At 39.2% G+C, this 57671-nt stretch carries 51 protein-coding genes, 3 tRNA genes and 1 riboswitch (1 of these 55 running past the window's edge); of the genes, 11 read left to right on the plus strand and 43 right to left on the minus strand.

What is annotated here, in order from left to right; genetic code table 11:
* Position 1: 1 nt before the first annotated feature.
* From ACXVWP_RS08530 to gloB, 6 genes are all read right to left on the minus strand, one after another.
* Positions 2–73, minus strand: a tRNA-Gln gene (locus ACXVWP_RS08530).
* A 27-nt stretch (positions 74–100) separates the two neighbouring features.
* Positions 101–185, minus strand: a tRNA-Leu gene (locus ACXVWP_RS08535).
* A 5-nt stretch (positions 186–190) separates the two neighbouring features.
* Positions 191–267 (minus strand) — tRNA-Met (locus ACXVWP_RS08540).
* 123 nt (positions 268–390) lie between these two features.
* On the minus strand, positions 391–1113 hold the full coding sequence (locus ACXVWP_RS08545; protein WP_297567731.1) for a phosphodiester glycosidase family protein: 723 nt from the start codon (positions 1111–1113) through the stop codon (positions 391–393).
* Positions 1114–1117: 4 nt separating this feature from the next.
* Positions 1118–2440 (minus strand): glutamyl-tRNA reductase, encoded by a 1323-nt coding sequence (gene hemA, locus ACXVWP_RS08550; protein ID WP_369866781.1) that lies wholly within the window; start codon positions 2438–2440, stop codon positions 1118–1120.
* Positions 2441–2575: 135 nt separating this feature from the next.
* Positions 2576–3277: a hydroxyacylglutathione hydrolase gene (gloB, locus tag ACXVWP_RS08555; protein WP_128787107.1), complete on the minus strand. Its 702-nt coding sequence runs from the start codon at positions 3275–3277 to the stop codon at positions 2576–2578.
* 10 nt (positions 3278–3287) lie between these two features.
* Here gloB and ACXVWP_RS08560 point away from each other — a divergent pair, with 10 nt between their 5' ends.
* Positions 3288–4004, plus strand: coding sequence for a class I SAM-dependent methyltransferase (locus tag ACXVWP_RS08560; protein WP_289902440.1), 717 nt, complete (start codon positions 3288–3290; stop codon positions 4002–4004).
* Here the strand turns inward: ACXVWP_RS08560 and ACXVWP_RS08565 are convergent, their stop codons facing one another.
* A complete protein-coding gene (locus tag ACXVWP_RS08565) occupies positions 4005–4343 on the minus strand; it encodes a YegP family protein (protein WP_049381360.1) in 339 nt (112 codons plus the stop codon). It abuts the gene before it with no gap.
* Positions 4344–4522: 179 nt separating this feature from the next.
* Between ACXVWP_RS08565 and ycaO the strand changes: the two genes are divergently transcribed.
* Positions 4523–6286, plus strand: coding sequence for a 30S ribosomal protein S12 methylthiotransferase accessory factor YcaO (ycaO, locus tag ACXVWP_RS08570; RefSeq protein WP_289902441.1), 1764 nt, complete (start codon positions 4523–4525; stop codon positions 6284–6286).
* 153 nt (positions 6287–6439) lie between these two features.
* Positions 6440–9085, plus strand: a complete 2646-nt coding sequence (gene gyrA / locus ACXVWP_RS08575) for a DNA topoisomerase (ATP-hydrolyzing) subunit A (RefSeq protein WP_289902442.1) — start codon at positions 6440–6442, stop codon at positions 9083–9085.
* An 80-nt stretch (positions 9086–9165) separates the two neighbouring features.
* Here gyrA and ACXVWP_RS08580 read toward each other — a convergent pair whose 3' ends face one another.
* From ACXVWP_RS08580 to sstT, 6 genes are read right to left on the minus strand one after another with little or no spacing between them, the layout of a single operon-like run.
* A complete protein-coding gene (locus tag ACXVWP_RS08580) occupies positions 9166–9741 on the minus strand; it encodes a TorD/DmsD family molecular chaperone (RefSeq protein ID WP_128787103.1) in 576 nt (191 codons plus the stop codon).
* A gap of 23 nt (positions 9742–9764) precedes the next feature.
* Positions 9765–10370: an NAD(P)H-dependent oxidoreductase gene (locus ACXVWP_RS08585; protein ID WP_128787102.1), complete on the minus strand. Its 606-nt coding sequence runs from the start codon at positions 10368–10370 to the stop codon at positions 9765–9767.
* Positions 10367–10822, minus strand: a complete 456-nt coding sequence (locus tag ACXVWP_RS08590; RefSeq protein ID WP_014065643.1) for an NfeD family protein — start codon at positions 10820–10822, stop codon at positions 10367–10369. Before ACXVWP_RS08590 ends, ACXVWP_RS08585 begins: the two co-directional genes overlap by 4 nt.
* 52 nt (positions 10823–10874) lie before the next feature.
* Entirely contained in the window at positions 10875–11789 is a 915-nt protein-coding gene (locus ACXVWP_RS08595) for an SPFH domain-containing protein (RefSeq protein ID WP_049355362.1), read from the minus strand.
* A 45-nt stretch (positions 11790–11834) separates the two neighbouring features.
* Positions 11835–13283 carry a molybdate ABC transporter ATP-binding protein ModF gene (modF, locus tag ACXVWP_RS08600; protein ID WP_049355363.1) on the minus strand — a complete coding sequence of 483 codons (1449 nt, stop codon included), beginning with the start codon at positions 13281–13283 and terminating at the stop codon, positions 11835–11837.
* Positions 13284–13340: 57 nt separating this feature from the next.
* The gene (sstT, locus tag ACXVWP_RS08605) at positions 13341–14582 is read right to left on the minus strand and encodes a serine/threonine transporter SstT (protein ID WP_049355364.1); all 1242 of its coding nucleotides are present in this window, start codon (positions 14580–14582) and stop codon (positions 13341–13343) included.
* 273 nt (positions 14583–14855) lie between these two features.
* Between sstT and ACXVWP_RS08610 the strand changes: the two genes are divergently transcribed.
* The gene (locus tag ACXVWP_RS08610; RefSeq protein WP_075875252.1) at positions 14856–15305 is read left to right on the plus strand and encodes a LexA family protein; all 450 of its coding nucleotides are present in this window, start codon (positions 14856–14858) and stop codon (positions 15303–15305) included.
* Positions 15306–15379: 74 nt separating this feature from the next.
* Here ACXVWP_RS08610 and ACXVWP_RS08615 read toward each other — a convergent pair whose 3' ends face one another.
* The 4 genes from ACXVWP_RS08615 to aceE all read right to left on the minus strand — a co-directional run bounded on the left by ACXVWP_RS08615 (position 15380) and on the right by aceE (position 22262).
* A complete protein-coding gene (locus ACXVWP_RS08615; protein ID WP_049355365.1) occupies positions 15380–15931 on the minus strand; it encodes an NlpC/P60 family protein in 552 nt (183 codons plus the stop codon).
* Between the two features lie 160 nt (positions 15932–16091).
* Positions 16092–17516 carry a dihydrolipoyl dehydrogenase gene (gene lpdA / locus ACXVWP_RS08620; protein WP_049355366.1) on the minus strand — a complete coding sequence of 475 codons (1425 nt, stop codon included), beginning with the start codon at positions 17514–17516 and terminating at the stop codon, positions 16092–16094.
* Between the two features lie 91 nt (positions 17517–17607).
* Positions 17608–19506: a pyruvate dehydrogenase complex dihydrolipoyllysine-residue acetyltransferase gene (gene aceF, locus ACXVWP_RS08625; protein ID WP_049355367.1), complete on the minus strand. Its 1899-nt coding sequence runs from the start codon at positions 19504–19506 to the stop codon at positions 17608–17610.
* 89 nt (positions 19507–19595) lie between these two features.
* The gene (gene aceE, locus ACXVWP_RS08630) at positions 19596–22262 is read right to left on the minus strand and encodes a pyruvate dehydrogenase (acetyl-transferring), homodimeric type (protein WP_049355368.1); all 2667 of its coding nucleotides are present in this window, start codon (positions 22260–22262) and stop codon (positions 19596–19598) included.
* A gap of 307 nt (positions 22263–22569) precedes the next feature.
* Between aceE and mgsA the strand changes: the two genes are divergently transcribed.
* On the plus strand, positions 22570–23028 hold the full coding sequence (mgsA, locus tag ACXVWP_RS08635) for a methylglyoxal synthase (protein ID WP_128787098.1): 459 nt from the start codon (positions 22570–22572) through the stop codon (positions 23026–23028).
* A gap of 71 nt (positions 23029–23099) precedes the next feature.
* Here mgsA and ACXVWP_RS08640 read toward each other — a convergent pair whose 3' ends face one another.
* Complete coding sequence (locus ACXVWP_RS08640) at positions 23100–24596, minus strand: YdgA family protein (RefSeq protein ID WP_289902446.1); 1497 nt, start codon at positions 24594–24596, stop codon at positions 23100–23102.
* Positions 24597–24864: 268 nt separating this feature from the next.
* Here ACXVWP_RS08640 and dnaK point away from each other — a divergent pair, with 268 nt between their 5' ends.
* From dnaK to dnaJ, 3 genes are all read left to right on the plus strand, one after another.
* Positions 24865–26763: a molecular chaperone DnaK gene (dnaK, locus tag ACXVWP_RS08645; protein ID WP_297569993.1), complete on the plus strand. Its 1899-nt coding sequence runs from the start codon at positions 24865–24867 to the stop codon at positions 26761–26763.
* A gap of 233 nt (positions 26764–26996) precedes the next feature.
* On the plus strand, positions 26997–27401 hold the full coding sequence (locus ACXVWP_RS08650) for a GyrI-like domain-containing protein (protein WP_289902448.1): 405 nt from the start codon (positions 26997–26999) through the stop codon (positions 27399–27401).
* A 62-nt stretch (positions 27402–27463) separates the two neighbouring features.
* Positions 27464–28600 carry a molecular chaperone DnaJ gene (gene dnaJ, locus ACXVWP_RS08655; RefSeq protein WP_289902449.1) on the plus strand — a complete coding sequence of 379 codons (1137 nt, stop codon included), beginning with the start codon at positions 27464–27466 and terminating at the stop codon, positions 28598–28600.
* Positions 28601–28703: 103 nt separating this feature from the next.
* On the opposite strand, the gene ACXVWP_RS08660 is transcribed toward dnaJ, so the two are convergent.
* The 4 genes from ACXVWP_RS08660 to modA form a co-directional block, all read right to left on the minus strand.
* A complete protein-coding gene (locus ACXVWP_RS08660; protein ID WP_458473359.1) occupies positions 28704–30032 on the minus strand; it encodes an L-cystine transporter in 1329 nt (442 codons plus the stop codon).
* A 148-nt stretch (positions 30033–30180) separates the two neighbouring features.
* Positions 30181–31236, minus strand: a complete 1056-nt coding sequence (gene modC / locus ACXVWP_RS08665; RefSeq protein ID WP_369866782.1) for a molybdenum ABC transporter ATP-binding protein ModC — start codon at positions 31234–31236, stop codon at positions 30181–30183.
* On the minus strand, positions 31223–31939 hold the full coding sequence (gene modB, locus ACXVWP_RS08670; RefSeq protein WP_263970176.1) for a molybdate ABC transporter permease subunit: 717 nt from the start codon (positions 31937–31939) through the stop codon (positions 31223–31225). Before modB ends, modC begins: the two co-directional genes overlap by 14 nt.
* Positions 31940–32032: 93 nt before the next feature.
* Positions 32033–32797, minus strand: coding sequence for a molybdate ABC transporter substrate-binding protein (gene modA / locus ACXVWP_RS08675; RefSeq protein ID WP_128787091.1), 765 nt, complete (start codon positions 32795–32797; stop codon positions 32033–32035).
* 134 nt (positions 32798–32931) lie between these two features.
* On the opposite strand from modA, the gene ACXVWP_RS08680 reads away from it, so the two are divergent.
* Entirely contained in the window at positions 32932–33699 is a 768-nt protein-coding gene (locus tag ACXVWP_RS08680; protein ID WP_149785903.1) for a TOBE domain-containing protein, read from the plus strand.
* 50 nt (positions 33700–33749) lie between these two features.
* On the opposite strand, the gene yfbR is transcribed toward ACXVWP_RS08680, so the two are convergent.
* From yfbR to ACXVWP_RS08725, 9 genes are all read right to left on the minus strand, one after another.
* Positions 33750–34346 (minus strand): 5'-deoxynucleotidase, encoded by a 597-nt coding sequence (gene yfbR / locus ACXVWP_RS08685; protein WP_128787090.1) that lies wholly within the window; start codon positions 34344–34346, stop codon positions 33750–33752.
* Between the two features lie 6 nt (positions 34347–34352).
* Positions 34353–35375 (minus strand): outer membrane-stress sensor serine endopeptidase DegS, encoded by a 1023-nt coding sequence (gene degS / locus ACXVWP_RS08690; protein ID WP_128787089.1) that lies wholly within the window; start codon positions 35373–35375, stop codon positions 34353–34355.
* Positions 35376–35377: 2 nt separating this feature from the next.
* Positions 35378–36508: a bifunctional diaminohydroxyphosphoribosylaminopyrimidine deaminase/5-amino-6-(5-phosphoribosylamino)uracil reductase RibD gene (ribD, locus tag ACXVWP_RS08695; protein ID WP_289902451.1), complete on the minus strand. Its 1131-nt coding sequence runs from the start codon at positions 36506–36508 to the stop codon at positions 35378–35380.
* Position 36509: 1 nt separating this feature from the next.
* On the minus strand, positions 36510–36959 hold the full coding sequence (nrdR, locus tag ACXVWP_RS08700) for a transcriptional regulator NrdR (protein WP_005695670.1): 450 nt from the start codon (positions 36957–36959) through the stop codon (positions 36510–36512).
* Positions 36960–37036: 77 nt separating this feature from the next.
* On the minus strand, positions 37037–40396 hold the full coding sequence (recC, locus tag ACXVWP_RS08705) for an exodeoxyribonuclease V subunit gamma (protein ID WP_297569274.1): 3360 nt from the start codon (positions 40394–40396) through the stop codon (positions 37037–37039).
* A gap of 37 nt (positions 40397–40433) precedes the next feature.
* The gene (locus ACXVWP_RS08710) at positions 40434–40700 is read right to left on the minus strand and encodes a DUF5374 domain-containing protein (protein ID WP_049364346.1); all 267 of its coding nucleotides are present in this window, start codon (positions 40698–40700) and stop codon (positions 40434–40436) included.
* Positions 40701–40713: 13 nt separating this feature from the next.
* Positions 40714–41394 (minus strand): DUF2572 family protein, encoded by a 681-nt coding sequence (locus tag ACXVWP_RS08715; protein WP_289902453.1) that lies wholly within the window; start codon positions 41392–41394, stop codon positions 40714–40716.
* Positions 41394–42110, minus strand: coding sequence for a hypothetical protein (locus tag ACXVWP_RS08720; protein WP_369866785.1), 717 nt, complete (start codon positions 42108–42110; stop codon positions 41394–41396). The genes ACXVWP_RS08715 and ACXVWP_RS08720 overlap by 1 nt, the downstream gene beginning before the upstream one ends.
* On the minus strand, positions 42107–42625 hold the full coding sequence (locus tag ACXVWP_RS08725; protein WP_297569283.1) for a prepilin-type cleavage/methylation domain-containing protein: 519 nt from the start codon (positions 42623–42625) through the stop codon (positions 42107–42109). The genes ACXVWP_RS08720 and ACXVWP_RS08725 overlap by 4 nt, the downstream gene beginning before the upstream one ends.
* 200 nt (positions 42626–42825) lie before the next feature.
* Here ACXVWP_RS08725 and suhB point away from each other — a divergent pair, with 200 nt between their 5' ends.
* A complete protein-coding gene (gene suhB / locus ACXVWP_RS08730; protein WP_297569285.1) occupies positions 42826–43626 on the plus strand; it encodes an inositol-1-monophosphatase in 801 nt (266 codons plus the stop codon).
* 44 nt (positions 43627–43670) lie between these two features.
* Here the strand turns inward: suhB and bioB are convergent, their stop codons facing one another.
* From bioB to ompA, 9 genes are all read right to left on the minus strand, one after another.
* Positions 43671–44687 (minus strand): biotin synthase BioB, encoded by a 1017-nt coding sequence (bioB, locus tag ACXVWP_RS08735; protein ID WP_049355387.1) that lies wholly within the window; start codon positions 44685–44687, stop codon positions 43671–43673.
* Between the two features lie 74 nt (positions 44688–44761).
* Positions 44762–45391: a thiamine ABC transporter ATP-binding protein gene (thiQ, locus tag ACXVWP_RS08740; RefSeq protein WP_297569290.1), complete on the minus strand. Its 630-nt coding sequence runs from the start codon at positions 45389–45391 to the stop codon at positions 44762–44764.
* The gene (thiP, locus tag ACXVWP_RS08745) at positions 45384–46988 is read right to left on the minus strand and encodes a thiamine/thiamine pyrophosphate ABC transporter permease ThiP (RefSeq protein WP_297569293.1); all 1605 of its coding nucleotides are present in this window, start codon (positions 46986–46988) and stop codon (positions 45384–45386) included. Before thiP ends, thiQ begins: the two co-directional genes overlap by 8 nt.
* Before the next feature lie 5 nt (positions 46989–46993).
* Complete coding sequence (gene thiB, locus ACXVWP_RS08750) at positions 46994–47995, minus strand: thiamine ABC transporter substrate binding subunit (protein ID WP_289902459.1); 1002 nt, start codon at positions 47993–47995, stop codon at positions 46994–46996.
* Between the two features lie 35 nt (positions 47996–48030).
* A riboswitch (TPP riboswitch) is annotated at positions 48031–48123 on the minus strand.
* 145 nt (positions 48124–48268) lie between these two features.
* The gene (grxD, locus tag ACXVWP_RS08755) at positions 48269–48595 is read right to left on the minus strand and encodes a Grx4 family monothiol glutaredoxin (RefSeq protein ID WP_049355391.1); all 327 of its coding nucleotides are present in this window, start codon (positions 48593–48595) and stop codon (positions 48269–48271) included.
* 75 nt (positions 48596–48670) lie between these two features.
* Complete coding sequence (locus ACXVWP_RS08760; RefSeq protein WP_049355392.1) at positions 48671–49471, minus strand: TPM domain-containing protein; 801 nt, start codon at positions 49469–49471, stop codon at positions 48671–48673.
* Positions 49464–49913: a TPM domain-containing protein gene (locus ACXVWP_RS08765; RefSeq protein ID WP_049355393.1), complete on the minus strand. Its 450-nt coding sequence runs from the start codon at positions 49911–49913 to the stop codon at positions 49464–49466. The genes ACXVWP_RS08760 and ACXVWP_RS08765 overlap by 8 nt, the downstream gene beginning before the upstream one ends.
* Before the next feature lie 9 nt (positions 49914–49922).
* A complete protein-coding gene (locus ACXVWP_RS08770; RefSeq protein WP_049355394.1) occupies positions 49923–50504 on the minus strand; it encodes a LemA family protein in 582 nt (193 codons plus the stop codon).
* Positions 50505–50606: 102 nt separating this feature from the next.
* The gene (gene ompA, locus ACXVWP_RS08775) at positions 50607–51695 is read right to left on the minus strand and encodes a porin OmpA (RefSeq protein ID WP_289902460.1); all 1089 of its coding nucleotides are present in this window, start codon (positions 51693–51695) and stop codon (positions 50607–50609) included.
* Positions 51696–52094: 399 nt separating this feature from the next.
* Here ompA and ydiJ point away from each other — a divergent pair, with 399 nt between their 5' ends.
* Complete coding sequence (gene ydiJ / locus ACXVWP_RS08780) at positions 52095–55172, plus strand: D-2-hydroxyglutarate dehydrogenase YdiJ (RefSeq protein WP_369866783.1); 3078 nt, start codon at positions 52095–52097, stop codon at positions 55170–55172.
* 157 nt (positions 55173–55329) lie between these two features.
* On the opposite strand, the gene ACXVWP_RS08785 is transcribed toward ydiJ, so the two are convergent.
* The 3 genes in view from ACXVWP_RS08785 to vsr are tightly spaced (at most 11 nt apart) and all read right to left on the minus strand, a layout consistent with a single transcriptional unit that may run on beyond the window.
* On the minus strand, positions 55330–56481 hold the full coding sequence (locus tag ACXVWP_RS08785; RefSeq protein ID WP_297569306.1) for an HpaII family restriction endonuclease: 1152 nt from the start codon (positions 56479–56481) through the stop codon (positions 55330–55332).
* An 11-nt stretch (positions 56482–56492) separates the two neighbouring features.
* The gene (locus ACXVWP_RS08790) at positions 56493–57560 is read right to left on the minus strand and encodes a DNA cytosine methyltransferase (RefSeq protein ID WP_049355398.1); all 1068 of its coding nucleotides are present in this window, start codon (positions 57558–57560) and stop codon (positions 56493–56495) included.
* A protein-coding gene (gene vsr / locus ACXVWP_RS08795) for a DNA mismatch endonuclease Vsr (RefSeq protein ID WP_289902463.1) crosses the window boundary here: on the minus strand, positions 57541–57671 show its end. Its footprint extends 259 nt past the window's final position; the window shows 131 of its 390 coding nt (coding positions 260–390); its start codon lies off the right edge, out of view; the stop codon is at positions 57541–57543. The genes ACXVWP_RS08790 and vsr overlap by 20 nt, the downstream gene beginning before the upstream one ends.

Consider the following 57671-nt stretch of genomic DNA (forward strand, 5'->3'; position numbering starts at 1 on the left):
GCTGGGGTACTAGGATTCGAACCTAGGGATGCCGAGATCAAAACCCGGTGCCTTACCGCTTGGCGATACCCCAACTACTATTTGACTGCAAGCTGATAAATGGTGCGGGACGAGGGACTTGAACCCACACACCTCTCGGCGCCAGAACCTAAATCTGGTGCGTCTACCAATTTCGCCAGTCCCGCAAACTTGGTGGCTACAGCGAGATTCGAACTTGCGACCCCAACATTATGAGTGTTGTGCTCTAACCAACTGAGCTATGTAGCCATCATTTGCTTTACCTTATCGGCTTTGCGGGGCGTATTATCCTGATTTAGTCCATTCTCGTCAATCATTTTTTTGCAAAAAACGTTTTTTTTGATTTAATTGATTATAAATAAAACGCTTTTGCTATTTTTTGTTCATATCAAGAACGGAGATCATTCCAACAAAACGCTTCCAATGCAAGGTGTTAAATTGCCCTGGAATGTACCAATTAGATATTGTTCCATCAAGATATAAGGCGTCATAACAACCTACTTTCAGCAACCCTTGGCTCAATGTATAAAGGTTAGGTTCACCTTTTATCGTCATCAAAAAAAGTAATTCATTCTGCTTCGTCAAACACACTGCATTACGCTTATGATAGCTTTCTAGGCTTACTCGAAATTGTGGATTCATTTTTCCATGAATAATTAACATCGGGCCTGATTGCAGAGCAAAATCTGGCTTAAGTTTACTTTTCTGATATGCGGCGGTTGTTAAAATATAGGGCTTATTTCCAGCAACAGCGAACACTCCATTAGGCTGCACATGGAAATTACCTTTACCTGATTTAGTATTTAAAGCACTAAGCTCTTTTCCTCGTTCAATCCATAATCCTGCTGGTGTATTATTGATACTATAAATACCTGCATTCATGATCATTTTCACGTTATAGCTAGGCTCTAAAGCATTTTTAAGACGAGTTAAACTTTGATAATCTTTACCTTCAGCATCTTTCCAATGTAGCTGCACTTCTTCAGGCTTTGCCTGAAAAATCCCGAAAGTAATATTGCCATCATCAAAAGTTCGATATTCAGCTAGGGTTTGCACACTCATCAGTAACGCAGCACTACTGAAAAGTGCGCTCAAAAATTTAATTGCTTTTTTCATTTAAAGGATGGGTTAAATGCAAAGCATTTGAAAAGGTATGCAACCCTTCTGCATTACCGGATTTCATCATCGATTGCATGGACTGGGTTGGTGCATGAATGAGTTTATTCATTAATTTATAACTCAATTCTTGCAGAATTTTTTCAGCATTTTCACCTTGTTGAATTTGGTGTAAGGCTTTTTCGAGTAATTCTTGGCGAGTATTCTCCGCTTCATCACGATAATGACGAATCAAATTAGAGAACTGATGAACCTTCAACCACTCAAAGAAATCCGTACATTCTTGTGTAATGATGTCTTGTGCGTGCTCTGATGCTTGCTGACGTTGAGCAAGGTTGCGTTGAATGATATCTTGCAAATCATCTACGGTGTAATGATACACACTTTCTAATTCCGAGACGTTTTCATCAATATCACGCGGCACCGCAATATCCACCATTAAAGTCGGTTTAAATTGGCGTGCTTTTTCCGCAATTTCAGCCATTGCTTTGGTGATTAAAACATTCGTACTGCTTGTTGAGCTGATGACAATATCCGCTTGATTTAGTGGAGTTTGTAACTCTTCAAGAGAATACACCTCAATCGGTGTATTGGAGGCTAAAGTCTCTACCAACTGTTCAGCGCGAGATAAAGTGCGGTTAGCAATCATCAATTTTTTTACACCATGGCGTAATAAATGACGGCTTACCAATTCAATGGTTTCCCCTGCCCCGACGAGCAAAATTTGTAATTCACGTAAAGATTCAAAAATTTGACGCGCCAAGCTACAAGCCGCATAAGCGACTGATACAGCACTTTCACCAATATTAGTTTCAGTGCGTACACGTTTTGCCGTAGCAAAAGTTTTTTGGAACAAACGAGAAAGCGTGCTCGAAAGTGGAATATTTGCCGCTTGATAATAATCTTCACTGATTTGGAAGGCTTGTTTTACCTGTCCTAAAATTTGTGGCTCGCCCAAAATTAATGAATCCAAACCACACGCCACGCGCATCAAATGATTCGCAGCTTGTTGATTTTGATGGGTGTAAATACTTTTATTTAATTCATCGACAGAAAGCTGATGAATATTAGCAAACCAATTTGTACAGTTCGTTTGCCATTGCTTACACTCTTGGGGGGAAATTTGACGATGGTGAAGATAAATCTCTGTACGGTTACAGGTAGAAAGAATAACCGCACTTTCAGCCAAATCTTGTTGGTGAATTTGTTGTAAGGCAAGCTGCCGCTTTTCTTCAGAAAAAGCGACTTTCTCACGAACAGCGACAGAAGCTGTTTTATGATTAATGCCTAGAACAAGAAGGGTCATAAAAATCTAATAAAAACAACCGCACTTTTATCAATATGCGACTTAAGTAGAAAGTAAAAGTTTCGCTATTTTAATGAATTGTTGAGAATTGAGCAAATTTCAAGAGAAAAAACTCAAACAAATAACTAAAACGAGTTAAAACTTATCTTTCGCTAAACGCCATTGCGTAAATTCGTCTAAATTTTTTGCTTGTAAAAACGGGTTAATTTGTTTCTCTAATCCCATTGTTGTTGGCAAACTCGGTTTACCCTCAGCTCGATAACGTTCCACCAAAACACGTTGATTTTCAACCGCACTTTTATCCGCCAATACGGTTTCCGCAAAAGCTAAATTACCCAGCGTATATTCATGAGCCGGGCAAACCACGGTTTCATCTGGTAATTGGTTAAAACGTTGCATAGATTCAAACATTTGAGCAAAATTTCCTGTAAATACGCGACCACAGCCTGCAGAAAATAACGCATCACCGCAAAATAGATGCCCATCCACCAAATAGCTGACATGCCCTGCCGTATGACCACCACTTGGCAAAACTTCAATATGATAATGTGCCGTATTAATCACACCACTCTCAACGATATTGGTTGCCCCTTTATTGGCACATTCTGTCGGACCGAAAACAGGCACATTAGGATAATATTGCTTAAACGCTGCGACACCTTGCACATGATCATCGTGATTATGGGTTAATAACACCGCTTCTACATCTAGCTTATTGGATTCTAAATACGGAATTAAACGGGTTATTTCTGGGATATCGATCACAATTACGGGGAAATTTTCTCGTCTATAAAGCCAAATATAGTTATCATTGAGTGCAGGAATAGGAACTAGCATAAATTACCTGATGAAAATAGGATTAACATTGAATTGGAAAGCCAAATGGCACAAACCACTTCGTTCACCTGAAAGCTGGAAAGAATTACCACAAGGCAATGTCTATTGTAACGTATTGACTCATTATTTTACAGAATGGACACCAAAAATTTTAGGCTATCAAATTCTGAAAGTCGGTGCCTTAAGTGGCGAAATTGCCTTTGACTTGCCTTTACGTCATCAAATTGTGTTAGCTGAAAAAACAGCGCATTTTCCTACCGCACTTTTAAATGAAAGTGATAGCTTGCTCCAAGCATCGCCATTAGCCTTGCCTTTTATTGAAAAAGAAATGGATGCCTGCTTGTTGGCAAACACCTTAAATTTTGCGCAAGATCCTCATCAAATATTGCGTGAAGCACATCGTGTTTTAAAGGATGACGGCTGGATTTTCATCACGTTATTTAATCCGATGAGTCCATTACTTTTCAAACCGAAATTAGGTGAGTTTAAATTCCGACAATATGCTACTTGGCGAGTCATTGACTGGCTATCGTTATTAAATTTTGATGTGATTGCAGAAGAAAGACTAGCCATAAAACAAGAAAAGAGTACGCTCTGCTCTCCGCTTACTGTAATCGTTGCCCAAAAACGAACTTATCCCTTAACACTGAATCCAGAGAAAGCGCGATCAAAAATGCCGGCGTTTTTAGAGCCGGCAGGTGCATTTAAAGAAATCAGAACAGAATGATTATTCTGTCACTTCTTTGATTACTGCAGAAGATGCATTATTCATTACAGACTCAACGCCTTTTTCTGCTGCAGCTTGAGAAGAATAATATTGGCTACGACCAATTTCTTGGTGGTTAGCCGCTTTTAAAATGAAGTAAGGTTTGTCATTTTTCGCTACGCGATATTCAAAGTTTTTCGCATCCACACCATTTTTTTGCACTGATGCAATGCCGTTTTCAGCTGATGCTTTTGTTTTGTAAAGTTCGCTAGTTAAAATAACTTGTCCGTTTGCTGCTTTTAAGTTGAACATAAATTGTCCGTCTTTAGCCACTTTTAATTCATAAAATCCTTGAGCCATGATGTCTCCCAATTGATTGATTTGTTTATAATTTTACCTACACAGAAAACGCCTTTCTGCGCCAAGCTAATTTACCCTTAAAAATCAAGGAAAACAAGCGCTAAAGCGTATAAATTTTATGCTTGATTAGCATCTCAAACTCCCCTATGATCCGAAAGTTTTTTATAACAGGAACAATTATGAACGGACAAACATTTATTCCTGGCAAAGATGCCGCACTTGAAGACAGTATTTCAAAATTTCAACAAAAATTGACCGCACTTGGTTTCAATATCGAAGAAGCCTCTTGGCTTAATCCTGTGCCAAATGTCTGGTCTGTACACATTCGTGATAAAGATTGCCCACAATGTTTTTCTAACGGTAAAGGCGCGAGTAAAAAAGCCGCATTAGCGTCTGCATTAGGTGAATATTTCGAACGTCTTTCCACCAACTATTTCTTTGCTGATTTCTATTTAGGGCAAGAGATTGCTAACGGTGATTTCGTCCACTATCCCACTGAAAAATGGTTTCCTATTGAAGATGACGCCCTTTTACCATTAGGGATTTTAGATGATTACTTATGGGATTATTTCGATCCAAATCAAGAACTAACCCCAGAATTGCTTGTGGATCTGCAATCCGGTAATTACGATCGTGGTATTGTTGCGATGCCTTATGTGCGTCAATCCGATCAAGAAACCGTCTATATTCCACAAAGTATCATTGCGAATTTATACGTCTCTAACGGGATGTCTGCCGGTAACACAAAAAATGAAGCTCGAGTGCAAGGGCTTTCAGAAGTTTTTGAACGTTACGTAAAAAATCGCATTATTGCAGAAGCAATCAGTCTTCCTGAAATTCCAAAATCCGTGATGGATCGCTATCCATCTATTCAAGCCTCTATTACAAAATTAGAGGAAGAAGGCTTCCCTATTTATGCCTTTGATGCGTCACTAGGTGGCAAATATCCTGTCATTTGCGTGGTATTGCTCAATCCAAATAATGGCACGTGCTTTGCTTCTTTTGGTGCACATCCGAATTTCCAAGTGGCATTAGAGCGTACCGTAACGGAGCTTTTACAAGGTCGCAGCTTAAAAGATCTGGATGTATTCTCGCCTCCATCATTCAATAATGATGATGTGGCAGAGCATGCTAACCTTGAAACACACTTTATTGATTCTAGCGGTTTAATTTCTTGGGATTTATTTAAAAATACGCCAGATTATGAATTTGTAGATTGGGATTTCTCAGGTTCAACGCAAGAAGAATATGAAAACTTGATGGCAATCTTTAATGCAGAGGAAAAAGAAGTCTATATCATGGATTACAACCATTTAGACGTTTACGCTTGCCGCATTATCGTACCAGGCATGTCTGATATCTATCCTGCTGATGACCTCATTTATGCCAATAATAATATGGGTATGGACTGGCGTGAGATCTTATTGGATCTACCGCACCATCATCATGATGCTGAAACTTATGAAGAATTATTAGCAGAATTAGATGAGCAAGATATTGACGATGCCACTCGTATTCGCGAATTTATCGGTATCGTTGCACCAAAAGCAAGCGGTTGGACAACATTACGTGTTGGTGAACTGAAATCCATGCTTTACTTAGCATTAGGTGAATTAGAATTAGCCTTAGATTGGGCAAACTGGACGATGAATATGAATAGCTCTGTATTTACACCAGAGCGTGCAAATTACTATCGTGCTTTAATCAGCATCATTGAATTGCATTTAGACAATACTCGCGATCCACTACAATATCGCAGTGCATTTGAAAGAATGTATGGTAAAGAAGCCGTTCAACAAGCTTGGGCTGCGGTGGCAGAAAAAGGTAACCCGTTCTATAACTTGCCAGCCAGTGATGAAACGCTTGAAAACTTTAAAGAACACCAAGCTTTACTTGGTGCCTATGCTAAACTACAAAAAGCCAAACGAGAAAATTGGAAATAGACGATTTTCTCTCAATCGTAAGGCGGACTTAATGTCTGCCTTATTTATTTCCGCATTAAAAAACTGCTTTAAAATCAACCGCACTTTTCACACAAAAACGCTTAAATTTATGCTATAATCCGTCACAATTTTTTGATCAAAAAAGGAATAAAAATGACGGATTCAATCCATTCCTCTATTACTCCAGTCAATATTGAAGAAGAACTCAAATCTTCTTACCTTGACTACGCCATGTCGGTGATTGTTGGGCGTGCTTTGCCCGACGTACGTGACGGTTTAAAACCGGTGCATCGACGTGTGCTTTTCTCCATGGATCAATCTGGCATCACTGCCGGCAAAAAATACGTAAAATCTGCCCGTGTGGTAGGTGATGTAATCGGTAAATATCACCCACACGGTGATTTTGCGGTGTATTACACCATTGTGCGCATGGCACAGCCGTTCTCATTGCGCTACATGTTGGTAGATGGGCAAGGTAACTTCGGTTCAATCGATGGTGACGCACCAGCGGCAATGCGTTATACCGAAGTCCGTATGCAAAAAATCACCCAAGCGTTATTAACTGACTTGGATAAAGAAACCGTGAATTTCTCGCCTAACTACGATGGCGAATTAATGATTCCGGATGTATTGCCAACCCGTATTCCTGCACTTTTAGCAAACGGTTCTTCCGGTATTGCGGTGGGGATGGCAACCAACATTCCACCGCATAACTTAAATGAAGTTTTAGATGGCTGCTTGGCTTATATTGATAACGAAAACATCACCATTGATGAATTAATGCAATATATCCCGGGCCCAGACTTTCCGACAGCGGCATTAATTAATGGCCGTAAAGGAATTGAAGAAGCTTATCGCACGGGGCGCGGCAAAGTGTATGTTCGTGCTCGTGCTAGCGTAGAAACAACGGATAAAGGCAAAGAGCAAATCATCGTGACCGAATTGCCTTATCAAGTGAACAAAGCGAAATTAGTGGAAAAAATTGCTGAGCTTATCAAAGATAAAAAAATCGAAGGTATCAGCAATATTATCGACCTTTCGAACAAAGAAGGGATCCGCATTGAAATCGACATCAAACGTGATGCGGTGGGTGAAGTAGTTTTAAATCACCTTTATGCCCTCACCCAAATGCAGGTGACCTTCGGGATCAACATGGTGGCCTTGGATCACGGTCAACCACGTTTATTCAACTTAAAACAAATCATTGAAGCCTTTGTGATGCACCGTCGCGAAGTGGTGATTCGCCGTTCTTTATTTGAATTACGCAAAGCCCGTGAGCGTACCCATATTTTAGAAGGTTTAGCGGTTGCAACATCAAATATCGATGAAATCATCGACATCATCCGTCAATCGAAAGAGCGTAAAGAAGCGGCAGAAAAATTAATCTCTCGCCCTTGGAAACTGAATAACGACATTTTAGGCTTGCTTGATGCGGCGGCACGTCCGGCTGAATTAGCGGCTGAATTTGGTATTCAAGGTTCTGATTACTATCTTTCTCCAGAACAAGTTGATGCAATCTTAGAACTTCGCTTACACCGTTTAACCGGTCTTGCTACCGAAGAAGTGATCAATGAATACAAAGAGTTATTGGTTAAAATTGCAGAACTTCTCCACATCATCAACAGCCCTGAGCGCTTGATGGAAGTGATTCGTGAAGAGCTTGAACAAGTACGTGCTCAATTCGCTGACGAACGTCGTACCGAAATTACTGCCGCTTCCGGTGATATTGATTTAGAAGATTTAATTGCTCAAGAAGATGTGGTAGTGACCCTTTCTCACGAAGGTTATGTGAAATATCAACCGCTTACCGACTACGAAGCACAACGTCGTGGTGGTAAAGGTAAATCCGCAACGAAGATGAAAGATGAAGACTTCATCGAAAAACTCTTAGTGGCGAATACTCACGATACAATTCTCTGTTTCTCGAGCCGTGGCCGCTTATATTGGTTGAAAGTCTATCAATTACCACAAGCGAGCCGTGGTGCGCGTGGTCGTCCGATTGTAAATATTCTACCGTTACAAGAAAACGAGCGTATCACCGCAATCCTACCAATCTCTGCTTATGAAGAAGATAAATTCGTTATCATGGCAACCGCTGGCGGTATTGTGAAGAAAATTGCGCTAACTGAATTCAGCCGTCCACGTTCAAGCGGAATCATCGCCTTGAACTTACGTGATGAAGATGAATTAATCGGTGTGGATATCACTGACGGTTCTAACGAAATCATGTTGTTCTCTTCTCAAGGTCGCGTGGTACGTTTCGCTGAAAGCGCAGTACGTGCAATGGGGCGTTTAGCAACAGGTGTACGCGGTATTAAACTCGCTCTCACCAACGACATCGCTGACGATGAAAGTGCGGTCGAAATTGAAGAGGTTTCTGACGATAATGCAGAAGAAACCCTCGATCTCAACATCGATAAAGTGGTTTCCTTAGTTGTACCGAAAAATGATGGTGCAATTCTTACCGCGACACAAAATGGTTACGGTAAACGCACGCAATTAAGCGAATACCCAACCAAATCCCGTAATACCAAAGGGGTGATTTCGATTAAAGTGAGCGAACGTAACGGTAAAGTCGTTGCCGCGACACAAGTAGAAGAAACCGACCAAATTATGCTTATTACCGATGCGGGTACCTTAGTGCGTACTCGTGTAAGTGAAGTCAGTATCGTTGGCCGTAACACCCAAGGGGTTCGTTTAATTCGTACCGCAGAAGATGAGCACGTAGTCAGTCTTGAACGTGTTTGTGATGTGGATGATGAAGACGAAGGCACTGAAGATGTAACTTCTGAAGAATAATTGATCTTCTATTAAATAAAAGCCCTGCGTTTTGATTCGCGGGGCTTTTTTATTGGCATCTAAAAATCTCTTTTAGAGATCTATTCTATTGATGAAAACGACTCACCTTCCTCTAACTCATCAGCCATTGCCGCAAGAATTTCACGGGTTAAATATGCCAATGAGCGATAGAAAGGAAGCGTTGCATAAGTTTCTACTTGGGTTAAGAATTTCGCTGCACAAGGTAATAAGAAATCACCGAATAAATCTTGTTGAGCAGATAGCGATTCCGTGTTGTCTTCTAACCAAGAAGCCGTAAGCAATAACAAGGCGAAATGATCAACATTCTCTGCTTCAGGCACATTACGCGCATGACGAAAATCCACAAAACGTTGCACATCCATATCATAACTTGAAATAGCCGTTGGTACGTTACCGTTTGGACCAAACAATTTTTGATATTCTTGATCAAGCAACGTTAAATCAATTTTCATTTGTAAATTATCAATGGCCGCTTTGCTTTCTTTATCCGTAGAAAGTGCCCACACTTGACTTAAACCTTGTTGCTGCAGCCAATCAAATACCCCACTCAAAATTGGATCTGTAGGGCTGCGATAAAATAAATTGCCAAATAGACGGCTTATTAAAGAAAAATTATTCACTTGAGTTTCTGACATCTGTTGCTTTCCTATGATTGTGCTCACGATTGAGCTAAAAGTGCGGTCAATTTTGCCGTTGTTTTTTCGGCGGCTTCGTCAAGCATCGCTTGGCGAGCAACATCATCGATAATATGAATATCACCGAATAAAGTGTAATCCACATTCTCGATACCGCAATAATTAAATAAACCATTGATCAAACAATGATTAAGAGATTTATCCACGCCGTATTCTTGATATTTTGCTACGCTACTCCCTATAGTGATAAATTGTTGCATCACTTTACCTTGAAGCAGACCTTTGGATTCACCATTTTCTGTTTTATAAGCAAAACCATGGCTTAATACACGATCCAAATAGCCTTTTAGCATTGCAGGAAAACCCATCCACCATAAAGGATAAACCATCGTAATCAAATCTGCTTGGCGAATAAACTCATGCTCTTGCTGAATTTCTACCGGAATAATCCCTTTATTGGCCGATTGTAATTCTTCAAAGGAAATAATCGGATTAAATTCCATGGTGTAAAGATCGCGCAAATGGGTTTCAACACCAAGCTGTTGGCTTGCTTTTACAATGCGATCCACGATGGCGCGACCAAAACTTTTTTGGCTATTGGGATGTGCAAAAATAATTAAATGATTCATTCTGTGACCTTTTTCACTAACAATGTGATGCCATCAACGCGTTCTACTACCACAAGATCGTTCACTGTTAAATGCTCGCCTTGAATACGCCATGTGGTATCGCCAAAGGCACCACGACCAATCCCGTTAGAACCGATTTCTAATACCGTGCCTTTTTTACCTAACAAAGTATGATCTCGTTGATTTAAGGTTGTACGTGATTGATCCTGATTATCTTTGCTATGTTGGTATTTCCACCAAAGCAGCGAGAGAATAATCGCTAAAATCGCATAAAAAACGGCTAAAGCGGTTAAGGATAAACTTGGCACCAACGCCATCACGCCAGCAGCCACAATCGCGGCCAAGCCCCACCACAATAAAAATACGCCAGGTACGAGGGTTTCAGCGATTAATAATACAAAACCTAATACTAACCAATGCCACACCGACCAAGTTGTCAACCAATCTGCCATATCAACTCCTTGAGAGAAAAAGTGCGGTCATTTTTAACCGCACTTTAGGAAATTATGCTTTTTTGTCGCCTTTTAACAGTTCGGCAATGCCCGCTACCGAGCCGATTAAATTGCCGGCTTCAAGCGGCATCATAACCACTTTGCTATTCGGTGAACCACCGATTTGTTTTAAGGCTTCTGTATATTTTTGTGCGATGAAGTAATTGATTGCTTTGGTATCACCGCTAGCAATCGCTTCTGACACCATTTGAGTTGCTTTCGCTTCCGCTTCTGCCGCACGTTCACGCGCTTCTGCTTGTAAGAAAGCTTCTTGACGCTCCCCTTCCGCTTTCAGAATTCGGGCTTGTTTTTCCCCTTCGGCACGTAAAATTTCCGCCTGACGAATACCTTCCGCTTCCAACACTTCCGCACGTTTATTACGTTCCGCTTTCATTTGTGCATTCATGGAATCAATCAATTCACGTGGTGGACGCACATCACGAATTTCAATACGGGTGACTTTAATCCCCCAAGGATTGGTCGCTTCATCCACAATTGCCAATAAACGGCCATTAATGGAATCACGTTGAGAAAGCATTTCATCCAACTCCATCGAACCTAATACAGTACGAATGTTGGTCATGGTTAAATTGATAATTGCTTGTTCCAAATGATTTACTTCATAAGCTGCACTGCGAGCATCAATCACCTGTACAAAACAAACCGCATCAATGGATACGTTCGCGTTATCCTTAGAAATAACTTCTTGTGAGGGAATATCTAATACCTGTTCCATCATATTGATCTTACGACCAACACGATCCACAAACGGCACCACAAAGTTCAAGCCCGGCATTAAGGTGTGGGTATAACGCCCAAAACGCTCAATCGTCCAGTTGTAACCTTGCGGTACGGTTTTAAGTGCCGAAAATAGCACAACAACGGCTAATACAATAAAGACGATTGCGGCAATAGATAAGCCTTCCATAGATTGCTCCTTAATGATGAGGAAATATAAGAAAAGTCTATCAAATTAGACCGCACTTTGTATATAAATATATTTATCGTTTTCTCTTATAAATTCAAAAAGATGCGTAATGCAATTCGGGGCATCTAAATCTTGATGAGAGACAAATAAAAGTTGGGTTTTACTATTATTGACCAGTTGCTCAATAAAATTTTTTACGAGCTTGCGATTTAATCCATCAAGCCCTTGAAAAGGTTCATCTAAAATCAAAACAGGTGGATATTTCACCATCGCACGAGTAATGAGCAATAAACGTTGCTGTCCCCAAGAAAGTGAACGAAATGGCTTTTTGGCTAAATGAGTCAGATTTAAACGAGCTAACCACTGCATGGCTTTTAAACGAATTGCCTCTGGCACTTGTTGATAAATCCCAATACTATCAAAAAAGCCTGAAATAATGACATCTAGCACGGAACAATTCACACGATAATCTAAATGCAGTTGGCTGCTTACGTAGCCAATTTTTTGTTTAATATCCCAAATGGTTTCACCTGATCCACGTTGTTTACCAAAGATCACTACATGATTCGCAAATGCTTGAGGATGATCACCTGTAATTAACGAAAGTAACGTAGACTTTCCTGCGCCATTAGGTCCTTTAATCCACCAATTTTGATTTGGCTGAACAACCCAGTTTAACTGCTCCAAAATGACTTTATCGCCATACTGGACCGTGACATTTTTAAGCTCAAAGTGCGGTTGGTTTTCAGGCAATTTTAGTAATGGTGAGGCTGGCTCAGGCAAAGCTACATCAACAGACTGTTCCGCATAAACTAATTGTTGATAAATACTTTGTTGCTCAATGAATTGGCGTTCACCTTCTAATACTAACTCTAAATTTTCCAACATGGCTAAATGAGTCGCTTCAGCAGGAATATCGGCCAAACGATTAACAATTAGAACAATTGCACATTCTTTTTTCAGTTCGTTTAACATCGTCATCCAATCTTGCACAGATTGTTGATCTAGCCCTTCAAAAGGCTCATCTAAAATCAACAAATCAGGCTTTTGTAATAACGCTTGTGCCAATAACACTTTACGCGTTTCCCCAGTAGAAAGTTTGATAAAGAAACGATCTAAGAGATAAGTAATTCCTAATTTTTCTGCAATTTGTTCACAAAAAGTAAGCGCCGTACTACCATTTAAAATGGTTTCTCTTGCTGTTTGACCAAAAAAATCGGGATCGGTATCATCGTTATTTAAGTTCTTTAATGTCGCTTCAAGAATTTCTCGTTGTTTTTCAAAAGAAAAGAAGTGAACACGTTTAAAGGAATTATGGTACTCCCCTTCCTGTAAAGGCAACTCATTTTGCAAGGCTAAAGCAAACGCCGATTTCCCACTCCCATTGCTCCCCACCACAACCCAATATTGCTGTGGCTCAATCGCAAAGTGCGGTAAGTTTAAGGCCTGTTTTTGATGAAGTTCAAATTTTGCTTGCTGAATTAAAAGTGTCATTCTCTTTCCCTTAAAAACAAAAGGCGAGCAATTGCCCGCCTTGTTAGATGAATTTAATTAACCGTTTTTACGCTCTTCTTCGATACATACTGCCGCAGTAAATAGTACATCAGTTGAAGAGTTAAGTGCAGTTTCTGTTGAGTCTTGTAAGATACCGATAACAAAACCGACACCGATCATTTGAGCTGCAATGTCATCATTAATACCGAATAAGCTACAAGCTAATGGGATTAACAATAATGAACCACCTGCCACACCAGACGCTCCACACGCACAAAGCGCAGCAACAATACTTAATAACAGCGCACTAATGAAAGAGACTTCGATACCTAATGTATGAACAGCTGCTAGCGTTAATACAGTAATGGTAATTGCCGCCCCCGCCATATTGATATTTGCACCCAATGGAATCGCCACAGAATAGGTTTCTTCATCAAGATTTAAGCGTTTTGCTAATTCAATGTTTACAGGAATGTTTGCTGCAGAACTACGCGTAAAGAATGCAGTTACACCACTTTCGCGTACACAAGTCCACACTAATGGATATGGATTACGACGAATTTTCCAATAAACGAGAATGGGGTTAAGTACAAAGGCTGTAAATAACATTGTACCAATTAACACGAATAATAAATGAACATATCCACCTAACGCAGATAAGCCTTTGTCAGATAATGTTTCAGCTACTAAACCGAATACACCGAAAGGTGCAAATGAAATAATCACGTGAACAATTTTAGAAATGCCTTCTGCAAAATCAGCCACCACTTGTTTTGTTGCATCTGATGCATGACGAAGGGCTAAACCTAAACCGATAGACCACGCTAAAACACCGATAAAGTTTGCTTTGAAAATTGCATTTAATGGGTTATCAACCACGTTCAATACTAAAGCAAGCATCACTTGGCCAATAGATTGAGGCGCAGAGCTCGCATCTTCTTTTACCGCAAGCGCTACATCTGATGGGAATGCCATACTTGCCACTACCGCAGCAACAGCGGCTAAGAAAGTTCCCACAAGATAAAGCACGACAATTTCTTTCATATTGCTTTTAGAACCCACTTTCTTATTAGCCAGTGCAGCCATAACAAGGAAGAAAATCAAAATTGGTGCAACTGCACGCAATGCTTTCACAAAAATTTGACCTAACACACCAAAGCTAGATGCAAGATCTATACCTGCTGAATTTTTTACATTCTCATTCACCAACGCAACAAGGATCCCGAGTACCAAACCAATAGCAATTCGTTTTACCAAATTACCTTGAAACAAAAAATGAAATAAACGTGATGTATTCATAATAGTTTTAAATGAAGATTAAGTTGAACCTCAGATCGTTACGATCCACCGAAACAGAGTAAAGATAGCTTAAATTTTGTTTAAAAGAAAATTTTTTCTTTATTATTTTGTTAAAAAATTGAACTTTTTAAGATTGGAATGAATTTTTTCTAAAATTTCCGCCTATAAAAAAATTTTTTCTATGCCCTATTGACATACTGTATTTAACTACAGTATATTGCACCTGTATAAACAACCAATGATTAAAAATACACTAACTAAAAGGAACACAAGATGATGAACTACGCAAATACAGTTGCACAAAATGATATGACGTTTTCTTATCATCCTATGCCATTTTTCAATGATGTTGAAAGTAAATCGACATTTAATAAAAAATTAGATCTCAACCTTTATTGCATAAAACGTCCACAACAAACTTGCTTCATTCGTGTTACCAATCCGAATATGCTTGCTTGGGGAATTGAAATGGGCGATATGTTAGTGGTTGAAAAAAATGACAGCCTTTTCATTGGTGATCTTGTAGTATTAGAAAAACAAGATGAATTCCATATTTATGAATTTGCCGGCGTAAGCGGTAATGAATTTGTATTCATGGCATTAGATTCTAAAGTGGAAAATATTAAAACAACACAATGGACAAACCTTCCATTAGTTGGCACGGTAACGAATACCATCCATCAAATGAAACCAAGAAGAGACTTAATGAAATTTGCGGCTTAAGCCAATAAATGATCTACGTAAAGAAAAAATGCGGTTAAAATTAACCGCACTTTTTTGTTGAAACAAAATTGTCATTACATCACACGACGAGATTGTGTGTAGGTTCTTGCCCAGTAATCTTCATCTAATGAACTAATTGTTACACCTTGGCTTGAACTTGCATGCATAAATTGGTTGTTACCAATATAAACACCTACATGGTTATTTCGACGGAAGAATACTAAATCGCCTTTACGCAATTCATTTTTTTGGATTTGACGACCTAAATAACGCTGTTCTGAAGTTGAACGTGGCAGTTCCATACCGTAAGCATCAAGGAAAGCTGTTTGCATAAATGCAGAGCAATCAATACCACGTTTTGTAGTTCCTCCCATTCTATAACGTGTTCCCACCCATTCGTCATAAACTTGATCAAGTGCTTTATCACCAATTAAACCAGATTTAGGACGGTTTGTTCTTAATTTAGGGTGAAGTCCACCTTTTTTTCCATCTAAACCAGCAATTAACCCTGTTAGCTCCACATCATCAGTCTCTGTAATTACACCATTATGGGCATGCCTAGGACCGTTAGAACAGGCTGTTGTTAATACAGCCAACCCTACAATAATCAAAATCTTCTTTAACATCGCTTTCAAATAATAAAAAAATATAAAAAAAACTGGGTGGATTCTACCAAAAAGTCATTATGCTCGCCAGTCTTTATTGAATTTTTATGCAATTTTGTGAGTGAGATCTCAAAAAAATAAGGGCGGCTCAATGAGCCGCCCTTAAAAAGATTAGAATTGATTATTTTTTCTTCGCTTTTGCATTTGGAAGATCGGTAATTGAACCTTCAAATACTTCAGCTGCAAGACCTATAGATTCATGAAGTGTTGGGTGAGCATGGATAGTTAATGCGATATCTTCTGCATCACAACCCATTTCAATCGCAAGACCGATTTCACCTAATAATTCACCACCGTTAGAACCTACGATAGCCCCACCAAGTATACGGTGAGTATCTTTATCGAAGATTAATTTAGTCATACCTTCAGCACATTCTGAAGCAATCGCACGACCAGAAGCTGCCCAAGGGAATTTAGCCACTTCGTAGTTTAAACCTTCTTGTTTACATTCTTTCTCAGTTTTACCCACCCAAGCCACTTCTGGTTCAGTATAAGCAATAGAAGGAATGACTTTTGGATCAAAGTAATGTTTTTGTCCTGCAATCACTTCTGCCGCAACATGACCTTCGTGCACACCTTTGTGAGCTAACATTGGTTGACCAACGATATCACCGATTGCAAAGATGTGAGGCACATTGGTACGCATTTGTTTATCAACATGAATGAAACCACGCTCATCCACTTCAACGCCTGCTTTACCTGCATCAATCAATTTACCGTTTGGCGTACGACCGATTGCGACTAATACTGCATCATAACGTTTAGTGTCGTTGCATGCTTTACCTTCCATTGAAACATAGATACCATCATCTTTTGCTTCAACTGCAGTCACTTTAGTTTCAAGCATTAACTTGAATTTTTTCTCAACTTGTTTGGTATAAATACCCACCACATCTTTATCTGCCGCAGGAATTACTTGGTCAAACATTTCAACCACTTCAACTTCAGAACCTAATGCATCATATACAGTACCCATCTCTAAACCGATGATACCACCACCCATGATTAAAAGTTTTTTCGGTACTTCTTTTAATTTAAGTGCATCCGTTGAATCCCAAACGCGTGGATCTTCATGTGGAATGAATGGTAATTGAATTGGACGAGAACCCGCTGCGATAATCGCATTATCAAATTTAATTGTGGTTGGTTTACCATCACGATCACGTGCCACTAATGTATGTGGATCGGTAAACGCCGCTAAACCTTCAACAACGGTTACTTTACGTTGTTTAGCCATGCCTGCAAGACCGCCTGTTAATTTCGCCACAACCGCTTCTTTACCTGCGCGCACTTCATCTAAATCAATGCGAGGCTCGGCGAAATACACGCCGTTTTTGTTTGCGTGTTTTGCTTCTTCAATTACTTTCGCTACGTGAAGTAATGCTTTAGAAGGGATACAACCTACGTTTAAACATACCCCACCTAATGTTGAATAACGTTCAACAAGTACTGTTTCTAAACCTAAGTCCGCACAACGGAATGCCGCTGAATAACCTGCTGGACCAGCACCAAGTACCACAACTTGGGTTTTAATTTCTTTACTCATTTTTACCTCGTAAAAACGTTCAAATTTTTGACCGCACTTGCGATCCTTTCTGTAAGATGTGAGCCTAATCACTCACATCTTACTGCGTTAATTACATCACTAAGCGACGTAAGTCAGCTAATACGCCATTGATATAGCTTAAGAAACGAGCACCATCAGCACCATCGATCACACGGTGGTCGAAAGATAATGATAATGGAAGCATTAAGCGTGGCTCAAATTCTTTACCATTCCATACCGGTTGCATTTCTGATTTAGACACACCTAAAATAGCTACTTCAGGTGCATTTACGATTGGTGTAAAGTGAGTTGTACCAATACCACCTAAGCTTGAAATGGTGAAACAACCACCTTGCATATCAGAACCTGAAAGTTTACCGTCACGTGCTTTTTTGGAGATTTCCATTAATTCACGAGAGAGTTCGATAATACCTTTTTTGTTCACGTTTTTAAATACAGGTACAACAAGACCGTTTGGTGTATCTACCGCTACGCCAATATTGATGTATTTTTTAAGTGTTAATTTTTGTCCGTCTTCAGAGATCGAGCTATTGAAACGTGGGAACGCTTCTAATGCTTTTGCTACCGCTTTCATAATGAACACAACAGGTGTAATTTTCACATCCAATTTTTGTTTTTCAACAATTTTGTTCTGTTCTTTACGGAATGCTTCTAAATCGGTGATATCTGTGCGATCGAAGTGAGTAACATGTGGAATCATTACCCAGTTACGATGTAAGTTCGCTCCAGAGATTTTGTTGATACGGCTTAATTCAACTTCTTCTACTTCACCAAATTTGCTGAAGTCAACTTTCGGCCATGGTAATAAACCTAAGCCCGCACCATTTGCCACACCATTACCCGCAGCTGCAGAAGATACAGTGCCTGTTTCAAACGCTTTAACAGCAGTTTTCACGTAAGCTTGAATATCTTCTTTCACAACACGACCTTTACGACCCGTACCTTTTACGCGATCAAGGTTAATACCGTATTCACGCGCTAAGCGACGAATCACCGGTGTTGCGTGTGCATAGCCTGCGCTTGCGACAACTTGTTCTTGGCTTAAACCAGATACATTACCTGATTGTGCTGCCGGCGCTGCTGCAGATGCTGCTTGAGGCGCAGGAGCTGCCGCTGCCGGATCTGCTGCAGGAGCGGGTGCTGCGCCTGCCACTTCAAATTTCATAATTAATGAACCAGTTGAAACTTTATCACCTGATTTCACTAAAATTTCTTTTACCACACCCGCAAACGGAGCTGGCACTTCCATTGAGGCTTTATCACCTTCAACGGTAATTAAAGATTGGTCTTCAGAAACGCTGTCACCAACTGCAACCATGATTTCAGTTACATTAACTTCATCGCCACCGATATCTGGTACATTCACTTCTTTAATGGCTGAAGCTGTTGGTGCTGCTGCAGGCGCTGAAGCTTGTTGAGCAGGCGCTGCGGCTGGTGCTGCACCCGCTACTTCAAATTTCATGATTAATTTACCAGTAACAACTTTATCGCCCACGTTGATTAAAATTTCTTTTACTACGCCAGCAACCGGAGCAGGCACTTCCATTGAGGCTTTATCACCTTCAACATTGATGATTGATTGGTCTACTTCAACGGTATCGCCTACTTTCACCATAATATCAGTCACGTTTACTTCGTCTGAACCGATATCTGGTACATTCACTTCAACTACACTTGCAGCTGCTGGTGCGGCTGCCGGCGCAGATGCTGCTGCAGCTGGAGCAGGCGCTGCCGCATCCGCTGACTCTAAAACAAGCATTGGGGTGCCAGTTGTGACTTTATCACCCACTTTTACTAATACTTCTTTTACTACACCAGCTTCTGGTGCTGGTACTTCCATTGAAGCTTTATCACCTTCAACATTGATAATACTTTGATCAGCTGTAATGGTATCACCTACTTTCACCATCACTTCTGTTACGGTAACTTCATCACTACCGATATCAGGAATTTGAATTTGTTTTGACATGTTATCTTACCTTTAAAAAACGCAGTTAAAATTAACCGCACTTTATTTGTAGATGATCCTGTGTGCTTTCACACACAGGATATTCTTTATTAAGCGTAAAGTGGATTTAAAATTTCAGTTTTTAAACCAAATTTTGCGATTGCATCAGCGACCACTTTCGCATCAAATTTGCCTTGTTTTGCAAGCTCATGCAATGCTGCAACCACAACATAACGCGCATCCACTTCGAAGTGTTCACGTAAGTTTTCACGGCTATCTGAACGACCGAAACCGTCAGTACCTAATACGTGATAGCTTTGTGCTGGAATGAAGGCACGAACTTGTTCTGCGAACAACTTCATGTAGTCAGTAGCCGCAACTGCTGGTGCATCATTCATTACTTGAGCAATGTAAGGAACACGTGGTTTTTCAGTTGGGTGTAGCATATTCCAACGTACGGCATCTGCACCTTCACGCGCCACCTCTGTGAATGAAGGTGCGCTATACACGTCAGAGCTTACGCCATATTCATTTGCAAGGATTTGTGCCGCTTCACGAACGTGACGGAAGATAGCACCGGAACCTAATAATTGAACATGACCTTTGTTGCCTTTCGCTTCAACGGTTTCAAATTTATAAAGACCTTTACGAATACCTTCTTCTGCGCCTTTTGGCATTGCTGGTTGTTCGTAAGTTTCGTTTAATGTGGTGATGTAATAGAACACATCTTCTTGTTTTTCACCGTACATACGGTTGATACCGTCTTGTAGGATAACGGCCACTTCATAAACGTAAGCGGGGTCATAAGACACACAGTTAGGAATAACCAGAGATTGAATATGGCTGTGACCATCTTCGTGTTGCAAACCTTCACCATTTAATGTTGTACGGCCAGAAGTACCACCGATCATGAAACCGCGAGCTAATTGGTCACCCGCTGCCCACATTAAGTCACCCACACGTTGGAAACCAAACATTGAGTAGTAGATAAAGAATGGAATCATCGGAAGATTATTTACAGAGTATGAGTTCGCTGCCGCTAACCAAGATGATGCCGCACCTAATTCATTGATACCTTCTTGTAATACTTGACCATCTTTCGCTTCACGGTAGTAAGCGACTAACTCACGGTCAGAAGGCACATAGTTTTGACCATGCGGGTTGTAAATTCCGATTTGACGGAATAAACCTTCCATACCGAAAGTACGCGCTTCATCAGCAACAATTGGCACAATTTGTTTACCAATATTTTTATCTTTCAATAAGGTATTTAAGAAACGTACAAATGCCATTGTAGTTGAAATTGGACGCGCTTGCTCTTCCAATAATGGCGCAAACTCTTCCAATGCTGGCACTTTAAATTCGGTCGTAAATTTTGGTAAACGTTTTGGTAAGTAACCGTTTAACGCTTTACGTCTGCCGTGAAGATAATTGTACTCTTCCGAACCTTCTGGGAATGTGATGTACGGATAGTTAGGAATATCTTCATCTTTAATATCTAATTGGAAATGGTCGCGGAAAGATTTTAAACTCTCAATCGACATTTTTTTAGATTGGTGCGCAGTGTTTTTACTTTCTGCTTCAGGAATTTTATAACCTTTAACCATGTGCGCTAAGATCACAACAGGTTTACCTGCAGTTTGCGCTTTATGGAATGCGGCATAAAGTTTTTCTGAATCGTGACCACCACGTCTTAATGCCCAGATTTCATCATCTGTCATATCAGCCACTAATGCAGCAGTTTCTGGATAACGACCGAAGAAGTGTTCACGAACATATGCACCATTCTTAGATTTGAAGGTTAAATAGTCACCATCAAGCACTTCCATCATTAATTGGGTTAATTTGCCGCTAGTATCTTTTGCAAATAATTTATCCCAGCCACTACCCCACATGACTTTGATCACTTCCCAACCCGCACCAGCAAATAAACCTTCTAATTCTTGAACGATTTTGCCATTACCCGTTACTGGACCATCTAAACGTTGCAAGTTACAGCTTACAACGAAGATTAAGTTATCTAAGCCTTCACGTGCTGCGAATGTTAAATCACCTTTTGCTTCGATTTCATCCATCTCACCGTCACCAAGGAAAGCATACACTTTTTGATCTTTAGTGTCTTTTAAACCACGATTATCTAAATATTTTAAGAAACGAGCAGAACGGATAGCATTCACTGGACCTAGTCCCATAGATACCGTAGAGAATTGCCAGAATTCAGGCATTAATTTCGGGTGTGGGTAAGAAGAAAGGCCTTTACCTGGTTCACATTCCTGACGGAAATTATTCATTTGTTCTTCAGTAATACGACCTTCAACAAATGCACGAGCATACATACCTGGCGCTGCGTGGCCTTGGAAGAAGACTAAGTCACCGCCATTCTTATCTGTCGCCGCTTTAAAGAAGTGGTTAAAACAAACTTCATACATGCTTGCTGCAGATTGGTAAGTTGAAATGTGGCCACCTAATTCAAGATCTTTTTTCTGTCCACGCAATACCGCCATGATAGCATTCCAACGAACAGCACTACGAATACGACGCTCAATCGTTTTATCACCTGGATATACAGGTTGCTCAGAAGCGGGGATTGTATTGACATAAGGGGTAGTAAATCCACCTTTAGCAATATTCACACCACCGTTACGAGCCTGTTCAATTACTTGATTCATAATGTAATGCGCACGCTCTACGCCTTCTGCACGAATCAATGAATCAACTGCTGACAGCCAATCCTGCGTTTCAATTGGGTCAATATCGTTTACTAAGGTATCTGACATAGTCTTTCCTTATTTTTACTGAGTGAAAATAAAATTTGGTTCATAACCAAACGCGAAAATGAAAATTAAGCTTGCATCCATGTTACAAACATTTAACAAATGTTGTAAATTTTATAAGATTTTTTATAATAAAGATAGTAAATTTTCATTATACTGGTGCATTTACCCGTATTATTTTTATGCAGATTGTCAATCGTACGATTATTTTAGTACAATTCTGATACTTATTGCCTATTAATATGATAGCGCTGACTAAGATTAATTTAAAGCGTCAATAAAGATTTTTCATTTAGTCCAAGGAAAAATAATGAACACCACTACTCGCCGAATCTTTTCCTATAAGCATATAGCCTTAGTAGCTCATGATAGTTGTAAGCAAAATTTACTTACTTGGGTTCAAAAACATAAATCCGTGCTCACCCATCATCAGCTCTATGCAACGGGCACGACAGGCCATCTTTTATCGAAAGAAACAGGACTAAAAATAACTTCGCTATTGAGTGGCCCTATGGGTGGAGATCAACAACTTGGCGGACTGATTGCTGAGAAAAAGATTGATATGATGATTTTCTTTTGGGATCCGATGAATGCGGCCCCCCATGATCCTGATGTAAAAGCCTTAATACGTATTGCAACCGTTTGGAATATTCCCATTGCGATCAATCAAAGTACAGCCGATTTTCTGTTAACATCAAGCTTATTTGATCAAGAAATCAATATTGATATCCCCGATTATGACGGGTATTTAAAGGCGCGTTTAGATTAAAAATCAAATAATCCCGACCAAATAAAAAAGGAGATAAATTGCTTTATCTCCTTCTGATTATTTAACGATTATTACCTTGTCTGCATTGCTGCGCCCATTATTAACATAAATAATACGCCTTGAACTTGTTCTTCTGGAATCAGTTGACCATTAAGTTTGAGTTCGCCTTTTTCGAGCACTAAGGTAAGCGTCACATTTTTATCGTTATTCACCACAATATTTTGTGCTGCCGCTTGTTTCGCTTGCTCTTCAATTTTCTCTTTAACCAAAGCTTTATCTTCTTCTGGAGCAAATTGTGTCATGATTTTTTCTGCTGTCGCTTTATCTACATGAATATTTACCGCGAAATCCGTAAATTGTTTATATAAACTACCCGCCATTAAATCAAATTTCGGATCTTTCGCTAATGCCACATTTAAATCTAATGACACTTTACCTTGATTATCTGAAATTGACACTGGGTTAAGTTTAATTTGAGGCTGATTATTAAAAATAACCATACCATGATTTTCAACCCATGAACTTAAAATTTCAGATACCACTTCATTCTTCACATTTTTATCATCACTTACTGACTTAAAGACGGTGAAAAGTGCTTCAATCAAAGCATTTGCTGCGTTCGCTTCAATATGGTTTAATTCACCATTATAAGTTAATTTTCCAAAATCCTTCCCATCAACAGCTATCGAGTCTACCGTATTTTCACTTTTGGCACTCACGAAATCACCATCGAGCGAAATATCAGATTTTGCTTTAAAACCCTTTTCGACTACAGTGCTCTCTTTTCCCGCATGATCGAGCGTAGCCATTTCAAAACTGTCAATTAAAGAAGTGCTTTTTCCCGTATAAATGTAAGCCCACTTAGTTGGATTATATGAACCTTCGACTTTCATGCCTTTCATTTTCATTGTGATTGATTTAGGCATATCTTCGCCATCTTGCTCCTCCATAACTTCTGGCAAGACGGTAGCACTCACTTCATTTAAGGTCATATCATATTTGCCAGCGAGATCTTTATTGACATCAAAGCCCATATTGATATTTGACCAAGTGACTTTCGTTCCTGGTGACTCTGGATCAGTTAGCTCTCCACCTGCTAATTCAACTTTACCTTTTGTCGATAAGTTATAGCTAGTAGTTGCTTGATATTGAACAGGTTTATCTGATTTAAGCAAATCAAATAAAGGTTGGGTTGTTTCATTTTTACCAATCACACCTTGTGCTGAAAACATTGTTGGTACAAAGTTGAATTTTTCTAGCTGATTAAGAGGAAATGGACCATGATAAAGCTTAGTTGAAAATGGAATAGTAAATACCTTCCCCTCTTTGGGTAAAGATATAACCACTTCATCTTCCACTTGAGAAGTAAAGAAACCGCGCTCAAACTGTTTATTTTGATAAACAACCTTAAATAAATCAGATGAGCCTAAAGCCTGAGCTTGTTTATTTGCTAATTCAATTTGGCGTAAATATTCAGTTTGTGCTTTTTCGCCTGTAAACCAGGCCCCACCGACACCTACCGCACCAAGAGCCATAATCACACCTAATGCTACGGTTGATTTTTTCATTTTGATTCCTTTGCTAAATTAATAGATGATTAAAATTGTCAGCAATTTATCATAAAACACAATCTTTTTCTTATTTTTCCAAAATAATTTTATATTCCCCCTTGAACTTTGTTTCGTTGGACTTATTTTGTAAAACAAGAACAAAAGCGACCGCACTTTAAGAGGATGAAAAAATTTAAATCAAGCCTCTTGAAATGCGAAAAAATATCCACATCTTATTCATCGTAATGATTTACGACGAATTTAAAATTTACTTAGGAGTAACAAAATGGGAAAAATTATTGGTATTGATTTGGGTACAACAAACTCTTGTGTTGCAGTTATGGATGGTGATAAACCACGCGTAATCGAAAACGCAGAAGGTGATCGTACTACCCCGTCAATTATCGCTTATACAAATGATAACGAAATTTTAGTGGGTCAACCGGCAAAACGCCAAGCGGTGACTAACCCTAAGAATACGTTATTTGCAATTAAACGTTTAATCGGTCGTCGTTTTGAAGATGCTGAAGTCAAACGTGATATCGACATTATGCCATTTGAAATCACCAAAGCAGACAACGGTGATGCATGGGTAAATGTAAAAGGTGACAAACTTGCGCCTCCACAAATCTCTGCAGAAGTATTGAAGAAAATGAAGAAAACTGCAGAAGATTTCTTGGGTGAGCCAGTAACTGAAGCAGTAATTACCGTTCCAGCATACTTTAATGATGCGCAACGTCAAGCAACAAAAGATGCGGGTCGTATCGCTGGTTTAGAAGTTAAACGTATCATCAATGAACCAACAGCGGCAGCGTTAGCTTACGGTTTAGATAAAGGTCAAGGCAACAAAACTATCGCCGTATATGACTTAGGTGGTGGTACATTCGACTTATCTATCATCGAAATTGATGAAGTAGGCGGCGAAAAAACCTTTGAAGTATTGGCAACCAACGGTGATACTCACTTAGGTGGTGAAGACTTCGATAACCGTGTAATCAACTACTTAGTAGATGAGTTCAAAAAAGAGCAAGGTGTGGATTTACGTAACGATCCACTTGCAATGCAACGTTTAAAAGAAGCAGGTGAAAAAGCGAAAATTGAACTTTCTTCTGCACAACAAACTGATGTGAACTTACCTTACATCACTGCAGATGCTACAGGTCCTAAACACTTAAACATTAAATTAACTCGTGCTAAATTAGAATCTTTAGTAGAAGATTTAGTGGCTAAATCACTTGAACCTGTAAAAGTTGCACTAAACGATGCTGGCTTAAGTGCATCACAAATTGATGATGTTATCCTAGTGGGCGGTCAAACCCGTATGCCATTAGTACAACAAAAAGTAGAAGAGTTCTTCGGTAAAGCACCTCGTAAAGACGTGAATCCAGATGAAGCCGTTGCTATCGGTGCAGCAGTTCAAGGTGGTGTATTAGCAGGTGATGTAACTGATGTATTATTGTTAGACGTAACACCGTTATCTTTAGGTATCGAAACCATGGGTGGTGTAATGACTACCTTAATTGAGAAAAACACGACGATTCCAACTAAGAAATCACAAGTGTTCTCAACAGCAGAAGATAACCAAAGTGCAGTAACCATTCACGTGTTACAAGGTGAACGTAAACAAGCATCAGCGAATAAATCTTTAGGCCAATTCAACCTTGAAGGTATTAACCCTGCTCCACGCGGTATGCCACAAATTGAAGTAACCTTCGACATCGACGCTGACGGTATTATCCACGTTTCTGCGAAAGATAAAGGTACAGGTAAAGAACAACAAATCACCATCAAAGCCTCTTCGGGTTTAAGTGATGAAGAAATTCAACAAATGGTTCGTGATGCAGAAGCAAATGCTGAAGCAGACCGTAAATTTGAAGAATTAGTACAAGCGCGAAACCAAGCAGATCACCTTGTACACAGCACACGTAAACAATTAGAAGAAGCAGGTGACAAAGTTCCAGCTGAAGATCGTGCCGCAATTGAAAGCGCATTAAGCGATTTAGAAACTGCAGCGAAAGGTGAAGATAAAGCAGCAATCGAAGCTAAACTTCAAGCACTTGCAGAAGTGGCTCAAAAACTTGCTCAAGCGGCTCAACCACAAGGTGATGCACAACAAGCTCAAAGTAGCAATCCAAATGATGATGTTGTTGATGCTGAGTTTGAAGAAGTGAAAGACAATAAATAATTCACCGCTCTTCTTACCATAAACAAAGGGCGTGGAAACACGCCCTTTTGGTGTATCTAACAAGTTCCCCTCTTTAGAAAAGAGGGGGGAGGGGTGATTTGATAGCGATATCAAATTTTCTTATGAGCTAAATTTACTTCTGCCAAATCTCCCCCCGCCCCTCTTTGCTAAAGAAGGGAGTATGTTACAAGCGGTCAAATTTACCCAGAATTTTGTAAATTTAAGTAATGGTTATGCCACTTACACTTTATCCACTTGCTAAAATTCGTACGCATAACACAAAGGAAAATCCCGCAGAAAAGATTGGACAGCTTTGGCAGAATAATTTTACCAAATTGCCTCAAAATGAGCCTTATTATGGTGTTTATCTGAATTACGAATCGGATTTTACGGGCTATTATGATGTTGCTGTTGCTCAAGAAAGTAAACCTGAAGGCAGTTTTTCAACCATTGAAATTGAAGATCTGACTTGGTATGAAATCTTCCCTACGACTTATAAATCAGTAGTTCAAACGTGGCAACATATTTGGAATAAAGAAAAGCAAGGCTTATTAAAACGTGCTTATAACGTGGATTTTGAAAAATATTATCCAAATGGAAAAGTGGATATTTACATTTCAATTTGCCCACATTGCTAAAAATAGCGAATGTAAGCGGTCAGAAATGACAAAATATTTGCAAATAAAAATACGGAAACATTATGGCAAAGAAAGATTATTACGACGTTCTTGGTGTTGAACGTGGCGCAGATGAAAAAGCAATTAAACGTGCTTACAAAAAACTCGCCATGCAATATCACCCTGATAGAACCAAAGGTGATAAAGCCAAAGAAGAAAAATTTAAAGAAATCCAAGAAGCCTATGAAATCTTAGGCGATAAAGAAAAGCGTGCTGCTTACGATCAATACGGTCATGCAGCCTTTGAACAAGGCGGCATGGGAGGCGGTGGCTTCAGTGGTGGATTCAGCGGCGCTGATTTTGGTGATATTTTTGGTGATATGTTCGGCGATATCTTTGGCGGTGGCGGACGTGGTCGTCAGCGTGTAGTTCGCGGTGAAGATTTACGATATGACATCCAAATTACGTTAGAAGAAGCCGTAAAAGGTACAACCAAAGACATCCAAATCAATACGCTTGCTCACTGTGATAGCTGCGATGGCACTGGTGCAGAAAAAGGCTCAAAAGTTGAAACATGTCCAAGCTGTCATGGTTCTGGTCGTATTCGTCGTCAACAAGGTTTCTTCGTAACCGAAGCCGTTTGTCCTACTTGTCATGGTTCTGGTAAGAAAATTGAAAAACCATGTAAAAGCTGCCATGGCGAAGGTCGTGTTCACAAGAAGAAAAACCTTTCTGTTAAAATTCCAGCAGGTGTGGATACTGGCAATCAATTACGTTTAAGCGGTGAAGGCGCAGCAGGTGAAAATGGTGCTCCAGCAGGTGATTTATATGTAGTTATTCACGTTAAAGAACATCATATCTTTGAACGTGATGGAAATAACCTCTACTGCGAAGTGCCAATTAGTTTCTCAATGGCAGCGTTAGGGGGTGAAATTGAGGTCCCAACCTTAGACGGTAAAGTAAAACTCAAAATTCCTGCGGAAACCCAAACAGGCAAATTGTTCCGTATGCGTGGTAAAGGAGTAAGCTCTACACGTACTGGCTACGCAGGCGATCTCATTTGCCGTGTGGTGATTGAAACGCCGGTGAACTTAAATAAAGAACAAAAAGAATTATTAGAAAAACTGGAAGAAAGTTTGAAAGAACAAAAATCTCATAGCCCGAAATCTTCAAGCTTTTTAGACGGTGTGAAGAAATTCTTTGATAACTTAGGTAAATAATCCTAAACAGAAAGTGCGGTCAATTTTAAAACTATTTTGAAATTGACGGCACTTTTTTTATTGATAAAAAAAGGCATATTGAATATGCCCTCTTCTCTATTAATTAGTCTTTAAGCTTTAACCATTTGCTAGACAATGTTCCGGCTGTCATTGCACCATTCACATTCAGTGCAGTTCGTCCCATATCAATTAATGGTTCAATTGAAATCAATAAACCGACTAATTCTAACGGGAGATTTAAAGTCGATAACACCACAATCGCAGAAAAGGTTGCGCCACCACCTACGCCGGCAATACCGAAAGAGGAAATCGCCACCACCAATACTAATGTTGCAATATAGCTCACCGTAAATGGATCGACACCCACTGTTGGCGCCACCATTACCGCTAGCATCGCAGGATAAATCCCCGCACAACCATTCTGTCCAATTGTTGCCCCAAAGGTGGCTGAAAAGTTTGCTACAACAGGATTATTACCTAGTTTATCTGTTTGAGTTTCAATGTTTAACGGAATACTCGCCGCGCTTGAACGAGAGGTAAAGGCGAAACTCAATGTTGGCAATGCCTTTTTGAAGTAAGTAATTGGGTTAATACCAGATAAACCAAGTAACACACCATGCACAATAAACATCAAGATAATCGCAATATAAGACGCAACAATAAAACTACCTAAGTTCAAAATATCTTCCCATTTTGATGTAGCCGCCATTTTAATCATTAACGCAAACACACCATAAGGGGTTAAACGAATGACGAAGCGCACTAAACGCATGACTAATTTATTTAATGTATCAACCCCTTGTGCGATACGATCACCGAGTGATTGATCTTCTTTGCGTAAACTTAATGCTGCTACACCTAAAAATGCAGAAAAAATCACGGTGCTGATAATCGAAGTTGGATTCGCTCCGGTTAATTCTGCAAATGGATTTTTAGGAATAAAGGAAATCAACATCGCAGGAATAGAAAGGTTGCTGACTTGATCAACTCGTCCTACAACTTTCGCCTGTGCCGCTAACTCACGCTCACCCGCCACTAAACCTTCTGCAGTTAAACCAAACACTTGCACCATAATGATACCGATTAATGCCGCAATCGCTGTGGTAACTAAAAGCACGGAAAGTACGCTAAAACTGATTTTGCCTAATGAACTGGCTTGATTTAAACGCGTAATCGCAGAAAGGATCGACACAAACACCAACGGCATTACAATCATTTGGAGTAAGCGAACATAACCACCGCCCACTACATTGATCCAATCCAAGGCTGTTTTCACGGTTTCTTGCCCACCTAAAGATTGCAGTAATGCACCGCCTACAAGCCCTAATAACAAACCAACAAATACCGTTTGACCTAATTTTTGCGTGCTACGATAGAGATAATTAAGCCCTAAAAGCACTGCGACAAAAAGCACCAAAGTAAGAAATAACATTTTTATTCCTTAAGAAGTTGATAACTAAGTCTATTTAATGGTTTTTATCAAAGGAAATAAAATGTTTTTTAGGAATGAGATATAACTAAGTAGAATTTAAAAGGGATAAACGATTTTATCCCTTTTCAGATTGAAAAGAGAGTGATTGTTAGACGACAGAAATGGCTTTTATTTGTACATAAACATCCATGCCTTGAGCAAAATGCAATTCATTAAACGCCCATTTACTGATACTTGCCCAAACTTTATGCCTCTCCACCAACACCGCAATATCAATGCGATTCTCTTGCGGAACGATTTGTACAATTTGCCCGAGTAAGATATTACGAATACTCGTTTGCTCTGGCTTGCTGAGAGTAAGCGAGACATCGGAACTATAAATACAGACGCGCACTTTTTCATTCGCTTGATGATGTACTTCATTAATCCAAAGCTGTTGTTCGCCCAAAGAAAGTGCGGTCATTTTATAGGCTGGATTATGTAAATATACTGGCAACGCCAACACACTACTCTGCTCCGATTCGCCTTTCCAAGGGGCAAATAACGGACTGTTCCATACATTTTCTAAGGTGTCATAGGCTTTCACTTTGCCATTTTCCATCAGCACAACACGATCGGCCAAACGCAATAATTCGTCCAAACTGTGCGTCACATATAAAATCGGCACATTAATTTCTTTAGATAGACTTTCCAGATATTGCATAAGCTCACGTTTGCGAGGCACATCTAAAGCTGAAAGCGGTTCATCCATTAACAAAATATCAGGATCTGTTAATAAGGCTCGCCCAATCGCCACACGTTGTTTTTCACCACCCGATAAAGTAAGTGGATAGCGTTTGAGTAACGGTTCAATACCAAGTAGCTGAACGATATAGTCAAAGTCTTCACGGCTGACATTCTTCATGCCATAACGTAAATTGCCTTTGACGTTGTAATGCGGAAATAAACGGGCATCTTGGAATACGTAACCAATTTTGCGCTGATGCACGGGGAGATTCTCACCGTTCTCCACATCCACCAAAGTGCGGTCATTTAAACGAATAAATCCTTGATCGGGATGAGTTAAACCACTCACCAAGTTAATCAATGAGGTTTTACCCGAACCTGACAAACCAAAAATAGCCGTCACACCTTGAGTTGGCAACTGCAGATCCGCACGTAAGGTCAAGCGACCTAATTGTTGTTGTACATTAATGTGTAGCATCGCCCTGCCCCAATTTTTTCTGCATCCGTTTGCTCAATGCTTCGGAAAGCAATAAAGAAATTAATGAAAGGATCACCGCAAACAAACAAAGGCGTGCAGTTTGTGCTTCGGCGCCTGGTGTTTGGATAAACGAATACATTGCTAAAGGAATGGTTTGAGTTTCCCCCGCAATATTAGATACGAAGGTAATGGTTGCACCAAACTCTCCTAAAGAGCGAGCAAACCCTAATACTAAACCTGCCAATACACCAGGTAGAGAAAGGGGCAATGTAATCGTAAAAAAGACTCGCCAAGGCGAAGCGCCAAGCGTCTGTGCAGCTTGCTCTAATTTAAAATCAATGCTTTCTAAGGAAAGACGTATCGCTCGTACGACCAATGGAAATGCCACCACCGCTGAAGCTAATACAGCCCCTTTCCAGCTAAAGCCGAAGGATAAGCCAAACCATTGATATAAATACTTGCCAATAAATCCATTACGTCCCATGGCGACTAATAATAAATAACCGATAACCACTGGCGGCAATACCAAAGGCAGATGAATAATTCCTGTAATCAAAGACTTACCGTAAAATTCCTTACGAGCCACTAACCAAGCAATAAAAATTGCGAAGGGCAAACTCCAAAGCATAGAACTCAATGCAACACTCATGCTTAAGTGAATCGCATCCCATTCCATCGGGCTTAATTGAAACCAAGAGAGCAAAATATTTCCTTGTGTATATGTCGATATGTCGAAATTTCTTTAGAGATAACAAAAAGGACAGTTGCCTGTCCTTTCTTTATAAAGTCTAGCTCATTATTTCACAGAGAAACCATATTCAACAAATATTTTTTTCGCTGCGCTCGATTCTAAGTAATTAAGGAAATCACGGGTATCCGCATTGTCATGATCTTTTAAAATCGCAACGGGATATTCAACCGGTTTATAACTGTCTTTCGGGAATACACCGACTGCTTTCACGTCTTTACTCACTTTCGCATCGGTACTATACACAATACCATAAGGGGCTTCAGCACGTTCAACTAAGGCTAATGCACCACGTACGTCTTTCGCACGCGCTAATTTATCTTTAACTTGATCCCATAAATTCAATTTGGTTAATGATTCTTCTGCATATTGTCCTGCAGGAACGTGCGCAGGATCACCTACGGATAAATAGCTGTCTTTTAAGCCTTTGATCCATTCACCTTTGGCAATATCCACTGAATTAACAGCACTTTTAGCCGGCGCAATTAATACTAATTCATTGCCTGCTAATACTTTTTCAGTTTCTTTTACAGTGAGATTTTTGTCTGATAAATATTTCATCCATTTGTTGCTAGCTGAAATAAATAAGTCTGCAGGTGCACCTTCTTCAACTTGTTTTGCAAGGGTGGAAGAAGAAGCAAAAGAGAAAACCACGGTATTATTTGGCTTCTCAGTTTGGTATTGATTCGCAATTTGTTGTAACGCATCAGTCATTGAAGCAGCAGCAAACACAGTCACTTTTGCTGATGCAGCAAAAGATACGCCCATGCCTGCAATTAAAAGTGCGGTTGCAAATTTAGTTAATTTCATTATTTATCTCCTATATAAATGAAACTATATATAAAAAAATATACTACGAGTAAATTATAACTTGAATTTTCAAATAAGCATACAGAAAAACTTAAAGATCAAGTAAAATAAACAGAATTGTGTATTAGGAGGAGATGATGAAACAAACTGAAATTTTACTGACGATCAAACTTCATCAAGAATTATTTATTGATCCAAAACGTGTTCGCCTCTTAAAAGAAATTAAAGAATGTGGCTCAATCAACCAAGCAGCTAAAAATGCGAAAGTGAGCTATAAAAGTGCTTGGGATCACCTTGAGGCGATGAATAAAATCAGTCCCAAACCGCTTTTAGAACGCAATATTGGTGGAAAAAATGGGGGCGGTACTTCATTAACCACTTATGCCGAGCGTTTACTGCAGCTTTATGATTTGCTCGAACAAACACAGGAACACGCTTTTCATATTCTGCAAGATGAGACGATCCCACTAAACAGTCTACTTTCAGCAACGGCAAAATTCTCCTTACAAAGTAGCGCGCGTAATCAATTTTTCGGTAAGGTGGCAAGCCAACATATCGTTGACTCCCGCTGCATTGTTGCAGTAAATATTCAGGATTTAGCTCATCCATTACATGTTTCAATCACAATGCGCAGTGCTGAGCGTCTCAGACTCATTACTGAAAAAGAAGTGATGGTGATGTTTAAAGCCCCTTGGGTGAAAATTAGTGCTACCCCATTAGAAGAAAAAAATAACCTTTTCCAAGCAACAATTCTTTCAATAGAAAACGAAGAAGCCATTGTGCAATTAAAGCACAGCTCAATTGAATTTTGTGCCAGCATTCATAGCAAAGATGGTTGGAAAGTGGGACAAGATGTGTGGTTACATGTGGATCCAGAACAGATCATTCTAGCGACATTGAAATAATCCTCAAACAAAAAGTGCGATCAAAATTTATCGCACTTTATTATTTGCGCTTATAACGCAATCTCATCAATCGAGCGTCCAAAACTTGGTAAAAAGACTTGCAAAAAATAATCCATTTCTTGGCTGTGCCATTGTTCCATTAGATGTTCTAAGCGTTTTTTCGCGGTTTTAAATTCATGGTTACCATGCTCTAATTCAAATTGAGCTTTAATATACGCACAAATCAAGTCCGCTTGTTTTACTAAATGCTTTTCTTCTGGGCTAAATTGCTCACTATCTAAATATGGAGCAAAACTCTCTTGCAATTCAGTCGGGAGCAAACTAATTAAATGCAATTCTGCAGCTGCTTCAATATCTTTATAAGCATGCGTGATTTCAGAGTTGAAATACTTAATTGGGGTCGGTAAATCACCAGTGAAAATTTCAGAGGTATCATGATACATCGCCATCACTGCAATACGTTCAGGATTGACTTTACCATCAAAAAAGTGATTTTTAATAATGGCTAAAGCTTGTGCTACAAAGGCTACTTGCAAGCTATGCTCCGCCAAGTTTTCCTTTTCAATATTGCGCATTAATGACCAACGCTGAATTAAGCGAAGACGATCTAAACAGGCAAAAAAGTGGCTGGTTTTAACTTCCACAATACATCCTTAATTAAACGGTAACTCTTCAATAATCACAGGAAGATCAATTACTTTACCTAAGCGAGAAACGGTAACAATGACCTCTGTATGCGGTTTAGTATCACTGATAATTTGCATCATTTCACGAATAGAGAGGTTATCTTGTTTATTTAACCGCAAAATCACATCACCGACTTGTATACCTGCTTTTGCGGCAGGACTATTGGCGGTCACGCCAGTAATCACGATACCACCGTTTGAGTTAGAAGTAATTTCACTTTGCACCCCAAAATAACCACGAATCACGCGTCCATCGCGAATAATTTTATATAACACATCATTTGCAATACTAATTGGAATCGCAAAATTCAGCCCTTCTGCAATTTCATTGGCTGTTTTACCAATACTTAACGTGCTGATCCCCACTAATTCGCCCGCAGAGTTAATCAACGCGCCACCAGAGTTACCACGGTTAATTGATGCATCTGTTTGAATAAAGTTTTGACGACCTAAAGAATCCCCTACGGCACTACGCCCTACCGCACTGATAATCCCTTGGGAAACACTTTGACCGAGGTTATACGGGTTACCAATAGCAAGAGCAATATCACCAACTCGTACCTGGCGTTCTTTATTTTGCGGAATGGTAGAAAGATTGGTTGCTTTGATTTTTAATACCGCAAGATCCGTCAAATTATCCGAACCAATTAAATTCGCTTCATAAATATTGCCGTTTTGCAGTGCCACCACAATTTGATCCGCATTTTGGATAACGTGTTTATTGGTAAGAATATAACCGTCTTTGGTCATAATCACGCCAGAACCTAAGTTATTTACCTGTAATTGATCGCTATCATTAATGCTGGCAGAAGAAAAAGATCGGTTGTACACGTTCACCACAGCAGGCGAAGCAATTCTCACTGCACTATTGAATGAAACAATATCATCAGCAGAGAAAAGGCTGCTGTTATTGAGCTTAGGAACGGCAAATAAAATAACGCCTGCCGCAGCAAGCCCCCAAAGGGCGGAATGGAAAAGTTTTTTAAACATTTTTATTCTTTTATTAATAAGTTAGGTAAATAACTGAGCTTTAAATCATCCCCAATTCTTTCACATTCTTGCAATTGCCACAATGGGGCATCCGCAAGTTTTTCTAAATGCGGGAGTTGGCATAATCCTCGAGCGTTATCCCCCAAGAGTTTCGGGGCGACATAAATGATTAATTCATCTACAGCATGTTGTTCAATCAGGCTTCCCGCTAAATTGGCGCCCACTTCAACCCAAATGGAATTCACTTGTCTCTTGCCTAATTCTGTCATCAATAGATCGAAATCATAGTTTTCTGGCAGTAACATTTGCTCACAGAAATCAGGGAATAGAGACATATCTCGTGGAATTGAACCCACAAGCCAAACTGGCGAATGGGTGCGGAATAATTGATGACTTGGTTGAACTCGATTTTTAGAATCTAAGATTATGCGAATAGGCTGACGCACAGTATCTTCAGCATATTCCGCTTTTAGATCGTCGGGGAATTGATTCCAACGCACGTTCAAGCTTGGATCATCGGCTAACACGGTAGCACTTGTAGATAAAAGTGCGGTCGCTTTGGCTCGCATTTTTTGTACATCCGCACGGGCTGCTTCACCCGTGATCCACTTGCTTTCACCGCTCGCCATAGCTGTTCGGCCATCTAAACTCATGGCTAATTTTAGCTGTACATAAGGCTTGCCAGTTCTCATACGTTTGAGAAAACCTTTATTTAAAGCTTCTGCTTGTTCGTTCAATAAATTGACCGCACTTGGTATGCCTGCATCGGCTAACATTTTTAAGCCCTTGCCCGCCACTTGAGGATTAGGATCAGCCATGGCTGCGACAACTCGACTGACACCCGCTTCAATTAAACCTAATGCACAAGGCGGTGTACGACCATAATGAGAACAAGGTTCAAGCGTCACATAAGCAGTTGCGCCTTTCGCTTTCTCACCGGCATCTGCCAACGCTACTCGTTCTGCATGAGGCTGACCGGCTTTAAAATGAAACCCTTTCCCGACAATTTCACCGTTTTTAACCAACACACATCCTACGGATGGATTCGGCGTAGTGGTGTACTGCCCTTTTGCTGCAAGCTCAAGAGCCAGTTGCATAAATTTCACGTCATCAGGGGAAAAGGTGTCACTCATATTAATCCTTTAAGCTTTCAATTTCTTTGGTAAATTCATTGATATTATCAAAGCTCAAATAAACGGACGCAAAACGGATATACGCCACTTTATCTAATTCTTTCAGCTCATTCATGGCTAATTTACCTACGAGATGACTTGGTACTTCTCGTTCACCCGTCGCACGTAATTGGATAATAATATGGCTGATGGCTTTTTCCACATCATCCGAACTTACTGGGCGTTTTTCTAATGCATGTTGAATACCGCTACGCAATTTATCTTCGTTAAACGGCTCGCGTGACCCATCATTTTTAATAATTTTTGGCACCACTAATTCGGCCGTTTCAAAGGTGGTAAAGCGTTCATGACAATTCCCGCATTCCCGACGACGACGTACTTGATACCCATCAGAAACCAAACGGCTGTCAATCACCTTAGTTTCTTCAGTTGAACAAAACGGACAACGCATTTTAGATCCTTTTCAAAATTATTCTTAAGCCATTATCTTATCAAAAATCCAAGATCTTTTCGATCTGAAGATCCGCTTTAAGACAACATTTCTCCAAACCAAGATGTGGTTTGTTTCACCAACTGCAAAAGGCCTTTCTCTGATTTAAATTGTTCTGTTTGCCCTAACACCCTCGCCCAATAAGGATCAGCTTTTCCATAGCCATAAGGATCATCTTTCGCAAGGGATTCGATATTCGTCAAAACATTGTCAAATTTGACCGCACTTTCATCTTTTTCAATAAACTTCGCTATATTTTCCGTTGGAATGAGCTGAATTTGTTGCTGGCTTTGTAAATAAGCCTCTACATACATTTTCAGTTTCTCAAGTGCGGTTGATTTTTCTATTGTTTTTAATGTTAAATCCTTATCTTTAGCGATAATACGTGGTGGCAGTGCCTGCTCTTTTGTCGCCAGTTGAATGAGATAATAGAGCCATGGGCGAATACGATAACGCTCTTTATATTTTGCAAATCGCCATTCGATTATCTGATTTTCATCGCCAAATAATGGCTCCATATAGCCAAACAAGCGAATACTGCCTTGTGCCGTTTCCACCACAAAATCAACACTCTCACTGTGGGGTGAAGAATAATCCTTAATTTTCTCTTTAAAAGCCAATACATCAGCACGAATGGATTGCGCACAAACTTCCGCAAACTCGCCGCGTGGCATGATGCCTTTTACTCGCTGTTTGGCGAAATAATCGTTAAATTTCGCTTCCTCTAAATGCAATAACTCATTACTAATGCGATAATGATCCAAACCATTTAACGTAAAGTTTTCACTTTCTTCAATGCGATCATCTTCATCTCGGAAATATACGCCAAGCTGCTTTTCAAAAAAGAATTTCACTGGATTTTCAACAAAACTCACAAAACGATCGAGTTCAATTTCCGTTATTGGCTCTTGATTTTCTGCCATCGGCACAACAAATTCATGACATTTTCTTTCTTGGAATTGCGCAATCGGTAGCCATTTTTTTGCAAAAGAGCGGTTAATTTTCCCTTCATTTTGGAAATTACTTGGGCTAAACGCCGTCATTGGATGTTGTTCAATTCTCAAGCCATTGTCTGAATAATGATTAATATAATCAATTAACTGGCTCACCAATACTGAAGGCTCTTTGGGTTGATTATCAATAATTGAACAACCCACATAACTCACATAAAAATGAGATCTTGCGGCCAGCAAGGCTTCAAGGAATAAGTAACGATCATCATCTCGACGAACACGATCGCCTTTTTGATGATGATATTGCATCAAGTCAAAACTATTTGGTGTATGACTGCGTGGGTAATCTGCCTCATTCATCCCAAGCAAACACACCACTTTGAAAGGAATAGAACGCATTGGTAAAAGCGTGCAGAAATTCACTTTCCCCGCTAAGAAACGAAGGCTGTTTGGTGTTTCTTCTAAACGAGCAGACATCACTTCCGCAATCACATCCGCTTGCAAGGTTTCTTCAAAATTGACGGTCTGCAAATCATCGGCAAAGGCATTGATACAATCTTGAATATAAAATAAGGTATCCGCTGTTTCTTCATTTTGCACAAAGAAATCCATCAAAAGTGCGGTCAATTTTTCACGCCATTTTTCAATATTGTGTGCCTTTTGCAAATCTTGATGCCATTTATTTAAGGCCGTAAAAAATTGATTCACTGCACCAACTAACTGCCCTTTCAATCCATAGCTACTATCAAGTCCAAGGCTGTCTTGCCAAACACCTTGCTCTTCACGCATCGCATAGCCTAAAGTCATACGTTCAAGCCCCGCCTGCCACGCATTAAAATTCAGTGTGTTCTGCAGTTTTTCTAAACCAAAGCGAATACCCGACTCTTTCACCCATTCACGAATTTGTTCGAGATCTGCAAGCGCAATGTTAAAACGATCACGGATAGCAGGAATATCCAATAAAGCCAGTACTTCTTCCGCGCCAAACTGACTTTCTCTTAAATTTAACAGGGAAAGATAACTCGACACGATCACATCACTTTCAGACAATTTACTGTCAGAAATTGAGAATGGAATAACAGGTGCGTCCGCACTATTCGCACCAAAGACAGCCTGAATATAAGGCGTATATTGGTTAACATCGGCCACCATGACCACCACATCTTTTGGTGTAATCTGTTCTTCTTTTGGTTTATGTTGATTCTGATTGAATAAATCCAACAAATAATCATGCAACACTTCAACTTCTCGCATCGCGCTATGGCAAGATTTCACGACCAAAGAGCGGTCATTTTTCGCGACATTTAATGCACCATGACTTAACGTCAAAATTTGATTTTGGATCTGCCCTAACAACGTTTTTTCGGGAAGTTCTGCATAGTAATCACGGGAAATAGCTTGAATATTCTCCTCATCTCGCACTAATTGATAGAGAAAATCCCGTCCCATTTTTCCCCAAGAGGCTAAAAGCGGATTTCCGCTGAACAATTCTTCTTGTTGATTGGTGTAATCAAGGTTAGCAGATTCCCATGACACTTGCTCGGCTGAAATTAAAGGCTTCACATCATCACTTGCTTGCACGAAACGCTGTCTTTCTAATAAATAGGATTTACTCAGATCTCGCAAGTCGCCCCAATATTCTTGACATGGATTATTGAAGAATAAATGCACGTCTGTTTTAGCTGAAATACCTTGGAAAATATTGAGATAAACCGTTGGCAATGCTGGAATACCAAAAATAAAAATACGTTCCGGCAAGTTGAGTGTCGCATTGGGATCACGACATAATGCTAAAAATTGTTGATTGAGTGCAGCACGATGCTTTGCTTTTCCACCGAAATCACGTTGAACATCATCCACCAAGGCTCGCCATAAAATTCCCTGCCAGTGAATATTGCCTTTAATTTGAGAAAGAAAGGTAGGATTTAATGCCGAAAGCCCCTGCTTTTGCTGATCAATTTGAGCCAAGATCTTTTCATCGTTATTTTCCTCCCATGCAGCAATCCATTCGGGACGATAGACGAGATATTGGTCAAATAAATCGGCAACTTTTAGGCTTAATTGATAAAGCTTTTGCTGTTCTGATGCAGGTGAAGACGCTAAATATTTTTTTAATGGTTCAAATTCTTTTTGCTGTAAAAAGGTAGGGATTAATCGCATTAATCGCCATAACGTTGAATCTTTTTCAAAAGGGTTTTGCGTAGAAACATTCGGCAAATTATCGGCGTAAAGTTTCCAAATAAAACTGGAAGGCATGGGGAATTGGAAATTCGCTGCAACGCCGCGTTTTTTAGCCATTTCCATTTGCAACCATTGTGCCATACCTGGACTTTGCACCAACACAATGTCAGATTGAAACGGATCATGTTGCGGTAAATTTTCCAACAGCGAAACTAAAATATCCTTTTGAATTTCTGGTTGGTTTGAATAATAAGTAACGAACAAAGTAACGCCCTTTTGAAAGCAAAAACAATGCGTTATTTTACTCGGTTTTCAATAAAAATTCACCTTGAGGATAGCGTATATTCACTTGATGATGACTGCATTGAATTGCAAATTGAATGCCATTTTGTTCTACGCTATTTTCACAAGACAAGCCTAAAAACTGACGTTGAGCCTGATTTTCAGCGATTTGAATCGCCTGAAATTCTTGAAAAATTCTGACCGCACTTTTTCGTTGCTCAGTCGTCCATCGGTTAAAAATCAAAAATAACCCGCTGAAAATCGATAAGGCTAATAAAAGTGACATTAACGACATGCCTTTATTCACTTTGATCTTGCGCACTCAAATCACTCCAACTTTTATCCACCAAACGCCATTGGCTATATTCTTGTACGAGTTTTGTCACCACGGCTTTACCGTAAGCTACCGTCACGCCTCCCTCCAACTTAAGAGAGCCTCCAGTAATCACAGCACCGCTAATACGCCCTTTGCCGATTAAACTTAAATCTCCTTCTGCTAGCAGAATACCACTCACATTCCCTTTAATTTCTAATTGGCTTTGCGTTATCCAATACACTTGTGGTGTTTTTTGAACAGTTAAAGTAGTATCTACTTTCACAAAGTGCGGTTGAAAATCAGCTTGTTTTTCGCTGGAAATAAAATCTCGCAGCATATTTTCATTAATGCCTTTTGTGGGCGATTTCTTAAACAACTCTGCACGTTTACACCAAACAGAATAGGCCACTTTATCCTCTGCCCCTGAAGACTCGAAAAAGATTTGTTTCACTTTTTCAGTACCATTTAAAGGCAAGTTTTGGCAAATGTGTGTTTGTTGTTGCTGACTGATTTTCTGTAAAGGAAGGCTCTGTTCTACGTAATATTTTCGCAAACTCATTTGAGCTCGAAAAAACGCAAAGATCTGTTCATCAAATAATAAGATCAGCGCCAATAAGCCCGAAAGTAAAATCAGTGCCGTCAGTGTCACAATCCCTTTTTTCATCATTCTTCTTGATTTAATAAAGGCACCACAAGCGAAGTTTCATATTGAATATGCTTATGTGTTGCAAGATTTCCCGCGAGTTTGATTTCAATCCCTTTCCCTGCCTTTAACCAATCAAAACGTAATTGAGAAATCTCAAACTCTTTTTCATCCAATAAATCTGTCCATCCACCACCAGCATTACAAGTAGATTGCATTAGAGCACGCTGACATTCTTCCGAGCGACAATCTGCATTTACCGCATTTTTATAAGTTTGTTTGGTTTCGATCATTTTGCCGTTAAGTTTGTAACCAAATAGCTCTTTTTCGATATTTTTTGCCACATTTTTAACGCCATTTACGCAGGTATTTTTTGTGTATTTTTCACCAATACAACCATTAGTATTTAAATCATAAAAAAACAAGACACAACTATTTGATGGTGCATTGTCTGCTTGAGCAATGGTTATTGAAGTACCCTTTTCGTCTAATTCGAATAAAACCAGATTATCCTCGATGAGTTTTTGGTTTACGGCTCGAAAACCTACGCGACGCAGATCTTTACCGATGAGTTGAATGGTACGTTGCAATTCAGACTGTAATTTGAGTTGTAACATTAAACGCTGATTTTGCTGTTGAGTTTGGGCATAAAATTGTGCAACTAATAACAATAATAAAGCGGATAAGCCAAGTGAAATCAACAAACTCACCAATGTTTCGCCTTTTAATGGTTTCATCTTGTACATGCACTCGCTGCTTGATCAGACTTTAATTTAATACTGCCTACATTGAAAAAAGAGAACAATGTTCGATGCTCTTCAGCCTGTAACATAAAACAATTCGTTTCCATGGTATTTCTGGCCCCATTAAATTTCACCGCCACTTCTGACGGATATAATTTAGGGCCGATAAGCATCGTTTTTTCTTCAAAATAAGGATAGTAAAAATGCGCATAAAGGTTTTTAGGACAATTCTGGGGATGAAAACAATCACAAAAATGATCGCTTTTTACTTGAGCTGTGATACACCAACGTTGATTTGCTGTATCTCGATTGGCCAAAATAAACCAAATCGCCGATGAGTTTTCTGCCCTCGCTTGAATATTACGTAAGAAAAAATAAAGCCGTTGTTGCTCTTTTTCAAGAAAATATTTGGGATCGTTTTTCTGCCATTTAGGCAATACAAACGCTAACGTTAAGCTTAAAATAAATAACGCAATCAAGGTTTCTAATAAGGTTATCCCTTTATACATAAAATGCCTTCTTTTTTGACCGCACTTTAAAAGTCCTTTAGAAGAAAGCCAAATTGGCTACTTTATTTTTGCGATACCGATCGCAAATTTCCTTTAAAAAATGGGAAAAACCGTGAATTAAACATTTTCAACTGGCTATTTACTAAAACTCCCTTATAATAGGCGACCTATTTATCTGTTCTTTAAAATCTGGTGGAAATATGAATCCAATGTTAAATATCGCTATTCGTGCGGCACGAAAAGCGGGCAACGTGATTGCTAAAAACTATGAGCGCCGTGATGACATCCAAACAAGTAAAAAAGGTATTAATGATTATGTGACTAGCGTCGATAAAGCCGCTGAAGCTGAGATCATTGAAATTATTCAGAAATCTTATCCTGATCATACAATTATCAGTGAAGAGCGTGGTGCATTAGAAGGCAAAGACAGTGATATTCAATGGGTGATTGATCCACTAGATGGCACAACCAACTTTGTAAAAGGCTTGCCACATTTCTCTGTTTCTATTGCTATCCGTGTAAAAAACCGTACCGAAGTGGGAGTGGTTTACGATCCTATTCGTAATGAATTATTCACTGCTGTGCGTGGTGAAGGCGCAAAATTAAATGAAGTGCGTTTACGTGTCGATAGCCAAAATGAACTTAACGGGGCGATTTTAGCTACCGGTTTCCCATTCAAACAACCAAGCTTGATGCCAACTCAATTTGCTATCATGAATAACTTAATTGATGAAGCAGCTGATTTTCGTCGTACAGGTTCTGCCGCATTAGACCTTTGCTATGTAGCATCCAGTCGCGTTGACGGCTATTTCGAAATGGGCTTAAAACCTTGGGATTGCGCAGCGGGTGATTTAATTGTACGTGAAGCTGGCGGTTTAGTGTGTGATTTCAATGCGGGTCATGGCTATTTACGCTCAGGCAATATCGTGGCTGCACCAGCGCGTATTTTAAAAGAAATGCTAAATAAAATTCAGCCTTGCCTAACGGAACAAGTTAAGTAAATCTTAACAAAAGTGCGGTGAAATTTCACCGCACTTTTTTCTGACTAATTTCTGTCGAGTGGCTTTCTATTTTCTTCCGTTTCTGGCTCAAGATCCAATTTTGCCATAAGAAGCTGATCGCCATCTTCTTCTGGATTACCTGTCACTAACAATTTATCACCATAGAAAATGGAATTCGCTCCTGCCATAAAGCACATGGCTTGCATTTCTTCACTCATGCCTTGACGACCTGCAGAAAGACGAACATAACTTTTCGGCATAGTAATACGCGCAACGGCAATAGTGCGAACAAACTCTGTCCAATCTAAATCAGCTGCATCGGCCATTGGTGTGCCTTCCACTTTCACTAATTGGTTAATTGGCACTGACTCAGGCTGCGGATCAAGATTTGCCAAACTTGCAATGAGGCCTGCTCGCTCTTTACGGGTTTCGTTCATGCCCACAATACCGCCACAGCAAACTTTCAAACCGGCATGACGAACTTTTCCTAACGTACTTAAGCGATCATCAAAACGGCGTGTACCAATGACATTGTGATAATTCTCTGGCGCGGTATCTATATTATGGTTGTAATAATCCAATCCTGCATCTTTTAACTCTTCCGCCATACCATCTTGCAACAGCCCAAAGGTGCCACAAGTTTCTAAGCCAATATCTTTTACCGCACGAATAATCGCCGTCACTTTTTCCATATCCTTTGGCTTAGGACCACGCCATGCTGCGCCCATACAAAAACGTCCTGCACCACGTGCTTTCGCAATTTTGGCTTTTTCAACAATTTCATCAATATCCAAGATCTGCTGATTTTGTACACCTGTTTGATAACGTGCTGATTGTGGGCAATAACCACAATCCTCTGGACAGCCACCCGTTTTAATCGACATCAACGTCGATAACTGTATCGCGCCAGGGTTGAAATGCTCTCGATGCACTTGAGCCGCACGATAGACTAATTCTAAAAAAGGTGTTTCAAATAGTGCTTCGACTTTACAAACAGACCAATACTCCACTGAAGGATGGGGCGTAATAGATGAAAGCTGTACTACATTTGTGGTTGTCATTATATTTTCCTTGTTTTAAGCAACGTCGCTTTTATTAAATTGAGCATATTACTCTGCAATATGATAAAAAGAGATCAGATCACTTTTCCTTGATGAATTTCAATCACTCGATCAATATGCCGTTCAATTTCTTTGGGTTGATGTGTCACTAATAACATGGTGAGCTTTTTCTCTTCACATAATTGATCCATTAAATCCTGCATTTCAATGCGTAATTTAGGATCGAGTGCAGAAAAAGGCTCATCCAATAATAAAATGGGTTTATCTCGTAGCAAACAGCGCGCCAATGCCACTCGCTGTTTTTGTCCACCTGAAAGTGCGGTCGGTTTTCTCGTTAAAAAATCCTGTAAATTAACTGCTCTAGCAGCTTGTTCTACAAGGGCTTTTTCTTCTGCATTTAAGGCTAAATTCGGTTTTAAACCTAAAGCAATATTCTCTTCTACGGAAAGATGAGTAAAGAGATTGTTTTCCTGAAATAGCATGGAAACAGGGCGTTCAAAAGGTGCTGTTTTGGTATGATTTTCATCATTTAGACAAATCTCGCCACTATCGGCATATTCGAAACCGGCAATTAAATTCAGTAAGGTACTTTTTCCTGCGCCACTTTCACCAATGATGGCGATTTTTTCCTGGGCTTGAATATGTAAATCAAATACCATCGGCATGGATTGATAATTGAAGACCACATTATTTAATTTAATCATGTTGTTCCTTCTGCCCTTCAATAAACATAAATAAACCTAAACATAAGCCCAATAAAATCAATGCCGTCACTGCCGCTTCTTGGCTTCGATATTGTCCGATTTGTTGATAAAGCAAATGAGGCAACGAAGTGAAGTCAGGGCTACCAAATAAGGCTATCGCTGTAAAATCGCCGAGTGATAAAGTCGTTGCGAGTGCCAAGGCATATTTCAACGGGGCTTTTAGTAGCGGATATTCAATTAAACGAAAACGCTGCCAGCCTGTAATATTCAGCGATAAACAGAGTTTTTCATAATATTGCATCGATTGACTCATTGGTGTATTGAGAATTTTGAGCACAAATGGCAAGGCAGCCAAGGCGTTACAAACAGATACCACTACAAACAAATGCCCTGCTGAAAAATCAATATCTTGTAACCAAAGGAATAAGCCGACTGCTAAGACAATCGTTGGAATGGCTAAAATCATCATGCCCCCCGTTAAAATTAAGTGGGCTAATTTGGGATGAGATAACCATTGCAGTTGACGGGAAAGTAACAATAAGAAGAACCCAAATAATACCGATAAAATCCCTGCGGTCGGTGCCATGGTTAATGAATAAGCAAGCGCTTTCCATAATTGTGGGTTTTGCCAATAGCCAAATAATTGGGTAGCTGACAAACCTTGGAAAATAATATTGAATAAGGGACTTAAAATAAATAAGCACACCGAGAATAAGACAAAAACATGTCCAAATTTGACCGCTCTTGAAACAGGTAAAACCCATCGATAACGTTGCGAAATCTGCGTTTCAGGTGCTTTCGCCCAATATTGTGAAAGTGAAAATAATGCAAAACAAAATGCAAATTGTACCAACGCAAAAAATGCGGCTTTGGGTAAATCGAATTCAAAGAAAATGGCTTGGTAAATCGCGACTTCTAATGTGCTATTTTGCGGCCCGCCACCAAGCGCCAATACAATCGTAAAGCTAGTGAAACACAGCATAAAAATCAGTACAAAGGCAGACACGATTTGGCTTTTCAAATAAGGCCATTCAATTAAACGGAAAAATGTGAAACCTTTGATATTTAATTGTGCCGCGAGTTGATGCTGTTCGGTTGGTACACTTTGCAAAGCCTGCAAACTCATTCGTGCCGCTAAAGGAATATTAAAAAATAAATGGGCAATGAGAATGCCACTTAAACCATAAATGGAGGGTTTCCACGAAATACCTAAGGTTTGCAGCAGTTGTGTTAGCCAACCGGCTGTGCCATAAATACTAATCAAACCGAAAATAGCCAGTAATGCCGGCAAAACAAAGGTGAGGGAAAAAATACGTAAAATGAGCGATTTGCCTTTGAAATCTAAATAGAAAAAAGCGCGTGCAAATAAAGTACCAATTATGCTAGAAAGCAAGGCAGACAAGAATGCCTGCCCGACACTAAAGGCGATAACTTGATGCAAATAATCGTCTTTTAAGAAGTCAGATAAGGCATAATCACTTCCAACTGAAAAAACCGCAGAAAGTGAAAATCCATAGAGTAAAACAATGAAAAAAATGACCGCACTTCCGCCCAAATAATGGCGAGGACGAAAATGCGGATGTTGCAATAAGCTCATTAATACTATTTAGATAACGCTTTTTGCCATTGATTGATCCAGCCTTTCAGCTGCTCACTTGTTACCGTAGTAGTATCTAAAATACGCATTGATTTTGCGCGAGAATTAAGCGCATCAATATGACTTTCGATATTGGTCTCTACCACAGGTAACATCACATTATTTTTAGCAATATCCGCTTGAGCTTGCGGTGAAAGTAAGAATCCTAAAAATTCATCAGCACAGGCATTATTGCGGTTAGCCACTTTGGCTGCCACTTCAACTTGTAATACGCTCCCCTCTGCAAATTCTGTTGCCACATAATTATCTTTTTGTTCAGACAGAATATGGTAAATCGGTGAAGTATTGACGCTTAAAACCACATCACCTTCGCCTTTTAAGAAGGTCCCATAAGACTCAGTCCAACCTTTGGTGACCGTGACCGTATGTTTAGAAAGGGTTTTCCAGGCATTTGCTACATCTGCTTCTGGATAAACTGCATTCATCCAAAGCAATAATCCTCGTCCAATACTGCTTGTACGCGGATCTTGATATAACACTTTAAGATCTTGACGCTCAACTAATTCTTTTAAGCTTTTTGGTGGATTAGTCAGTTTATTTTTATCATAAATAAACGCATATTGCGCATAATCAAATGGTAAAAAAGTTTTATTTTTCCATTTAATCGGTAAGCGTAACTGGCTTAAATCCACTTTATTTGGCTCAAAAATATTGAGTTTTTGTGCTTCTTCAATTTGATAGCTATCTAAACCAAGTACCACGTCTGCTTTAATTTTTTTACCTTCTAGACGAACACGGTTAAACAAAGTGCCATTATTATCAAAAGCCACATAATTCAGCTTACATTGCGGGAATTGTTGTTCAAAAGCTGCTTTAACTTTTGGTCCAGCACTCCAATCAGCACTAAATGAATCATAAGTATAAACATCTAATGTTTGAGGTGCAGCAGCTTGTGCGAAAGCGGAAGCGGTAAAAAGTGCGGTTAAAATGGGAAGTGTTTTGTTCATTATGCGTTCTCCTTATTTTTGCATAACGAAACAGCATAATGGGATAATTAGTTTCCTACGCCAGCATTATCTGTTTCAGGTTCACGGGTGTTTCTCAGCCATTAATATTGGCACCCCGACTAAGTTCTACGTAGTCTAACGTAAGGGAATTTTATCAACAAGTTATTTAACTTAAAAATGTTAATCTGATCACATTTTTATAACAGGTTTATCATTTTTTGAGCAAAAGAAAACCTGCTAAAAAGCAGGTTTATCTTGGTAATCTATCGTCAATTAAGCTTGATGTTTAGCCGCAACTTCGCTTAATAAAGTTTGAAGTTCGCCCGTTTGGTACATTTCTAAAATAATATCACAACCACCAATTAATTCACCTTCTACCCATAATTGTGGGAAAGTTGGCCAGTTTGCATAAGCCGGTAATTCAGCACGAATATCTGGGTGTTGAAGAATATCAACATAGCCGAAAGGTACTTTGCAATTCATTAATACTTCAGATGCACGCGCAGAGAAACCACAAGAAGGCAATTTGGGAGAACCTTTCATGTAAATTAAAATTGGGTTTTCAGCGATTTGTTTTTTGATTTTGTCTAATGTTTCCATAATGTTCCTTGTTCAAATAAGTCTGAATAAGACGCTATTCTAGCATAAGATAGAACCTGAGTGAAAGACTTGGTCTTACCAACTTCCACCCGCTCCGCCGCCGCCAAAGCCACCGCCACCAAAGCCACCACCGGAAGAACCACCGCCACCGAAGCCTCCACCAAATCCGCCTCCGAAACCAGAACCGCCACCACGACGACGAGAAATCGTACTTTGACGAATGATTTTATTCAGTTGATCACGTTGATTCGGGCTAATATAGACTTCATCTTTGTGATATTGGAATTCACCAAATAATACAATAGCAATAAATGCCAATACCATTAAGAATGGGATGTACTTATCAAACGCATCTTCTTCAACTTGTGCTGCATCAAACTCGCCTTTACTTGCCGCAATAATTTGGTTTAAGCCATCATTAATACCTTGGGCATATTGACCTTGTTTAAATTGTGGCAAAATGGCCGAACGGATGACTTGCGATAAAAAAGCATCAGGCAATACACCTTCTAAACCTTGCCCTGTTGCGATAAAGACTTTTCGATCATCCTTCGCAATCAGCATCAACACGCCATTGTTCAGATTTTTACGTCCAATCCCCCATTTATCACCTAAAGCAAAGGTATAATCAGCAATTTCATATTCACCGGTTGTCGGAACCAAAACAACCGCGATTTGTGAACTCGTTTCTTTACTATAAGCAATTAGTTTATTTTCTAAAATTTGCTTATGTTCTGCAGAAAGCGTGTTGGTGTAATCGTTAATGTAATGAAAAGGATTTGGTGCAGGCGGAAATTCTGCCGCAACAACCATTTGAGCAAAAAAAATAAGGCTAAAAATAACCGCACTTTTCATAAAAGATAAAAGCTTAGCCATTAATAATTACCTCATTAGATAATTCATTCACATCATCAGGCTGAATAGGAAAATGGCGAGATAAAATATCACAGATACGATCAATCGCATCGACAATGCCCTGTGTATAAGCTTTTTGTTTAAACTGCTCAATCATTAAATCGCATTGTAACTGCCAATAAGCCACATCAACAAATTGATGAATGCCTTTATCACCTACGATTGCACAGAGATGATTTTTATATCCCACATAAATCAACACGGCATTTTGTGCCGCTGTTTTATGCATTTCCAGTTCATCAAATACTTCTAAAGCACGTTCCATCGCAGACAGTTGTGTTGAAACCTTGGGTACTTTGCGTTCAATATAAACACGTAACTCAGCCGAACTTAAGCTTTCGAGGCGACTAATCGCCGCCTCGATTTGCTTTTTATCTACCGGAATTCTGGAAAAGAATGGCATAGATAAACCTTAGTTAAAGTTTACAGTTGGTGCATTTTCTGAGCCAGCAGCTGATTTAAAATAAGGTTTTGCTTTAAAACCAAAAATCATTGCCGCTAATTTTGTTGGGAATTGACGTACTTTTTCATTATAAATACGCGCGGCTTCATTGAATTTATTACGAGCGACATTGATACGATTTTCTGTCCCTTCAAGTTGAGATTGTAAATTCATAAAGCCTTCATGAGCTTTTAATTGGGGGTATTGTTCTACCGAAACAAGTAAACGAGATAATGCTGAACCCACTTGATTTTGGTTTTGTTGGAATTCGTTTAATTGTTCTTCCGTTAAATTAGACGGGTCAATTTTAGTTTGTGTCGCTTTCGCACGAGCTTCGATTACATTAGTTAATGTTTGTTGTTCAAAGTTAGCTTGACCTTTCACTGTATTCACTAAGTTTGGAATTAAATCTGCACGACGTTGATAAGATGATTCAACATTTGCCCAAACAGAATCGATTTCAGTTTCTGCTTTAACTAAGCCATTGTAGCTAGACATTAAGCCTAAACCTACAGCAACCGCGATAATAATCAAGATAATCCACTTTTTCATTCAAAAATTCCTTCAATTTATAGGTTTAATTTATATAAGAAAAGACCTAAACCGAAGTTTAGGTCTTCTAATGTTAATCCGTTAATGGATAACTAAATAAAATTATTTAGTACCGTTAACTGCGATTTCAACACGACGGTCTGGTGCTAAACAAGCGATAAGTGCTTTACGACCTTTAACCGCATCACAAGTTGCACCTGTAACTGGGTTAGCTTTACCATAACCAGTTGCTGAGATGTCTTGTGCTGGAAGACCACGAGCTACTAAGTAGTTAGCAACAGAGTCTGCACGTTTTTGAGAAAGTTTCAAGTTAAATTGTTCAGAACCGATACGGTCAGTATAACCTGCAACAGCTACTTTAGCACTTTTAACTTGTGCGATTTCACCGTAGATACCTTCTAATACAGCTTGTGCTTGAGGTTTTAAGTTAGCTTTACCGAATGCGAAAGTCACATCATTGTTTAAGCTGAAAGTTTTGCTTACCACTTCAGGTGCAACAACTGGAGCAGCACCTTGACCGAAACGGTAAGATACGCCAGCGTTGATAGAACCGATCCATGGGTTGTAATCAAGTGCTTGACCTTCAACACCATTGTAATTACGTAATTTACCTACGCGAGCTAACCATTGGTATTCTAAACGTAATGCTAACTCAGGTAATGAAGGTAATGCATATTCAACACCCGCAGCAAATAACGGAGAAACACGTAAGCTGTGCTCTTTGAAAGATTTACCACCTTCAGCTGCATATTCTTTATAGTCAGAACGAACTAATGCTGCAGCTGCACGACCATACACATCTAAACCGTCTAAAGCTGATACTAAACCACCAACATTATAGCTACCTTTTAAACCTAAGTGAGCACCATGGTTAGTGTGTTTGAATGAGGTTTCACCTGCATCACGGAATTTAACACGACCGAAATCATCGTAACCAACTTCTGCTGCTAAACCGAAGTTATCACGATTTAAAATTTGGTAACCACCGAATACACCGTAAGTTAAAGTGTTACGAAGATAACCTTCACCAAAGTTTAATGCTTTGCCAGCTGAATTAGCTTTAATACCATCGTGGAAAGATGCTTGACCTGCTTTAGCACCTACATAGAAAGTATTTTCTTGAGGAGCTGCTTGAGCTACTGAGGCTGCTGCTAAACCAGCAACGACTAATGCGATTGCAGTTTTTTTCATTTTGATGTCCTCTATTTAGTCATCGTTATTAATAATAAAAGTTTCCTTGTTTATTGTGAACTTTACGAAAAAGAAACACTCTAAACATTTGCTTAACTAGGGTTTTGAATTTGCCCTAACTTATCCTTTTGACAAATTCAATTCCTTTGCCATAGCCAAAGGAACGTTCAAAAGTAAGTCTATTATCCTATAAAAACATTAAAGATCAAACTTTTTTTGCCTTTTTGGTTATTTTACGAACAGATAGTTAATAAAATGAACATCTATTCACAAAAAAAATAGGATGATTCGTAACCCGTTTCCAATTTTAACAAAAAACAGCTATTAAAATCGACTTTTTTTTGAGCTTCATATATCATCAAATTCACTTTCTTCTCTATTATATAGGTGAGTGATTTTATGTTGCCCCGTCTTTCTAATGTACCTCAACTTAATCATGTAGTAAGCGATTATCTTAACGAACTCCAAAAACAGCATTTTGAAGGTGATATTGCCTCAAATTATGCAGACCGTTTAAGTCTTGCTACGGATAACAGCGTCTATCAACAACTTCCACAGGCTATTTTATTCCCTAAATCTGTTGCTGATGTGGTACGCATCACCAAATTAGCCAATAAAGAGAAATACCTTCACTTAAGCTTTACACCTCGTGGTGGTGGCACGGGCACAAATGGGCAATCTATTAATAACAATATTATTGTGGATCTCTCTCGCCATATGACAGGCATTTTGGAGCTTAATATAGAAGAACGTTGGGTTCGTGTGCAAGCAGGTGTTGTAAAAGACCAACTCAATCAATTTTTAAAACCTCACGGCTTATTCTTTGCGCCAGAACTCTCTACCAGTAATCGAGCAACTCTCGGTGGCATGATTAATACCGATGCTTCCGGTCAAGGCTCACTGCAATACGGAAAAACTTCTGATCACGTTTTAGCATTACGTTCTGTTTTGATGAATGGTGAAATATTAGATACAAGTACGGTCAAATCCGACGATGTTTTAGAAAGCTACCCGCTTGCAGAAAATGGAAAAACGCTACATCAAACGATTTTCCAACGTTGTAAAGAGAAACGTGCCTCAATCATTCAAGATTTACCACAACTCAATCGCTTTCTCACCGGTTACGATCTTAAGAATGTCTTTAATAACGATGAAAGTGAATTTAATCTCACCCAAATTTTAACGGGATCAGAAGGTTCACTTGCGTTTATCTGCGAAGCTAAACTCAATTTATTACCGATTCCGAAATATCGCACCTTAATTAATGTGAAGTACAGCTCATTTGATGCCGCCCTTCGCAATGCGCCTTTTATGGTGAAAGCCAATGCCCTTTCAGTTGAAACTGTTGATTCCAAAGTGCTGAACCTCGCTAAGCAAGATATTATTTGGCATTCAGTGAAAGAACTTTTAACAGAAGAAGAACAAAAGCCAATTCTTGGTTTAAACATTGTGGAATATGCGGGCAACAATCAAGCTAAAATCGACAGCCAAGTGACCGCACTTTGTCAGCAATTAGATGAAAAAATTGCACAAGGCAAAGATCATATTATCGGCTATCAACTTTGTTCTGACTTGCCTTCTATTGAACGTATTTACGCCATGCGTAAAAAAGCGGTGGGGCTATTAGGTAATGCGAAAGGCGCAGCCAAACCGATTCCTTTTGTGGAAGATACCTGTGTGCCACCAGAACATCTTGCGGATTACATTGCAGAATTTAGAGCTTTATTAGATAGTCACAATCTGCAATATGGGATGTTTGGCCATGTGGATGCCGGTGTATTGCACGTTCGCCCGGCTTTAGACTTATGCGATAAAGAACAAGTCAAACTCTTTAAACAAATTTCAGATGAAGTGGCAGAACTCACCGTGAAATACGGCGGTTTACTATGGGGGGAACACGGTAAAGGCGTACGTTCTCATTATGGCGAGAAGTTCTTTACGCCTGAACTTTGGCAAGAGTTACGTTATGTGAAGTTCTTATTTGACCCAAACAATCGTCTGAATCCAGGTAAAATCTGTACGCCACTTAATAGCGATGCGGAACTCTATTCCATTCTCTCGCCAATGCGTGCGGACAATGATCGCCAAATTCCAATTCAAATGCGAGACGAATTCAAAGGCGCGATGAACTGTAACGGAAATGGACTTTGCTTTAACTTTGATGAGCACAGCATTATGTGCCCTTCCATGAAAGTGAGTAAAAATCGCGTATTCTCGCCAAAAGGACGAGCCGCGATGGTGCGTGAATGGCTGCGATTAATGGCCAATGAAAACGTATCGCCTGATCAATTAGATTTTCATAAAATACAAGTGAAACTGACCGCACTTGTGGAACGTTTCCGCAATAGCGTGCAGAAATGGCGTGGTGAATATGACTTCTCACATGAAGTAAAAGCGGCAATGGATACTTGTCTGGCTTGTAAAGCCTGTGCAAGCCAATGCCCGATTAAAATTGATGTACCAAGTTTCCGTGCGAAATTTTTCCATTTCTACCACAGTCGTTATTTGCGCCCAGCCAAAGATTATATTGTGGCAAATTTAGAAGTTGCTGCACCTTATATGGCAAAACAACCGGCATTATTCAATTATTTCACCAAACTGAAAGTTACTCAAAGCTTAGTTGAAAAAACACTGGGCATGACCGATTTGCCTCTCCTTTCAGAGCCAAACCTTCAACAGCAATTAGTGGAAATTGGCTACCAAGGCAAAAAATTAGAAGAATTGGAAGGTCTCAGTGCTGTCGAAAAAACCAATATGCTCTTTATCGTACAAGATCCTTATACCTCTTATTACGATGCCAAAGTGGTACGTGATTTCGTGGCTCTCACGCAAAAATTAGGATTCGATCCAATCCTTCTGCCTTTTAAACCCAATGGCAAAGCCATGCACATTAAAGGTTTTTTAGCTCGCTTTAGTAAAACCGCTAAAACACAAGCGGAGTTTTTAAATCGCGTCGCTAAATTAAATGTGCCTTTGGTCGGCGTAGATCCAGCTATTGTGCTTTCTTATCGTGATGAATATAAAGAGGCTTTAGGTGATTCTCGCGGTGATTTCCATGTACTCACAGCACATGAATGGCTGACCAATCAATTAGAAAGTAACGCATTACAAAGTGCGGTGAAAAATATTGCAAAATCTGACCACACTTTTGAGTGGCATTTATTCCCTCATTGTACTGAATCCACCTTCATGCCAAACAGTCCCAAAGAATGGCAACATATTTTTGCGCAATTTGGACAAACCTTGAACGTTGAAAAAGTCGGCTGCTGTGGCATGGCGGGTGTATTTGGCCATGAAGTACAAAATCAAACCATGTCGAAAGATATTTACGACGTATCTTGGGGCAAAAAATTACAAGGTAAAGATCCGAATCATTGTCTCGCGACCGGCTATTCCTGCCGTAGCCAAGTGAAACGATATGAAAAAGCCATCTTAAAACACCCTGTTCAAGCATTGCTTGAAGTATTGAATCACTAAAATAGATTTTCTACTTACCACAATATCGTAGAAAATAAAAAAGCGGCCAGATTTTAAATCTGACCGCTTTCTTTTATTGAAATCACAGTAAAATTACCGCTATTTTTAAATTTAAAATAGAAAGTAACATATGAATTATTCCAGATATTTTATACCTCTAATTAAACCTGATTTGTAAATTTAATTTAATATAGTGGCTTTCATTCTCTTTATACAACCAACCAAAATAATATTTTTTCTTAGCATTAGGATCCTTTAGTCCTGGTTGGCTCTCATTCTCACCAGTTGATGCCTGTTCAAACTTTGTGTTATTCAATAAATAATTCCTAAATAAATTAAAATCATAAATATGAAAACAAACAATATCACCATCATTCTTAGCAACAATAACTCCTCCAAATGAATCATATTCCCCAAGCCAAATATTTTCAGAAGTCATCCCCATAGCTGATTCTGCTAAAAACTTTTTTAATTTATAAACATACATTCTCTGCTTATTATCATCATCGGTCTCATAAAAATCTAACGGTTCCTCTTTTTCCAAGAGTTCGGCAATCTGGGAAAGAGAAGATTCGTTTTTTAAATATCTATAATATAAACTCCAAGCTATAACCTCTGGTAAATCACCATCAATCATTTTTAAATTTTTCTGTAACTGCCTGGAGTCAATTCTATCAAACGAAATTTTTGTACCTAGTTCATTTAGTTTATTTATTCGCGATACAATTTTGGGTCTATCGATTATAGTACTCTCATTAAATTCTTTTATATTTATAGAGTCTGTTAAAAATTTAACTTCATATCTAAAATTATTACCTGGTCCAGTATTGAATAAAGTAGATTTTCTTCCAAGTAGAGATTTAATGCTAAAACCCAATTCAGTTTCACTGGCCAGACGATGGTCATAAATTCTTAATCTTATGTCGACTTTAGAATTCGAGCTTGCTTTTGCAGTAAGAATACAGTTATCAGATAAAAACTGTTGAATATTAGGAATAGAAAACGTTCTTTCTGATTTAGTTTTTATTGAATCTAATATTTGTTTTGATATCTCATTAAAATCATCAAATGTATATTCCTTCAATAAAGTATTTTCATCATTAATAACACGATATACTTTTAAATGGTTATCTACTCTATCAAATTCCAAACTATAATTCGCCTCGTCCTTAAAAGCTTTTATCACTTGATATGCATTATTACTATCACTACAAAGATTTATATCCGATTGATAAAGTACTCCATCTGATAATAATTTTATCAACACATACAGCTCACTCCATTCGCCAACATTGCCTCTAATTTCCATATTACTATTCCCTAATAACATAATTTTTCTAAAATTTTCTTACCTGTGGCTTGGATAGCCGGCACTGCCACTGAATTACCAAATTGTTTATACGCTGATGCATCAGAGACTGGAATAACATAACTATCTGGAAATCCTTGCAACCTTGCCCATTCTCGTGGAGTCATTTTACGAATTCCTTCACGATTTACCTCCCCTTTAATATTTGTAGTAGGAGTAAAATCCGTAATTCTATGGTCGATTACAAGATTACGTTCACGTCCCATACCTCCAACTACAATCGCATTGGCTATTCCATCATCTGGAATAATTTCATAACCAAAACCATTACCTTTACTCTCATGACGTTCTTTATGTTTTCTTAAAGTATCAATATACTGAGTTGATAGATAATATTTAGTTGGAACAGTTTTTTCTTCCTTAATATCAGCAAAAGTTACAATTTTATCTAAAGGTTCGGGATAACTAAAACTATTAACACCAGTGCATTTATGAAAGCCTACGATATAAATTCTTTCTCTATTTTGTGGAACACCAAAATTCTTAGCATTAATAATTTCTGGCTCAGAGACAAAATAACCTAGATCTTCTCTTAGTACATTCAATATAGTTTTTAATGTTCTACCTTTATCGTGGTTTTTTAATCCTTTTACATTCTCTAAAAAAAATGCTTTGGGCTGATGGCGACGTATAATTTCTGCAACATCAAAAAACAAAGTCCCTCTAGTATCTTCAAACCCTCCACGTTTTCCTGCAATAGAAAATGCCTGACAAGGAAAACCAGCACATAAAATATCAAATTTTTCAGGAATAAAAGCCTTTGTTTCTTCTAAGGTAATATCTCCATAAGGCAAATCTCCAAAATTAGCCTCATAAGTTTTCTGTGCCTGCTCATCCCATTCACTAGAGAAAATGCATTTACCACCCAAATTTTGCATAGCAATACGAAATCCACCAATACCTGCAAATAAATCAATAAAAGTAAATTTTTCTTGTGAATTAGGCTTAGACTCCGGTTCAAATAAACTATATTGTGCAGCGGGTTCTTCTAACAAGTTATCATCTAACACATCTTTCATAAATTGCTTTCTGTATCTCTAAACTAAACTTTTCAGGATTTTTTAATACATCCTTTCCCCAAAATCGAAATATTACCCAACCTTTAGAAATAAGATAATCGTTTACTTTCT

The sequence above is a fragment of the Haemophilus sp. SZY H56 genome (assembly GCF_054332415.1).

Excerpts from the sequence above, each read along its gene's own strand:
- grxD (WP_049355391.1), bottom strand. The coding sequence starts at position 48,595 with ATGGAAACATTAGACAAAATCAAAAAACAAATCGCTGAAAACCCAATT.
- ACXVWP_RS08650 (WP_289902448.1), top strand. The coding sequence starts at position 26,997 with ATGCCACTTACACTTTATCCACTTGCTAAAATTCGTACGCATAACACA.
- modF (WP_049355363.1), bottom strand. The coding sequence starts at position 13,283 with ATGACACTTTTAATTCAGCAAGCAAAATTTGAACTTCATCAAAAACAG.
- lpdA (WP_049355366.1), bottom strand. The coding sequence starts at position 17,516 with ATGAGTAAAGAAATTAAAACCCAAGTTGTGGTACTTGGTGCTGGTCCA.
- ACXVWP_RS08590 (WP_014065643.1), bottom strand. The coding sequence starts at position 10,822 with ATGGCAGATTGGTTGACAACTTGGTCGGTGTGGCATTGGTTAGTATTA.
- ACXVWP_RS08615 (WP_049355365.1), bottom strand. The coding sequence starts at position 15,931 with ATGTTAAAGAAGATTTTGATTATTGTAGGGTTGGCTGTATTAACAACA.
- ACXVWP_RS08580 (WP_128787103.1), bottom strand. The coding sequence starts at position 9,741 with ATGTCAGAAACTCAAGTGAATAATTTTTCTTTAATAAGCCGTCTATTT.
- ribD (WP_289902451.1), bottom strand. The coding sequence starts at position 36,508 with ATGAGTGACACCTTTTCCCCTGATGACGTGAAATTTATGCAACTGGCT.
- ACXVWP_RS08720 (WP_369866785.1), bottom strand. The coding sequence starts at position 42,110 with ATGAAACCATTAAAAGGCGAAACATTGGTGAGTTTGTTGATTTCACTT.
- ACXVWP_RS08790 (WP_049355398.1), bottom strand. The coding sequence starts at position 57,560 with ATGAAAGATGTGTTAGATGATAACTTGTTAGAAGAACCCGCTGCACAA.
- ycaO (WP_289902441.1), top strand. The coding sequence starts at position 4,523 with ATGAACGGACAAACATTTATTCCTGGCAAAGATGCCGCACTTGAAGAC.
- ydiJ (WP_369866783.1), top strand. The coding sequence starts at position 52,095 with ATGTTGCCCCGTCTTTCTAATGTACCTCAACTTAATCATGTAGTAAGC.
- ACXVWP_RS08640 (WP_289902446.1), bottom strand. The coding sequence starts at position 24,596 with ATGAAAAAATCAACCGTAGCATTAGGTGTGATTATGGCTCTTGGTGCG.
- nrdR (WP_005695670.1), bottom strand. The coding sequence starts at position 36,959 with ATGCGTTGTCCGTTTTGTTCAACTGAAGAAACTAAGGTGATTGACAGC.
- ACXVWP_RS08710 (WP_049364346.1), bottom strand. The coding sequence starts at position 40,700 with ATGTCACTTTTATTAGCCTTATCGATTTTCAGCGGGTTATTTTTGATT.
- mgsA (WP_128787098.1), top strand. The coding sequence starts at position 22,570 with ATGAACACCACTACTCGCCGAATCTTTTCCTATAAGCATATAGCCTTA.
- ACXVWP_RS08610 (WP_075875252.1), top strand. The coding sequence starts at position 14,856 with ATGATGAACTACGCAAATACAGTTGCACAAAATGATATGACGTTTTCT.
- thiB (WP_289902459.1), bottom strand. The coding sequence starts at position 47,995 with ATGAACAAAACACTTCCCATTTTAACCGCACTTTTTACCGCTTCCGCT.
- hemA (WP_369866781.1), bottom strand. The coding sequence starts at position 2,440 with ATGACCCTTCTTGTTCTAGGCATTAATCATAAAACAGCTTCTGTCGCT.
- ACXVWP_RS08785 (WP_297569306.1), bottom strand. The coding sequence starts at position 56,481 with ATGGAAATTAGAGGCAATGTTGGCGAATGGAGTGAGCTGTATGTGTTG.
- ACXVWP_RS08560 (WP_289902440.1), top strand. The coding sequence starts at position 3,288 with ATGAAAATAGGATTAACATTGAATTGGAAAGCCAAATGGCACAAACCA.
- ACXVWP_RS08565 (WP_049381360.1), bottom strand. The coding sequence starts at position 4,343 with ATGGCTCAAGGATTTTATGAATTAAAAGTGGCTAAAGACGGACAATTT.
- thiP (WP_297569293.1), bottom strand. The coding sequence starts at position 46,988 with ATGAGCTTATTGCAACATCCGCATTTTCGTCCTCGCCATTATTTGGGC.
- ACXVWP_RS08660 (WP_458473359.1), bottom strand. The coding sequence starts at position 30,032 with ATGTTATTTCTTACTTTGGTGCTTTTTGTCGCAGTGCTTTTAGGGCTT.
- ACXVWP_RS08760 (WP_049355392.1), bottom strand. The coding sequence starts at position 49,471 with ATGGCTAAGCTTTTATCTTTTATGAAAAGTGCGGTTATTTTTAGCCTT.
- thiQ (WP_297569290.1), bottom strand. The coding sequence starts at position 45,391 with ATGATTAAATTAAATAATGTGGTCTTCAATTATCAATCCATGCCGATG.
- ACXVWP_RS08680 (WP_149785903.1), top strand. The coding sequence starts at position 32,932 with ATGAAACAAACTGAAATTTTACTGACGATCAAACTTCATCAAGAATTA.
- bioB (WP_049355387.1), bottom strand. The coding sequence starts at position 44,687 with ATGACAACCACAAATGTAGTACAGCTTTCATCTATTACGCCCCATCCT.
- ACXVWP_RS08725 (WP_297569283.1), bottom strand. The coding sequence starts at position 42,625 with ATGTATAAAGGGATAACCTTATTAGAAACCTTGATTGCGTTATTTATT.
- degS (WP_128787089.1), bottom strand. The coding sequence starts at position 35,375 with ATGTTTAAAAAACTTTTCCATTCCGCCCTTTGGGGGCTTGCTGCGGCA.
- ACXVWP_RS08770 (WP_049355394.1), bottom strand. The coding sequence starts at position 50,504 with ATGAAAAAGTGGATTATCTTGATTATTATCGCGGTTGCTGTAGGTTTA.
- ACXVWP_RS08585 (WP_128787102.1), bottom strand. The coding sequence starts at position 10,370 with ATGAATCATTTAATTATTTTTGCACATCCCAATAGCCAAAAAAGTTTT.
- ACXVWP_RS08715 (WP_289902453.1), bottom strand. The coding sequence starts at position 41,394 with ATGAAAAAAGGGATTGTGACACTGACGGCACTGATTTTACTTTCGGGC.
- ACXVWP_RS08765 (WP_049355393.1), bottom strand. The coding sequence starts at position 49,913 with ATGCCATTCTTTTCCAGAATTCCGGTAGATAAAAAGCAAATCGAGGCG.
- gloB (WP_128787107.1), bottom strand. The coding sequence starts at position 3,277 with ATGCTAGTTCCTATTCCTGCACTCAATGATAACTATATTTGGCTTTAT.
- gyrA (WP_289902442.1), top strand. The coding sequence starts at position 6,440 with ATGACGGATTCAATCCATTCCTCTATTACTCCAGTCAATATTGAAGAA.
- suhB (WP_297569285.1), top strand. The coding sequence starts at position 42,826 with ATGAATCCAATGTTAAATATCGCTATTCGTGCGGCACGAAAAGCGGGC.
- dnaJ (WP_289902449.1), top strand. The coding sequence starts at position 27,464 with ATGGCAAAGAAAGATTATTACGACGTTCTTGGTGTTGAACGTGGCGCA.
- aceF (WP_049355367.1), bottom strand. The coding sequence starts at position 19,506 with ATGTCAAAACAAATTCAAATTCCTGATATCGGTAGTGATGAAGTTACC.
- ompA (WP_289902460.1), bottom strand. The coding sequence starts at position 51,695 with ATGAAAAAAACTGCAATCGCATTAGTCGTTGCTGGTTTAGCAGCAGCC.
- aceE (WP_049355368.1), bottom strand. The coding sequence starts at position 22,262 with ATGTCAGATACCTTAGTAAACGATATTGACCCAATTGAAACGCAGGAT.
- ACXVWP_RS08595 (WP_049355362.1), bottom strand. The coding sequence starts at position 11,789 with ATGGAAGGCTTATCTATTGCCGCAATCGTCTTTATTGTATTAGCCGTT.
- modC (WP_369866782.1), bottom strand. The coding sequence starts at position 31,236 with ATGCTACACATTAATGTACAACAACAATTAGGTCGCTTGACCTTACGT.
- dnaK (WP_297569993.1), top strand. The coding sequence starts at position 24,865 with ATGGGAAAAATTATTGGTATTGATTTGGGTACAACAAACTCTTGTGTT.
- sstT (WP_049355364.1), bottom strand. The coding sequence starts at position 14,582 with ATGAATACATCACGTTTATTTCATTTTTTGTTTCAAGGTAATTTGGTA.